Source organism: Aliivibrio sp. S10_S31 (genome assembly GCF_014694495.1).
GTDB lineage: Bacteria > Pseudomonadota > Gammaproteobacteria > Enterobacterales > Vibrionaceae > Aliivibrio > Aliivibrio fischeri.
The window spans coordinates 230687-288357 of sequence record NZ_JAAUWR010000003.1 but is presented as its reverse complement, the minus strand read 5'-3'; the positions used below and the strand labels follow the sequence as shown (position 1 = coordinate 288357).

General features: G+C 39.7%; 54 protein-coding genes and 1 other RNA gene (2 of these 55 running past the window's edge). 19 read left to right on the top strand and 36 right to left on the bottom strand.

Going from position 1 to position 57671, the window contains the following annotated elements; translation table 11 throughout:
* Window positions 1-551 carry the 3' portion of a pantoate--beta-alanine ligase gene (gene panC / locus HC728_RS04270; protein ID WP_065597638.1) on the top strand. The gene continues 325 nt to the left of window position 1, outside the view, so only the last 551 of its 876 coding nucleotides appear in the window; its start codon lies beyond the left edge, outside the window; the stop codon is at window positions 549-551.
* A gap of 98 nt (window positions 552-649) precedes the next feature.
* Here the strand turns inward: panC and HC728_RS04265 are convergent, their stop codons facing one another.
* The 3 genes from HC728_RS04265 to HC728_RS04255 form a co-directional block, all read right to left on the bottom strand.
* Window positions 650-1420, bottom strand: coding sequence for an ABC transporter permease (locus HC728_RS04265; RefSeq protein ID WP_005420864.1), 771 nt, complete (start codon window positions 1418-1420; stop codon window positions 650-652).
* Window positions 1420-2337 carry an ABC transporter ATP-binding protein gene (locus tag HC728_RS04260; RefSeq protein ID WP_012533705.1) on the bottom strand — a complete coding sequence of 306 codons (918 nt, stop codon included), beginning with the start codon at window positions 2335-2337 and terminating at the stop codon, window positions 1420-1422. Before HC728_RS04260 ends, HC728_RS04265 begins: the two co-directional genes overlap by 1 nt.
* Window positions 2338-2489: 152 nt before the next feature.
* A complete protein-coding gene (locus tag HC728_RS04255; RefSeq protein WP_017019486.1) occupies window positions 2490-4145 on the bottom strand; it encodes a SulP family inorganic anion transporter in 1656 nt (551 codons plus the stop codon).
* A 292-nt stretch (window positions 4146-4437) separates the two neighbouring features.
* On the opposite strand from HC728_RS04255, the gene can reads away from it, so the two are divergent.
* The gene (gene can, locus HC728_RS04250; RefSeq protein ID WP_005420870.1) at window positions 4438-5094 is read left to right on the top strand and encodes a carbonate dehydratase; all 657 of its coding nucleotides are present in this window, start codon (window positions 4438-4440) and stop codon (window positions 5092-5094) included.
* Between the two features lie 119 nt (window positions 5095-5213).
* Here can and HC728_RS04245 read toward each other — a convergent pair whose 3' ends face one another.
* Together HC728_RS04245 and hpt are read right to left on the bottom strand one after the other, a co-directional pair.
* On the bottom strand, window positions 5214-5465 hold the full coding sequence (locus HC728_RS04245) for a hypothetical protein (protein WP_005420873.1): 252 nt from the start codon (window positions 5463-5465) through the stop codon (window positions 5214-5216).
* A gap of 534 nt (window positions 5466-5999) precedes the next feature.
* Window positions 6000-6530, bottom strand: a complete 531-nt coding sequence (hpt, locus tag HC728_RS04240; protein WP_005420875.1) for a hypoxanthine phosphoribosyltransferase — start codon at window positions 6528-6530, stop codon at window positions 6000-6002.
* Window positions 6531-6904: 374 nt separating this feature from the next.
* Between hpt and HC728_RS04235 the strand changes: the two genes are divergently transcribed.
* Complete coding sequence (locus HC728_RS04235) at window positions 6905-7510, top strand: TetR/AcrR family transcriptional regulator (RefSeq protein ID WP_190395140.1); 606 nt, start codon at window positions 6905-6907, stop codon at window positions 7508-7510.
* A gap of 95 nt (window positions 7511-7605) precedes the next feature.
* Here HC728_RS04235 and lpdA read toward each other — a convergent pair whose 3' ends face one another.
* The 5 genes from lpdA to ampD form a co-directional block, all read right to left on the bottom strand.
* Window positions 7606-9033 (bottom strand): dihydrolipoyl dehydrogenase, encoded by a 1428-nt coding sequence (gene lpdA, locus HC728_RS04230; protein ID WP_005420880.1) that lies wholly within the window; start codon window positions 9031-9033, stop codon window positions 7606-7608.
* Between the two features lie 275 nt (window positions 9034-9308).
* Window positions 9309-11195, bottom strand: a complete 1887-nt coding sequence (gene aceF, locus HC728_RS04225; RefSeq protein WP_190395139.1) for a pyruvate dehydrogenase complex dihydrolipoyllysine-residue acetyltransferase — start codon at window positions 11193-11195, stop codon at window positions 9309-9311.
* Between the two features lie 27 nt (window positions 11196-11222).
* Window positions 11223-13886 (bottom strand): pyruvate dehydrogenase (acetyl-transferring), homodimeric type, encoded by a 2664-nt coding sequence (aceE, locus tag HC728_RS04220; protein ID WP_011262619.1) that lies wholly within the window; start codon window positions 13884-13886, stop codon window positions 11223-11225.
* A 55-nt stretch (window positions 13887-13941) separates the two neighbouring features.
* Entirely contained in the window at window positions 13942-14712 is a 771-nt protein-coding gene (gene pdhR / locus HC728_RS04215; RefSeq protein ID WP_005420885.1) for a pyruvate dehydrogenase complex transcriptional repressor PdhR, read from the bottom strand.
* A gap of 286 nt (window positions 14713-14998) precedes the next feature.
* Window positions 14999-15550 (bottom strand): 1,6-anhydro-N-acetylmuramyl-L-alanine amidase AmpD, encoded by a 552-nt coding sequence (gene ampD, locus HC728_RS04210; RefSeq protein WP_011262620.1) that lies wholly within the window; start codon window positions 15548-15550, stop codon window positions 14999-15001.
* A 113-nt stretch (window positions 15551-15663) separates the two neighbouring features.
* On the opposite strand from ampD, the gene nadC reads away from it, so the two are divergent.
* The 8 genes from nadC to yacG all read left to right on the top strand — a co-directional run bounded on the left by nadC (window position 15664) and on the right by yacG (window position 22880).
* Entirely contained in the window at window positions 15664-16551 is an 888-nt protein-coding gene (gene nadC / locus HC728_RS04205; protein WP_017019488.1) for a carboxylating nicotinate-nucleotide diphosphorylase, read from the top strand.
* A gap of 342 nt (window positions 16552-16893) precedes the next feature.
* Window positions 16894-17349: a pilin gene (locus tag HC728_RS04200; protein WP_065621848.1), complete on the top strand. Its 456-nt coding sequence runs from the start codon at window positions 16894-16896 to the stop codon at window positions 17347-17349.
* A gap of 3 nt (window positions 17350-17352) precedes the next feature.
* On the top strand, window positions 17353-19041 hold the full coding sequence (gene pilB, locus HC728_RS04195; protein WP_065621847.1) for a type IV-A pilus assembly ATPase PilB: 1689 nt from the start codon (window positions 17353-17355) through the stop codon (window positions 19039-19041).
* A 19-nt stretch (window positions 19042-19060) separates the two neighbouring features.
* A complete protein-coding gene (locus HC728_RS04190; RefSeq protein WP_065621846.1) occupies window positions 19061-20299 on the top strand; it encodes a type II secretion system F family protein in 1239 nt (412 codons plus the stop codon).
* Window positions 20300-20403: 104 nt separating this feature from the next.
* Window positions 20404-21291, top strand: a complete 888-nt coding sequence (locus HC728_RS04185; protein WP_190395138.1) for an A24 family peptidase — start codon at window positions 20404-20406, stop codon at window positions 21289-21291.
* Entirely contained in the window at window positions 21288-21911 is a 624-nt protein-coding gene (gene coaE / locus HC728_RS04180) for a dephospho-CoA kinase (protein ID WP_065597646.1), read from the top strand. Before HC728_RS04185 ends, coaE begins: the two co-directional genes overlap by 4 nt.
* 5 nt (window positions 21912-21916) lie before the next feature.
* Window positions 21917-22663: a cell division protein ZapD gene (zapD, locus tag HC728_RS04175; RefSeq protein ID WP_005420900.1), complete on the top strand. Its 747-nt coding sequence runs from the start codon at window positions 21917-21919 to the stop codon at window positions 22661-22663.
* Window positions 22664-22670: 7 nt separating this feature from the next.
* Window positions 22671-22880 (top strand): DNA gyrase inhibitor YacG, encoded by a 210-nt coding sequence (yacG, locus tag HC728_RS04170; RefSeq protein WP_012534335.1) that lies wholly within the window; start codon window positions 22671-22673, stop codon window positions 22878-22880.
* Window positions 22881-22950: 70 nt separating this feature from the next.
* Here the strand turns inward: yacG and mutT are convergent, their stop codons facing one another.
* Window positions 22951-23352, bottom strand: coding sequence for an 8-oxo-dGTP diphosphatase MutT (mutT, locus tag HC728_RS04165; RefSeq protein WP_012533258.1), 402 nt, complete (start codon window positions 23350-23352; stop codon window positions 22951-22953).
* Between the two features lie 91 nt (window positions 23353-23443).
* Entirely contained in the window at window positions 23444-26167 is a 2724-nt protein-coding gene (gene secA / locus HC728_RS04160) for a preprotein translocase subunit SecA (protein ID WP_012533557.1), read from the bottom strand.
* 335 nt (window positions 26168-26502) lie between these two features.
* Here secA and HC728_RS04155 point away from each other — a divergent pair, with 335 nt between their 5' ends.
* Entirely contained in the window at window positions 26503-26970 is a 468-nt protein-coding gene (locus HC728_RS04155; RefSeq protein WP_012533143.1) for a DUF721 domain-containing protein, read from the top strand.
* Window positions 26971-27033: 63 nt separating this feature from the next.
* On the opposite strand, the gene lpxC is transcribed toward HC728_RS04155, so the two are convergent.
* From lpxC to rsmI, 16 genes are all read right to left on the bottom strand, one after another.
* On the bottom strand, window positions 27034-27951 hold the full coding sequence (gene lpxC / locus HC728_RS04150) for a UDP-3-O-acyl-N-acetylglucosamine deacetylase (protein WP_011262630.1): 918 nt from the start codon (window positions 27949-27951) through the stop codon (window positions 27034-27036).
* A gap of 105 nt (window positions 27952-28056) precedes the next feature.
* Window positions 28057-29307 (bottom strand): cell division protein FtsZ, encoded by a 1251-nt coding sequence (gene ftsZ / locus HC728_RS04145; RefSeq protein WP_012532918.1) that lies wholly within the window; start codon window positions 29305-29307, stop codon window positions 28057-28059.
* Between the two features lie 32 nt (window positions 29308-29339).
* The gene (gene ftsA, locus HC728_RS04140; protein WP_005420913.1) at window positions 29340-30602 is read right to left on the bottom strand and encodes a cell division protein FtsA; all 1263 of its coding nucleotides are present in this window, start codon (window positions 30600-30602) and stop codon (window positions 29340-29342) included.
* A 1-nt stretch (window position 30603) separates the two neighbouring features.
* On the bottom strand, window positions 30604-31374 hold the full coding sequence (locus HC728_RS04135) for a cell division protein FtsQ/DivIB (RefSeq protein ID WP_005420915.1): 771 nt from the start codon (window positions 31372-31374) through the stop codon (window positions 30604-30606).
* Window positions 31375-31580: 206 nt separating this feature from the next.
* On the bottom strand, window positions 31581-33044 hold the full coding sequence (gene murC, locus HC728_RS04130; protein ID WP_017019495.1) for a UDP-N-acetylmuramate--L-alanine ligase: 1464 nt from the start codon (window positions 33042-33044) through the stop codon (window positions 31581-31583).
* Between the two features lie 15 nt (window positions 33045-33059).
* Window positions 33060-34124 (bottom strand): undecaprenyldiphospho-muramoylpentapeptide beta-N-acetylglucosaminyltransferase, encoded by a 1065-nt coding sequence (gene murG, locus HC728_RS04125; protein ID WP_069582030.1) that lies wholly within the window; start codon window positions 34122-34124, stop codon window positions 33060-33062.
* The gene (ftsW, locus tag HC728_RS04120; protein ID WP_005420920.1) at window positions 34108-35310 is read right to left on the bottom strand and encodes a cell division protein FtsW; all 1203 of its coding nucleotides are present in this window, start codon (window positions 35308-35310) and stop codon (window positions 34108-34110) included. The genes murG and ftsW overlap by 17 nt, the downstream gene beginning before the upstream one ends.
* 2 nt (window positions 35311-35312) lie before the next feature.
* On the bottom strand, window positions 35313-36635 hold the full coding sequence (gene murD, locus HC728_RS04115; RefSeq protein WP_012533363.1) for a UDP-N-acetylmuramoyl-L-alanine--D-glutamate ligase: 1323 nt from the start codon (window positions 36633-36635) through the stop codon (window positions 35313-35315).
* 1 nt (window position 36636) lies between these two features.
* A complete protein-coding gene (gene mraY / locus HC728_RS04110) occupies window positions 36637-37719 on the bottom strand; it encodes a phospho-N-acetylmuramoyl-pentapeptide-transferase (protein WP_012533666.1) in 1083 nt (360 codons plus the stop codon).
* Window positions 37719-39077 carry a UDP-N-acetylmuramoyl-tripeptide--D-alanyl-D-alanine ligase gene (murF, locus tag HC728_RS04105; protein WP_190395137.1) on the bottom strand — a complete coding sequence of 453 codons (1359 nt, stop codon included), beginning with the start codon at window positions 39075-39077 and terminating at the stop codon, window positions 37719-37721. The genes mraY and murF overlap by 1 nt, the downstream gene beginning before the upstream one ends.
* Window positions 39074-40555, bottom strand: a complete 1482-nt coding sequence (murE, locus tag HC728_RS04100) for a UDP-N-acetylmuramoyl-L-alanyl-D-glutamate--2,6-diaminopimelate ligase (RefSeq protein WP_190395136.1) — start codon at window positions 40553-40555, stop codon at window positions 39074-39076. Before murE ends, murF begins: the two co-directional genes overlap by 4 nt.
* 7 nt (window positions 40556-40562) lie before the next feature.
* Window positions 40563-42302 (bottom strand): peptidoglycan glycosyltransferase FtsI, encoded by a 1740-nt coding sequence (locus HC728_RS04095; RefSeq protein ID WP_012533967.1) that lies wholly within the window; start codon window positions 42300-42302, stop codon window positions 40563-40565.
* Window positions 42299-42625 (bottom strand): cell division protein FtsL, encoded by a 327-nt coding sequence (gene ftsL / locus HC728_RS04090; RefSeq protein ID WP_005420933.1) that lies wholly within the window; start codon window positions 42623-42625, stop codon window positions 42299-42301. Before ftsL ends, HC728_RS04095 begins: the two co-directional genes overlap by 4 nt.
* Window positions 42622-43572, bottom strand: a complete 951-nt coding sequence (gene rsmH, locus HC728_RS04085; protein ID WP_005420935.1) for a 16S rRNA (cytosine(1402)-N(4))-methyltransferase RsmH — start codon at window positions 43570-43572, stop codon at window positions 42622-42624. Before rsmH ends, ftsL begins: the two co-directional genes overlap by 4 nt.
* A 165-nt stretch (window positions 43573-43737) precedes the next feature.
* An RNA gene (rnpB, locus tag HC728_RS04080) (RNase P RNA component class A) lies at window positions 43738-44146 on the bottom strand.
* A gap of 56 nt (window positions 44147-44202) precedes the next feature.
* The gene (rsmI, locus tag HC728_RS04075) at window positions 44203-45066 is read right to left on the bottom strand and encodes a 16S rRNA (cytidine(1402)-2'-O)-methyltransferase (RefSeq protein ID WP_012534198.1); all 864 of its coding nucleotides are present in this window, start codon (window positions 45064-45066) and stop codon (window positions 44203-44205) included.
* 178 nt (window positions 45067-45244) lie between these two features.
* Between rsmI and HC728_RS04070 the strand changes: the two genes are divergently transcribed.
* From HC728_RS04070 to HC728_RS04055, 4 genes are read left to right on the top strand one after another with little or no spacing between them, the layout of a single operon-like run.
* On the top strand, window positions 45245-47056 hold the full coding sequence (locus HC728_RS04070) for a penicillin-binding protein activator (protein WP_190395135.1): 1812 nt from the start codon (window positions 45245-45247) through the stop codon (window positions 47054-47056).
* Window positions 47037-47408, top strand: a complete 372-nt coding sequence (locus HC728_RS04065) for a YraN family protein (RefSeq protein WP_005420941.1) — start codon at window positions 47037-47039, stop codon at window positions 47406-47408. The genes HC728_RS04070 and HC728_RS04065 overlap by 20 nt, the downstream gene beginning before the upstream one ends.
* Window positions 47409-47411: 3 nt before the next feature.
* Entirely contained in the window at window positions 47412-48002 is a 591-nt protein-coding gene (locus HC728_RS04060) for a phosphoheptose isomerase (protein ID WP_005420943.1), read from the top strand.
* Between the two features lie 4 nt (window positions 48003-48006).
* Window positions 48007-48594 carry a BON domain-containing protein gene (locus tag HC728_RS04055; protein WP_005420945.1) on the top strand — a complete coding sequence of 196 codons (588 nt, stop codon included), beginning with the start codon at window positions 48007-48009 and terminating at the stop codon, window positions 48592-48594.
* Between the two features lie 69 nt (window positions 48595-48663).
* Here the strand turns inward: HC728_RS04055 and sspB are convergent, their stop codons facing one another.
* The 8 genes from sspB to zapE all read right to left on the bottom strand — a co-directional run bounded on the left by sspB (window position 48664) and on the right by zapE (window position 55118).
* Window positions 48664-49128: a ClpXP protease specificity-enhancing factor gene (gene sspB, locus HC728_RS04050; RefSeq protein ID WP_005420947.1), complete on the bottom strand. Its 465-nt coding sequence runs from the start codon at window positions 49126-49128 to the stop codon at window positions 48664-48666.
* On the bottom strand, window positions 49128-49763 hold the full coding sequence (sspA, locus tag HC728_RS04045; RefSeq protein ID WP_005420949.1) for a stringent starvation protein SspA: 636 nt from the start codon (window positions 49761-49763) through the stop codon (window positions 49128-49130). The genes sspB and sspA overlap by 1 nt, the downstream gene beginning before the upstream one ends.
* A gap of 142 nt (window positions 49764-49905) precedes the next feature.
* The gene (locus HC728_RS04040; RefSeq protein ID WP_012533586.1) at window positions 49906-50643 is read right to left on the bottom strand and encodes a cytochrome c1; all 738 of its coding nucleotides are present in this window, start codon (window positions 50641-50643) and stop codon (window positions 49906-49908) included.
* Window positions 50640-51908 carry a cytochrome bc complex cytochrome b subunit gene (locus HC728_RS04035; RefSeq protein ID WP_005420953.1) on the bottom strand — a complete coding sequence of 423 codons (1269 nt, stop codon included), beginning with the start codon at window positions 51906-51908 and terminating at the stop codon, window positions 50640-50642. Before HC728_RS04035 ends, HC728_RS04040 begins: the two co-directional genes overlap by 4 nt.
* On the bottom strand, window positions 51908-52501 hold the full coding sequence (gene petA / locus HC728_RS04030; RefSeq protein WP_005420954.1) for a ubiquinol-cytochrome c reductase iron-sulfur subunit: 594 nt from the start codon (window positions 52499-52501) through the stop codon (window positions 51908-51910). Before petA ends, HC728_RS04035 begins: the two co-directional genes overlap by 1 nt.
* Before the next feature lie 394 nt (window positions 52502-52895).
* Window positions 52896-53288 carry a 30S ribosomal protein S9 gene (rpsI, locus tag HC728_RS04025; RefSeq protein WP_005420956.1) on the bottom strand — a complete coding sequence of 131 codons (393 nt, stop codon included), beginning with the start codon at window positions 53286-53288 and terminating at the stop codon, window positions 52896-52898.
* A gap of 15 nt (window positions 53289-53303) precedes the next feature.
* Complete coding sequence (gene rplM / locus HC728_RS04020) at window positions 53304-53732, bottom strand: 50S ribosomal protein L13 (RefSeq protein WP_005420958.1); 429 nt, start codon at window positions 53730-53732, stop codon at window positions 53304-53306.
* A 279-nt stretch (window positions 53733-54011) separates the two neighbouring features.
* Window positions 54012-55118 (bottom strand): cell division protein ZapE, encoded by a 1107-nt coding sequence (gene zapE, locus HC728_RS04015; RefSeq protein WP_190395146.1) that lies wholly within the window; start codon window positions 55116-55118, stop codon window positions 54012-54014.
* 124 nt (window positions 55119-55242) lie between these two features.
* Here zapE and zapG point away from each other — a divergent pair, with 124 nt between their 5' ends.
* From zapG to degS, 3 genes are all read left to right on the top strand, one after another.
* Complete coding sequence (gene zapG / locus HC728_RS04010) at window positions 55243-55698, top strand: Z-ring associated protein ZapG (protein ID WP_005420963.1); 456 nt, start codon at window positions 55243-55245, stop codon at window positions 55696-55698.
* A 79-nt stretch (window positions 55699-55777) separates the two neighbouring features.
* Window positions 55778-57145, top strand: a complete 1368-nt coding sequence (locus HC728_RS04005; RefSeq protein WP_190395134.1) for a Do family serine endopeptidase — start codon at window positions 55778-55780, stop codon at window positions 57143-57145.
* Between the two features lie 114 nt (window positions 57146-57259).
* Window positions 57260-57671 carry the 5' end (the start) of an outer membrane-stress sensor serine endopeptidase DegS gene (gene degS / locus HC728_RS04000; protein WP_012533742.1) on the top strand. 656 nt of this gene lie beyond the right edge of the window, so only the first 412 of its 1068 coding nucleotides appear in the window; its start codon is at window positions 57260-57262; the stop codon falls past the right edge of the window.

Below are 57671 nucleotides of genomic sequence, written 5' to 3'. Positions count from 1 at the left end.
TTGATGTTCCTGTTATCTCTACCATTTTAGAAGGTGCTTCTCGTCCAGGTCACTTTAAAGGTGTTTCGACGGTTGTTAATAAGCTATTCAATATTGTTCAACCTGATGTTGCTTGCTTTGGTGAAAAAGATTTCCAACAGCTTGCGCTTATTCGTCAAATGGTTATCGATATGGCGTTAGATGTTGAAATCGTTGGCGTACCAACCGTTCGTGAAATGGATGGATTGGCAATGAGCTCACGCAATAACCTATTAACACTTAATGAACGTCAGCGTGCACCAGTTTTAGCTCGCACTATGCGTTGGATCAGTAGCCAAATGCGTGGCGGCCGTAATGATTATCTATCTCTAATTGAAGATGCTAGTGATCAACTACGCGCAGCGGATCTGCAACCGGATGAGATCTTCATTCGCGATGCAAGAACGCTACAAGAACCAACAGAAGAGACAACTCAAGCCGTTATTCTAATGGCAGCCTTCCTTGGTCAAGTTCGTTTAATTGATAACTTAGTTGTTGAATTATCGGCGACATCGAGTGACGAAGAAGAGTAATCTTTTCTAAAAGAAAAATAAAAGGGCTGAAGATAATCACTATCTTCAGCCCTTTTTTCCTATGATTTTACATGTAACATATAATAGTAATGTAGCGATTAACTTCTTAAGCCAATCCCCTTAGAGACCAGGTGCCAAGCGATACTATATAAAGCAATAATAAATACAGACAACACAGCAAATGCCGTACCGATCCCAACATCAGAGACGCCTAAGAAACCGTAACGGAACGCATTTACCATATAAACTATCGGGTTTAACTTAGAAACCCCTTGCCAAAATTCAGGCAATAGACTTATCGAGTAAAAAACACCACCTAAATACGTTAATGGCGTTAATACAAACGTTGGAATAATACTAATGTCATCAAATGTTCTAGCAAAAACGGCATTAATCAATCCACCCAATGAAAAAACAATGGATGTCATTAATACCGTCAGCATGATCACGCCAAGATGAGCAATTTGAATATCAACGAAAAATAGAGACACACAAGTAACTAATGCACCAACCAACAAGCCTCGAACAACACCACCACCAACAAATCCTGCGATAATAATGTAGTTAGGTACAGGAGCCACAAGTAACTCTTCTATGTTCTTTTGAAACTTAGAACTAAAGAAAGAAGAAGCTACATTTGAATATGAGTTAGTTATAACTGACATCATAATCAAACCAGGAACAATATATTCCATATAACTAAAGCCACTCATTTCACCAATGCGTGACCCAATTAAATTACCAAAAATAATGAAATAGAGCGTCATGGTTATTGCTGGTGGAACTAATGTTTGAACCCAAATACGAACAAAACGGTTTATTTCTTTTGAGATAAGGCTTTTAAATGCTGTCCAATATAAATTCATCATTATTTTGCTTCTCCTGAACGAACAATACTAACAAACAATTCTTCTAATCGATTTGCTTTATTCCTCATAGAGAGCACATTAATACCTTGATGATTTAACTGCTCAAAAAGATAATTAAGCCCCTGAGATTTATCAATTTCAACTTCAATAGAGCCATCTTTACAACTGGTTATTTTTGCACCGTCTAAAACAGGAACAGGGCTATTTTCAGCAAGATCCAAAATAAAGGTTTCAACTTGAAGTTTATTCAATAATGACTTCATTGAGGTATTCTCTATTACCTCACCTTTATTAATAATTCCTATATTTCGACAAAGCATTTCAGCTTCTTCAAGATAGTGCGTAGTTAATATGATCGTCACTCCTTGCTCATTAATTTGCTTTAGAAATTCCCACATAGAACGACGAAGCTCAATATCAACACCAGCTGTTGGTTCATCAAGAATTAATAATTTAGGTTCATGCATTAAAGCACGAGCAATCATTAAGCGACGTTTCATACCTCCAGATAAGTTACGTGCACGATCATTTCTTTTTTCCCACAGATCCAACTGAGTTAAATATTTTTGAGCTCTCTCTTTTGCTAATGTACGAGATACACCATAATAACCCGCTTGTTGAATTACAATTTGCAACACGGTTTCAAATGGATTGAAATTAAACTCTTGTGGTACCAAGCCTATTTGCTGCTTTGCCTGTACTAGTTGGGTATCAATGTCATAACCAAATACTTGTACTTTGCCTGATGTTTTGTTTACCAAAGAGCTAATAACACCTATTGTCGTCGACTTTCCTGCCCCATTAGGACCAAGTAAGGCATAAAAATCTCCTTTTTCAACGGTTAAGCTCACTCCTTTTAGAGCTTCAAAACCACCTGAATAGGTTTTTCTTAATTGTTCAATTTCTAATGCGTACATTTATTTACCTATTATCTGGAAGTAAATATCTAATAATTGATCTAGATTATCGTTAAATTACGATGAATGCAAATTCACATCTTTAATCAATAATAAAAAAACCGCAGAGTGATTCACCCTACGGTTTGATTTATTCCAATTAAGCTAATACGTTACTCTTCATTCGGTGAAACATATTTTATTGCAGACTTAAGCGCTTCATAACGAAATTTATAGGTGTTCTCACTCGGAATTAAATCCGTAACATGAAACTTATCTAATTGCTCTTTCGTCTGCTCATTTGGGCACAGTAAATACACTTTACAGTTTGCATCTAGTGCATCATTAATCGCATTCTCTAACGCTAAACCAACGGTCACATCAATCATGGGAACATCGGTTAAATCAAGTATCATCACTTCATAATCAGAAATACTGCTGTGCTGCCTTGATATTGCTTTAGATACACTGAATATCATTGGACCTGATAAATAAAAGAAAAGCACCTTACCATTAGCTTTATCTAGTAGAGCTCGCTCACTGTCAGTTAAAGGAACATCATCTTCATCCGCATCACTGATCGCTTTTACTTGCCTTGCTTGCTCTCGGCTTAAACGCTCAATAATAATAATGTTAGAAATAAAAACACCAAGACCAACAGCGACAATTAAATCAACAAATACGGTTAATAACATAACACCGTACATAATGGCCATGCCAGCAAAGCTAACCTTATGAGCGCGTTGAATAAAACTCCAATCCAAGATATTAAAACCGACATATACAGCAATACCAGCTAATACCGCCATCGGAATAGGTTCTGTTAATCCACCAGCAACCAATACGACTAAAGCGAGCACTGCTGCTCTAAACACCCCAGATAACGGTGAGCGAGCGCCAACTTGAATATTGGTCACCGTTCCCATAGTGGCACCAGCTCCAGGTAAAGCACCAAATAATCCAGAGATCATATTTGCTAAACCTTGGCCTCGTAGCTCTTTATCTGAATCATGCTCCTTACGTGTTAATGAGTCACCAATCACGGCAGTCAATAACGTATCTATACAGCCCAATGTGCCAAGAACTAAAGCGTCAATAACCATGGTGGTGAACATTTCAAAATTAATGGTTGGAATAACCAGAGAAGGTAGACCGGCAGGTATCTCACCAATTCGACGAATAGATTCCATATCAAAAAAGAGAACAGAGAGCAGAGTTACCGCAACAAGAGCCACTAATTGAGCTGGTACGTATTTTCGATATTTATCAGGAAATAAAAATAAAACCCCAAGAGTTAATAACCCAAGAAATAACTCTTTAATGTCCAAGTTAGCTAATGTATCAGGTAATGCAGATAAGGTTCCGATTACTCCCCCCGCAGGTGCTGCATGCCCTAATAAAGGAGAAAGTTGAAGAATGATAAGAATGACACCAATACCAGACATGAAGCCAGAAATTACACTATAAGGCATTAATGTAATGTATTTACCAAGCTTTAATGTACCGAGTAAAATTTGGAACGCACCGGCCATCATTACAACAGTAAACGTCATAGCCATACCCGTTTCAGGATATTTCGCTACCATGCTAGTTAAAACAGCAGTCATGATAACGGTCATGGGACCTGTTGGCTCAGAGATTAACGTTGAAGAGCCCCCAAATAATGAAGCAAAAAGCCCCACCATTATCGCCCCCCAAAGACCGGCCTCAGCTCCAGCACCAGATGCCACACCAAACGCCAGTGCGAGAGGAAGCGATATTATGGCCGTGGTAACCCCACCAAAGAGGTCCCCTTTTAAATTAATATTGTCAAACCGTTGACCAAACACCGTTAGCTCCTTGTTTATAAACACGTTAACCTCATTAATTTAACAAATGTTATTCATCTCTCATAATAGTTAATTAGAACTAATCACTACTACTTATGTTCTAACTATAAATAAAGACTAAAAAGCCATTTTTAAAAGCATGAACTCGTCAGATGAGTACTTTTAAAAGCATTTTTTAGCAGATTGAAATTGTAACATTGTGTATAGTAAATAAACCTGTTGAGGTTTTTAACAGAAAGAAGTTTAGGTAATACTCTTCCTTCTTATGTATTTAAGGGATGAAAAATTTAAAATGCCAGAAATTAAAGAACTTTTTGAGAATAATTCTAAATGGGCTAAATCAATAAAAGCAGAACGCCCTGAATATTTTGCAAAATTAGAAGAAGGTCAACACCCAGGTTTTTTATGGATAGGTTGCTCAGATAGTCGAGTACCAGCAGAACGTTTAACTGGGTTATATTCCGGCGAACTATTTGTGCATCGAAATGTAGCAAACCAAGTTATTCATACCGATTTAAACTGCTTATCCGTTCTTCAATATGCTGTCGATGTTTTGAAAATCAGACATATTATTGTTTGTGGCCATTATGGCTGTGGTGGTGTAAATGCAGCTATCGATAATCCTCCTTTAGGCTTAATCAATAACTGGCTACTGCACATTAGAGACTTATTCCTAAAACACAGAACTGTATTTGGTAAGTTACCTCGTGAAAAATGGGGTGATAAACTGTGTGAAATTAATGTCGCAGAGCAAGTATATAACGTAGGTAACTCAACCGTTATGCAAAATGCGTGGGAACGTGGACAAGACGTTCAAATTCATGGTGTTGTGTATGGCATGGGGGATGGCGTATTAAATGACCTTGGTGTTAAAGGGCATAGTCGCGAATCATTAGAAATATCATATCAAGCAGCAATGTCTAATATTACTAATGTTGGTGATGAATGATAAAAGGGAAATAATATCGTTCCCTTTTATCATAATAAATATATACACTGCATTATAACAACACAGATAATATAAGTTGCCAGAGAAAGCATTCACCACTTACTTTCTCTGGCTATTTATTACGTCGCTATTCTCAAGCGTATGAGTCGACGAAGATGACGTACTTGGCGCTCGGCTTTAAATACAGGCTGTTCAAGATCGCTGATTGTTCGACCATCAAGATGCAAACCTATATCTTTTAGTAAATACTCATTTCCCCATGGAATTTCATATTGTACTTTACGTACAGCACGTTTCCACTCTCGCTCTTCACGAGCTAAATCCGCTTTAATAAGTAAAGTTGCTAAACGTAGGTATATTGAATGACGCATAATATTTCTCCAAATATTGATATGTGAGAGATATTGCGACTAATGCTAGAGGAATATACAAAGAAACCCTTCTAAAGATAGCCGCAATATTCGCAGCCTTAGAAGGTTACGAATTAATTAATCGTTTCGAACACTCGTAAATGCAAACGAGATATTGGTGGTGCAACATTGTTTGTACATATGAATAACCATCATGTTGACCTCCTAAAACGTAAAATTAATTCTTTAAATAGGTAAGATGTAAATTTTATTTACGGTTAAATTGTAACCGCCAGTGATTATTTTTCAACCACAAATTTGAAACATTTAAAAAACAAAATAAACACATTGAAATACTTTATTTGCTTAACATTCATTCTAATATTGGAATAAAAAAATGTTTCTAACCGAAGTTTTCGCTATATAAAATAGCTAATAGTTATATCAATAAAAAAGCCAAAGAACATGAAGGATCTTTGGCTTTATTCTTCTACTTAATAGCATTATTAAGCATCAAGATTAGAAAACGGTAATGCGTGAACACCCGCTCTCAAATTATTCTTGCGGTACCACTTTTCCGATATACGATAAGTTACGGTACTTCTGAGCGTAATCAATACCCACACCAACCACAAATTCATCAGGAATAGAGAAACCAATCCAATCAACATTTACTTCTACTTCACGACGAGAAGGTTTATCCAGTAATGTACAAATCGTAATTGAATTTGGTTCACGGATAGATAGGATCTCACAAACCTTACTTAATGTATTACCTGTATCAATAATATCTTCAACTAGAAGAACATCTTTACCTTTAATGTCGTCATCTAAATCTTTTAAGATTCGTACATCACGAGTACTTTCCATACTGTTGCCGTAGCTTGATGCCGTCATAAAGTCTACAGTCATTGGCACATCAATAGCTCGCGCTAAATCAGCCATGAATACGAATGAACCTCGTAATAAGCCAACCATTACTAATCCTTCAGAATCTTTATAGTGTTCTGAAATTTGTTGACCTAGTTCTTTTACACGTTGGTTGACCTCTTGCTCCGAGATCATTACCTCTACTGTATGTTTCATACTATCTCACTTATTCGTTGAACCTACTAAGAGTAGGATTAGACCTGCACAGTTTACAGCAAAATAGAAAATGAAACGTGAGTAATTATAAAAGTTTTTCTGAACTGAGATTAAGAAAGAGCTGTTAACGCATTTATAATGACATAAAAAGATAATCAACACTTGGCAATAACTACATTCAAAATGTAAACTTCACTTTCTATTTATTGCGTAAATATATGCAATATTGAAAAAAATTCTTTAAGTTCGTCATAAATTTCATTGATCAGCTGAATAACTGTTGAATATATAAGCAGCCTTATGTAAAGTTATTGAGAATAATAATAATAAAACCCTATATAAAATAATAATTTGTTGGCAAGGATATAAATATAATGGATACAATCCAAAAAAGGCCTAGAACAAGGCTATCTCCAGAAAAGCGCAAAGAACAATTACTTGATATCGCAATTGAAGTGTTTTCACAACGTGGCATTGGTCGCGATGGTCATGCTGATATTGCAGAAATCGCTCAGGTCTCTGTCGCTACCGTGTTTAATTACTTCCCAACAAGAGAAGATCTTGTTGATGATGTATTAAATAAAGTCGAAAACGAATTTCACCAATTCATCAATAACTCAATTTCTCTTGATCTTGATGTTCGTTCTAACCTTAATACTCTTCTTCTGAATATCATTGACAGCGTTCAAACTGGTAATAAGTGGATCAAAGTATGGTTTGAATGGAGTACCTCTACTCGTGATGAAGTATGGCCCCTTTTCTTAAGTACTCACTCAAATACAAATCAAGTTATCAAAACTATGTTTGAAGAAGGTATTGAACGTAACGAAGTATGTAACGACCATACCCCTGAAAACCTAACAAAAATGCTTCATGGTATTTGTTACTCTGTTTTCATTCAGGCTAACCGTAATAGTTCATCTGAAGAAATGGAAGAAACGGCAAATTGCTTCTTAAATATGTTGTGTATTTATAAATAGTTTCAGGATTCAGGATTCAGGATTCAGGAAATGATAATAATAAAAAACCGCTGATTTCTCAGCGGTTTTTTTATGTCTTAACAAATGCGTCAGAATTATTTTTTCTTTTTAACTGCTTTTTTGTTTGGAAGGTCAGTGATTGAACCTTCAAATACTTCAGCAGCTAGACCCACAGACTCATGTAGAGTTGGGTGAGCGTGGATAGTAAGAGCGATATCTTCTGCGTCACAACCCATTTCGATTGCAAGGCCGATTTCACCAAGAAGTTCACCACCGTTAGTACCAACGATAGCGCCACCAATTACACGGTGAGTTTCTTTATCAAAGATAAGCTTAGTCATACCATCAGCACAATCAGATGCGATTGCACGACCTGATGCAGCCCATGGGAAAGTAGCAACTTCAAAGTTTAGACCTTCTTCTTTTGCTTCTTTCTCTGTTTTACCAACCCAAGCAACTTCTGGCTCAGTGTAAGCAATTGAAGGAATTACTTTAGGATCGAAGTAGTGCTTCTTACCAGAAATAACTTCTGCAGCTACGTGACCTTCATGCACACCTTTGTGAGCAAGCATTGGTTGGCCAACAACATCACCGATTGCATGAATGTGAGCAACGTTAGTACGCATTTGCTTATCAACATTGATGAAACCACGCTCATCAACTTCGATACCTGCTTTTTCAGCATCGATAAGTTTACCGTTTGGTACACGACCGATAGCAACAAGAACCGCATCGTAACGCTCAGCTTCTGCTGGTGCTTTTTTGCCTTCCATTGAAACGTAGATACCGTCTTCTTTTGCTTCAACTGCTGTTACTTTTGTCTCAAGCATTAACTTGAATTTGTCTTTAATGCGTTTTGTGTACACTTTAACGATGTCTTTATCCGCAGCTGGGATAACTTGATCAAACATCTCAACCACTTCAACTTTAGAACCTAGAGAGTGGTAAACCGTACCCATTTCAAGACCGATGATGCCACCGCCCATGATCAATAATTTTTCTGGCACTTCTTTTAGTTCTAGCGCATCAGTTGAATCCCAAATACGTGGGTCTTCATGCGGGATGAACGGAAGTTTAATCGGACGAGAACCCGCTGCAATGATAGCGTTATCAAAAGTAACTGTTGTGTTTTCTTCGCCTTCAACTTCGATTGTGTTAGGGCCTGTAAATTTACCGTAGCCATTAACTACAGTAACATTACGCATCTTAGCCATACCACCAAGACCGCCAGTCAGTTGAGTTACAACTTTATCTTTCCAGATACGGATCTTGTTAATATCAGTTTGTGGTTCACCAAAAACAACACCGTGTTCAGCCATTGCTTTTGCTTCTTCGATTACTTTAGATACGTGAAGAAGAGCTTTCGATGGAATACAACCCACGTTTAGACATACACCACCAAGAGTGCTGTAACGCTCGATTAATACAGTTTCTAGACCTAAATCTGCGCAACGGAAAGCAGCAGAGTAACCAGCAGGACCTGAACCAAGTACAACTACTTGGGCTTTAACTTGTTTGCTCATTTTGACCTCGTTATAGTCATTTCCCTAACAGGCTGACAGATGTTCTATTATTGTTTTCAAACCGCATTCATTTTACATATATGTTAACAGTGTGAAAGCAAGTTGGGGTTAGCCTGTGAGCTAGACAACAATTCACATTCAGCATGCTCCTATTGGAACATTAAAAAAAACTGCAAATTGCTTTAAAAAATATAATGTAAGGAATAAATCCTTAAGCTTATTAAGCAATAAGGTGACCTATTAGCCACCTTATTGTTTGTTTCAATAACCGCTAATTACAGTACTAAACGACGAATGTCTGATAATGCACTGTTTAAGAAAGTAATGAAACGAGCACCTTCTGCGCCATCGATAACACGGTGGTCATAAGACAGAGACAGTGGAAGTTGTAGACGCGGAGCGAACTCTTTGCCATTCCATACAGGTTTAATCTCAGACTTAGAAACACCTAGGATACCAACTTCTGGTGCATTTACGATTGGTGTAAATGCAGTACCACCAATACCACCAAGGCTTGAGATTGTGAAACAACCGCCTTGCATATCAGAAGCTGTTAGTTTACCAGCACGTGCTTTCTTAGAAACAGCCATTAGCTCTTCAGATAGCTCGTAAATGCCTTTTTTGTTCACGTCTTTAAATACAGGAACAACTAGGCCATTTGGCGTATCAACTGCGATACCTACGTTTACGTACTTCTTAAGAATGATGCTTTCGCCATCTTCAGATAGAGAAGAGTTAAACGCTGGGAACGCTTCAAGTGCTTTAGCAACCGCTTTCATAATGAATACAAGTGGCGTGATCTTCATGCCTGTATCATTTTTAGCTTCGATTGCATTTTGCTCTTTACGGAATGCTTCTAGCTCAGTGATGTCAGCGTTATCCCACTGTGTAACGTGAGGGATCATTACCCAGTTACGGTGTAGGTTTGCACCAGAAATCTTCTTGATCTTAGAAAGTTTCTGAACTTCTGTTTCACCAAACTTGCTGAAATCAACTTTTGGCCAAGGAAGTAAACCAAGAGCTGAACCGTCACCACCTTTACCTGATGCAGCTGCACCAGATTCAAGACGTTTAAGTGCATCTTTCACGAAACCTTGAACGTCTTCTTTAAGGATACGGTTCTTACGGCCAGTACCTTTAACTTTCGCTAGGTTTACACCAAATTCACGAGCAAGACGACGTACGACTGGAGACGCATGGGCGTAATCGTTGTTCGCTTCAAATTCACCTGTTGATGCAGGAGCAGAAGCTGCTGCAACTGGTGCCGCTGCAGGAGCTGCTTGTGCAACTGGAGCTGCCGCCGCTTGAGGAGCCGCTGGTGCCGCACCTTCAACAACAAATGTCATGATTAAAGAGCCAGTCGATACTTTATCGCCTGCAGCAATCTTAATTTCTTTTACTGTACCAGCAAATGGTGCAGGAACTTCCATTGATGCTTTGTCGCCTTCAACAGTAATTAAAGATTGCTCTTCTTCTACTGTATCACCAACTGCAACCATGATTTCAGTTACTTCTACTTCATCACCGCCGATATCTGGAACGTTCACTTCTTTCTCTGCAGATGCCGCAGGAGCTGCTGCAACTGGCGCTGCCGCTTCAACTGCTGGTGCAGCTGGTGCTGAACCTGCAACTTCAAAGATCATCACTAGAGAACCAGTTGATACTGAATCACCAGAAGCAATTTTGATTTCTTTTACCGTGCCTGCAAATGGAGCTGGAACTTCCATAGATGCTTTGTCGCCTTCAACAGTTAAAAGAGATTGCTCTTCTTCTACTGTATCGCCAACTGCAACCATGATTTCAGTTACTTCAACTTCATCACCACCGATATCAGGAACGTGAACTTCTTTAAGCTCTGCAACTGATGCTGCAGCAAGAGCAGCAACTGGTGCCGCTTCAACTGCTGGAGCAGCAGGTGCTTCTGCAGCACCCTCTGCTTCAAAGATCATAATAAGAGAACCAGTTGTTACTGAATCACCTTCAGCAATTTTGATCTCTTTAACGATACCCGCTTGAGACGCAGGAACTTCCATAGAAGCTTTATCGCCTTCAACAGTGATCAGTGACTGCTCTTCTTCAACTCGGTCACCGACCTTAACTAGAATCTCAGTTACTTCAACCTCATCTGCACCGATGTCAGGTACATTAATTTCGATTGTCATTGTTTGTTTCCTTAATTAATGGAAGTCTTATGCGTATTGCGGGTTAGTTTTTTCTGTATCGATATTGAATTTAGCAATTGCTTCTGTAACAACAGATTTCTCAATATCACCACGTTTCACTAATTCAGTTAGAGCAGCAACAACTACGTAGCCTGCGTTAACTTCGAAGTGACGACGTAGGTTCTCACGGCTGTCTGAACGACCAAAACCATCAGTACCAAGTACTTTGTAAGATTCAGTTGGCATGTATGCACGTACTTGTTCAGCGTAGTTCTTCATGTAATCAGTCGCAGCGATTGCTGGTTCGTTACCAAGAACGGTTGTGATGTACGGTACTTTCGCTTCTGCTTCTGGGTGTAGCATATTGTAACGCTCTGCATCTTGACCATCACGAGTTAGCTCGTTGAAAGACGTTACAGAGAAGATATCAGATGCTACGCCGTACTCTTCACTTAGAATTTGTGCTGCTTTACGCACTTCATTCATGATAGTACCAGAGCTCATTAATTGAACTTTACCTTTAGCACCAGCGTGAGATTCAAGCTTGTAGATACCTTTACGGATGCCTTCTTCAGCACCTTCTGGCATTGCTGGCATTGCGTAGTTTTCATTCATTACTGTTAGGTAGTAGTAAATGTTCTCTTGGTTCTCACCATACATACGACGGATACCGTCTTGCATGATTACCGCTAGCTCGTAAGCAAACGTTGGGTCGTAAGAGATACAGTTAGGAACTGTGTTTGCCATGATGTGTGAATGACCGTCTTCGTGTTGTAGACCTTCACCATTTAGCGTTGTACGACCAGCCGTTGCACCTAATAGGAAACCACGAGCTTGTTGGTCACCTGCTAACCATGCCATGTCACCAATACGTTGGAAACCGAACATTGAGTAGTAGATGTAGAATGGGATCATTGGTAGATCGTTGGTGCTGTAAGAAGTCGCAGCAGCAACCCAAGATGCCATTGAACCTAATTCGTTGATACCTTCTTGAAGAACTTGGCCTGAAGTAGCTTCTTTGTAGTAAGAAACAATGCCTTTATCTTCAGGAGTATATTCTTGACCATGTGGGTTATAGATACCAATCTGACGGAACAGACCTTCCATACCGAATGTACGAGCTTCATCACAGATAATAGGAACAATGTTTTTACCGATGTTCTTATTTTTAAGTAGGATGTTTAACGTACGAACGTAAGCCATCGTTGTAGAGATGTCACGCTTTTGCTCACCTAGTAGAGGAGCAAATTCTTCAAGCTCAGGAACTTTGAATTCTTGAGTGAATTTAGGTAGACGCTGAGGCGTGTAACCTTGTAGCGCTTTACGACGAGCGTGTAGGTATTCGTATTCAGCAGAACCTTCTTCCAGTTTCAAGTAAGGTAGTTCAGCTACTTTCTCGTCAGAAAGAATGTCTTGTAAACCTAGACGATCACGTAGGTATTGTACGTGAGTCATGTCCATTTTCTTAACACCGTGTGCGATGTTTTTGCCTTCTGCAGCATCACCCATGCCGTAACCTTTAACTGTTTTAGCTAGGATTACTGTTGGTTTACCACCTGTTTCTTTTGCATTGTTAAATGCAGCAAACAGTTTAGAAGAATCGTGACCACCACGCTTCAATTCGAAGATTTGATCATCAGTCATATCTGCAACTAGTGCAGCTGTTTCAGGGTACTTACCAAAGAAGTGCTCACGTACGTATGCGCCATCTTTAGATTTAAATGTTTGGTAGTCGCCATCGATAGTTTCATTCATAAGCTGAAGAAGCTTACCTGTTGTATCTTTAGCTAATAGCGCATCCCAGTTGTTGCCCCAGATAACCTTAACAACGTTCCAACCAGCACCTTTGAATAGACCTTCAAGTTCTTGAATGATCTTACCGTTACCCATAACAGGGCCATCTAGACGCTGTAGGTTACAGTTGATTAGGAAACATAGGTTATCTAGTTTTTCACGTGCAGCGAAAGAAATCGCACCGCGTGATTCTGGCTCATCCATCTCACCGTCGCCTAGGAAAGCGTATACACGTTGAGCTGAAGTATCTTTAAGACCACGACCTTCAAGGTACTTAAGGAAACGTGCTTGGTAGATAGCAGAAATTGGACCAAGACCCATAGATACTGTAGGGAACTGCCAGAATTCAGGCATTAGTTTAGGGTGCGGGTATGAAGGAATACCTTTGCCATCAACTTCTTGACGGAAGTTATCTAGCTGCTCTTCAGTTAGACGGCCTTCAACGAATGCACGAGAGTAGATACCTGGAGAGATATGACCTTGGTAGTAAACTAAATCACCGCCATCTGTCTCATTAGGAGCACGGAAGAAATGGTTGAAACATACTTCGTAGAATGCAGCTGCAGATTGGTAAGAAGCCATGTGGCCACCTAGATCCAAATCTTTCTTCGAAGCACGTAGAACGATCATGATTGCGTTCCAACGAATAATTGAACGGATACGACGTTCAAGAGTAACATCACCTGGGTAAGCAGGCTCTTGTGCCGCAGGGATGGTATTGATGTAGTTGGTATTAATACCTGTTGGCATATCAACGCCATCTAAACGAGCTTTATCAAGAACTTGCTCTAATAGATACTGGGCGCGTTCAACACCTTCTTCACGTACAACAGACTCAAGAGCTTCTAACCAATCCTGAGTTTCTAGTGCATCAACGTCATGCTTCATGTCAGACATGCGAGCTATCCTTTTATTTGTTGGTTCAAATAGGGTATCAACGATATTCTTTTACTTAATTCATATCGTTATTTTGCTGAATTCGACGAAGTGAACATTCACGTCGTGATTCCTCTTTGGTCAATTCCAGCAACGTTTCTTCAATATAAGCGAGATGAGAGTGTGAGGCTAAACGTGCTTCTTCAGGCTTACCTGACACGATGGCTTCTACAATTTCAGCTCTGTGCTCTCTTACCTTCTCCACCACCGATTCTCGACGATTTAATAAGGTAAAATTTTGTAATACGTTTTGTTCAAGCAAAGGTTCCAGACTACGAACCATATGGAGCAGCACCACATTATGTGCTGATTCGGTTACTGTTATAAGATAGTGCATAACCGCAGAAGCTTCCGCTTCAAGATCACCATTTTTTTGTGCTTGTTGGATCAAACGATGTGACTCTTTGATCCGTTTAAAATCTTCTTCGTTACCACGTAAAGCGGCATAGTAGGCTGAAATACCTTCTAATGCGTGGCGTGACTCAAGTAAATCAAATTGCGTTTCAGGGTGAGTGGCTAATAAATCCAACAAAGGCTCAGAAAAACTTTGCCATAACCCTTTATTTACAAAGGTTCCGCCCCCTTGACGCCGAGTCAATAAATGCTTCGCTTCTAAACGTTGTATCGCCTCTCGAACTGACGGCCGAGAAACATCAAACTGTTTTGCTAACTCTCTTTCTGCCGGTAACTTCTGACCAGGAGAAAGGATTCCTTCTAATATCAGCCTTTCTAACTCTTGTTCGATTACATCGGACAATTTTGGCTGGCGTATCCTTTGATATGTCATCGTAGCTCAACCTAATTTAAGTTGATTACTTCCCACATTTCCGTGAGTCATTCGTCACTTTAATAATTGGTATTACCAATTTTATTCGATGCAAAAGTTATCATGAAAAAAGGGATACTGTCTAGATAAAAATTGATTTGAATCATAGAAAGGGATTAGCGCATACATTTAGTTAACATTCACTGTACGCGCTAATAATAATTGGTAAGACCAATTTGGAGATTTCAGCTAATAAAGCGTGTCATAAGTAAGAAAAACAAAATTCTCTACTTTAAAGTAAATCCTTTTATTTCCTTAACTTATGGTATTTTTTCCAGTCAAATGAAAGGCCGGGATCTGTCTTTCGCAATGGTGCAATATATTGATGCCCCGTAATTCGTTCATTAACTATTTGGGGGTAAGCGGCTTGTAGCACGTTTGTTACAACCGCTAAAGCTTCATATTGTTTTTGAGTATAGGCCGTAAAATCCGTCCCTTCTAACTCAATTCCAATACTATAATCGTTACATCGTTCACGTCCTGCGAACGAAGAAACACCTGCATGCCAAGCTCTTGCATTAAAAGGGACAAACTGAATAACACTTCCATCGCGGCGAATTAGGCAATGTGCTGATACTTTAAATTGATGAATGACTTTAAAGAAAGGATGTTCATTTGGATCAAGCTTACCGGTAAATAATTGCTCGATATAAGGCCCACCAAACTGCCCCGGTGGTAAGCTAATATTGTGTACAACGAGCAATGAAATATCATCTTCATCAGAGCGTTCGTCATAAAAAGGAGAGGCAACATGTTTTGCTTCGTTTAGCCAGTGATCTGCTGATAAAGTAAATTTCATGTTCATTCCTGCGTAAATTGAAGTAACTTTGAGTATCTTATGATGAAATTCTACTCTAGCGCGAGTATTATTATTGCCATAAACGTATTTCAAATAATTCAATGGACTTCATCATGATCAAAACTCACGACAGCGCATCTCGTCTTGAATATTTACAACAGCAACTTCCTACTGAAATTACTCGTGCCGTTGCAGATACCCTACGTGAAGATTTAGGCGGTACATTAGATGTAAGTACAGACATCACAGCTAGCCTAATTGCTGAAGATACTCAATCTGTTGCAACGATTATTACTCGTGAGCATGGTGTTTTCTGTGGCCAAATGTGGGCTGATGAAGTGTTTAAACAACTGGGCGGCACAGTAAGCATTGAATGGCATGTTAAAGATGGCGATAAAGTTGAACCAAACCAAACGCTTTGTACCTTAACGGGACCTGCTCGCACACTATTAACTGGTGAACGAAATGCAATGAACTTTATTCAAACGCTATCTGGTTGCTCAACAGTAACTGCAACCTACGCTGAAAAAATTGCACACACTAACTGTCGTCTACTTGATACTCGTAAAACCATTCCAGGTTTGCGCAGTGCATTAAAATATGCCGTAGCATGTGGCGGTGGTTTTAATCATCGTATTGGCGTGTTCGATGCTTACCTAATTAAAGAAAACCATATCATTGCGTGTGGCGGAATTGAAAAAGCCATCACAACAGCAAAAGAGCTTAACCCAGGTAAACCAGTAGAAGTTGAAACTGAAAGTCTAGAAGAGCTACAGCAAGCGATTGATGCTGGTGCTGACATTATTATGCTAGATAACTTCACCACAGACATGATGCGTGAAGCAGTAAAAATTAACGCTGGTCGTGCTGCACTAGAAAACTCAGGTAACGTGACTTTAGATACGATTGCTGAATATGCAGAAACAGGCGTTGATTACATCTCTGTTGGCGCATTAACCAAGCACCTTAAAGCCATGGATTTATCGATGCGTTTTAAATAAATCGTAAAATTATCGATAAACAAAAAGCCAGTAAATTTGCTGGCTTTTTATTTTTTACGGCACAAATACTCTCTTATATCTTTGATACTATTCACATAATCAACAGCTCACTTAACAAGTTAAACAGCCGTATCTAAATTAAGACTTGCGATCGACAACAAGGTTTAATTTATGACTTCTTGAAGTGAATCGTATTTGATTTTGCTGTTTACATTTATCACAGCATAAATTTATTACTCACTCGAAAGCCTCTCTTTTCTTCCTACCATATATCTCTATTCGTTTTATTATTTTACGCATCAAATAAAACATGAATCACCCCGATTCATCTTGGAGAGAAATATGAAAAAGCGTCAAGGACAGAAAGGTTTTACCCTAATTGAATTAATGATTGTAGTTGCCGTAATTGGTGTGTTGTCAGCAATTGCGATGCCACAATATCAAAAATATGTAGCGAAAGCTGAAGTTGCTTCTGCACTAGCTACCTTAACAGGTGTTAAAACTAATGTTGAAGCTTATGCTGTTGAAAATGGAACATTTCCCGATGGTTCATCTACTAATCAAACAGAAGTTGATTTAGGAGTCCCTAATTCTATACCTGGAGGATCAATTGAATTTGCTGCAGCCTCAACAGGTTCAGGAACTATAACTTTTACTTTTGATTCTTCAGGAGTAAGCACTTTAATCACCGGTAAAAAATTTCAACTAGCAAGAACTGGTACTGATGGTTCTTGGGCTTGTGATGGTTCAGCAACAACCCCTGTAACTGACGATCTATTACCAAAAAATTGTAAATAATAAATGCACACCAACCTCGCCTCTATCTTGCGTCAAGCTGAATTAATCAGTGCGACGCAAGAAAGCAGTATCATAGAATTAGTTCAAGCAGAAACGCACACCGTGCCTTCTGCTCTTTTAGCTCAGGGGATCTTTACTCATGATGAACTCGTAAGTCATCTTGCTCAAATCTTTGGACTTGAGGTGATCAACGTGACTCAATTTGATTATGCCGCCACTTGTCAAAAGCTGGGACTGCGCGATCTCATTACCCGTTATCAAGCCCTTCCAGTTAATCACGATAGTTGCACGATTCGTCTTGCTGTCGCTGATCCAAGTATTGCTCAAATAGAAGACGATTTTCGTTTTACTAGCGGAAAACAAATTGAATTACTGCTTGCGGATCAAGGACAAATCCAAGCAGCTATTCGACGCGTCTACGGAGCGGGATTGTCTGTAAATGACAATCAACATAAAGAGATAACCCAAGATGAATTAGCCTCACTGGTTGATGTTTCACTTGATGAGATAAGTGCCACAGAAGATCTCAGCCAAGACGATGCGCCCGTCACTCGCTTTATTAACCAAATTTTATTAGAAGCGGTGCGTAAAGGAGTATCGGATATTCATTTTGAACCCTATGAAGATAATTATCGTGTGCGTTTTCGCTGCGATGGGATCTTAGTGGAAAACAGCCGTCCATCCGCTCACTTAAGCCGTCGTTTATCTGCTCGCCTAAAAATCATGGCAAAATTAGACATTGCAGAACGTCGTCTACCACAAGATGGGCGTATTAAGCTCAAATTAAACAGTACCACTTCGATTGATATGCGTGTTTCTTCACTGCCAACCTTATGGGGTGAAAAAATTGTTCTGCGTTTACTAGACAGCAGCGCGGCTAATTTAAATATTGATAAACTAGGCTACAGCGATCAACAAAAAGCCCTATATTTAGAAGCCTTAAAACGCCCTCAGGGCATGATATTAATGACTGGTCCTACAGGCAGTGGGAAAACCGTCTCTCTTTATTCTGGTCTTAATATTCTCAACACTACAGAACAAAACATTTCAACAGCGGAAGATCCAGTTGAGATCAACTTGAATGGGATCAACCAAGTTCAAGTTAATCCAAAAATCGGCCTTACTTTCGCTCACGCTTTACGATCTTTTTTACGTCAAGATCCAGATATCGTAATGGTAGGTGAAATACGAGATCTCGAAACTGCAGAGATTGCGGTCAAGGCTGCTCAAACTGGGCACTTAGTTCTTTCGACTCTACATACAAATTCCGCAGCAGAAACCGTCGTTCGACTAGGCAACATGGGAATTGAAAACTTCAACTTAGCTTCCTCTCTTAGTTTGATCATTGCCCAACGGTTGGCTCGTCGTCTCTGTAATTTATGCAAACAAGAAGATCATTTAAGTGATGAGTTACGAGAAGAATATAACATTGCACCTTCAGCCATTATTTATCAAGCCAATACAGAAGGGTGTAATGAATGCACTCATGGTTACTCAGGGCGTATTGGTATTTATGAAGTGATGCCGTTCACCCGAGAACTGTCTGTTGCCATTTTAAAAGGTGCAACCGTTAGACAAATAGAACAAATCGCCATTCAACAAGGTATGGATAACCTAAAAACCTCAGGAATTAAACGATTAGAAGATGGCACCACCAGCTTACAAGAGCTAAATCGTGTGCTCTATTTTTAAAGATAAGTAGATAAGTCAAATGCCTAAAACAAAAAAGAAATCCAAAGCAGTCGTACTAAAAAGCTTTCAATGGCGTGGCATTAACAGTTCAGGAAAAAAGGTATCTGGAAAACAGCTCGCATTAAGTGATGTAGAAGTCAGAACAAAATTAACTGAGCAGAACATCCAAATTAAAAAAATTAAAAAGCGTAGTATTTCTAGCTTTGAAAAAATGAAGCACGCCGTTAAGCGCAAAGACATCACGCTTTTTACTCGACAACTTTCTACCATGCTTGCCTCTGGTGTTCCGGTTGTTCAATCACTGCAACTCATCGCAGAAAACAACACCAAAGCGGAAATGAAATCCATCTTGCATCAAGTGTGCTTATCCATCGAAGCTGGTACTCAATTATCTAAAGCGCTTTCTAGTAGCTGTTCCCATTTTGATTCTTTTTATATCGACCTTATAGCTACTGGTGAAGAGACTGGCAGCTTAGCTCAAGCTTTCGCTCGCTTGGCAGAATACAGAGAAAAAAGTGATGCTTTGCGTTCCAAAGTAATTAAAGCCATGATCTATCCAAGCATGGTTTTTTTAGTTGCGATAACCGTAACTATTTTAATGCTTACTTTTGTTATCCCAGAATTTGAGAATATTTTTAAAGGCTTTGGCGCTGAATTACCTTGGTTTACCCAACAAGTGATTAATATCTCTCATAACTTACAAAAGTATGGTCTACATATTCTTTTACTTATTATGCTCACTATCCTAATGCTCAGTGCATTAAAGAAGAAATCCTACTTTTTTAGAATGAAAGTGAGTCGCCATAGCTTGCAAGTACCCATCATTGGTACCGTACTGTCTAAAGCGGCCATTGCTAAATTTTCCCGCACCTTAGCAACCAGTTTTAGCTCTGGTTTACCGATTTTGCACAGCTTACAAACCACCAGTAAAACCGCCGGTAATCTTTACTATCAAGAAGCCATCTTATCTGTACAACAGCACACCGCTGCTGGTATGCCGCTTTATATTGCCATGCGACATACCGAAGCCTTTCCTGAAATGGTACTGCAAATGGTTATGATTGGAGAAGAATCAGGAAAGCTAGATGACATGCTAAATAAAATTGCTCATGTTTATGAGGAAGATGTTGATAATACCGTAGATAACTTAGGTAAAATTCTAGAGCCGTTTATTATCGTTTTTCTTGGTACCATGATTGGTGGTTTAGTGGTGTCTATGTATCTTCCAATCTTTAACCTTATGAGTGTTATTGGCTAAAACGTGTAATAAGTGCGTTAAGTTTATACTCTTAACTACTTCATTTTAATGAATTCTGATACCATCAGCTAAATACGTTAATTACTGATATTGGACGCTTTTACATGGCTGTTTTTGATTATTACCCTTGGCTTTTCCCTCTATTTGCCACCCTATTTGGTTTGCTTGTTGGTAGTTTTTTAAATGTCGTAATTTATCGTTTACCCATCATGATGGAAAAGGAATGGAAAAAAGACTGCATTGATTGCTTTCCAGATCTCGCCCCAGAAAAAACCAATGAAGAAAAAGAAGAAACCTTTAATTTAAGTGTTCCTCGTTCTCGCTGTCCAAAGTGTCAAACTCAAATTAAATTCTATGACAACATTCCTGTCATTAGTTGGCTTTTGTTAAAAGGAAAGTGTCGTCAATGCAGTAACCCTATCAGTTTTCGATATCCTGCAATTGAACTACTATCAGGCGCAATGTGTTTTGCCGTTTCGTACTTATTACCCTTCTCATATTTTGCTGTTGCTGCCGTTCTATTTACTCTAGTTTTGATCGCATTAACCTTTATTGATATTGATACCATGTTACTGCCAGATCAAATCACCCTACCTCTACTATGGAGTGGTCTATACTTAGCTCTAGTGGGCTGGAGTTCAGTAAGCTTAGTTGATTCTGTTGTTGGTGCAATGGCAGGCTATTTAATCTTATGGTCTATTTACTGGGGCTTTAAGTTGCTTACTGGCAAAGAAGGCATGGGTTATGGTGATTTCAAATTACTCGCAGCTCTTGGAGCATGGCTTGGTTGGCAGCAGCTACCATTGCTCATTCTATTGTCTTCTGTTGTCGGAGCAATCATTGGTGTCATCATGCTAACCGCTCAAAAGAAAGGGTTTGATAAAGCAATTCCTTTTGGTCCTTATTTAGCCATTGCTGGCTGGGTTTGCTTATTATGGGGACAAAACATTAGCCAATGGTATTTTAATCACATTCTAGGTTTGCCACTATGAGTTATGTCGTAGCAATTACTGGTGGGATTGGTAGTGGAAAGACCACCGTTGCCGATCGCTTTCAAGCGCTCTATAACATCAATATTGTTGATGCTGATATTATTGCTCGTGAAGTTGTTAATCCAGGTACCGAAGGATTGGCTCAAATAGAGCAACATTTTGGACCACAGATTTTATTGAACGATGGTCATTTAAATAGAGCGAAGTTGCGTGAGTGTATTTTTTCTGAACCTAGTGAAAAACAGTGGCTCAATGATTTATTACATCCATTGATCCGTTCAGAGATGCAACGTCAAATAGCTTTATCCACTTCAGAGTACACATTGCTTGTAGTGCCTCTTTTAGTTGAGAATAAGTTACAATATTTAGCAAATCGTGTGCTTGTTGTTGATGTTTTGGAGCAAACTCAAATTAATCGTACTGTAAATCGTGATAAAGTAAATCATCAACAAGTTAAAGCTATTCTTGCTTCACAAGCATCAAGAGAAGAACGTTTAGCGGCTGCGGATGATATAATTAATAACGATCAACAAAATAACGACTTAGATATGAAAATATCTCTGCTACATGAGAAATATCTGCTATTGTCTCTGGCATCTATAAATAAAGAGAATGAATAACGACTATGAATGGATTGGGTATGCAAAAATTTGAACACCCTTTAAATGAAAGGACTCGAATTTATTTACGAATAGAATCGCTATTTCGTAAATTAGGGCATTCCGCTGATTTAACACAACCATTTGAATACCAAGTTTTTTTCAGTTCTTTATTTAATATGCTTGATATCTTAGAACAGGTACAAGTAAAAGCAGAGCTAGGTAAAGATCTAGAAAAGCTTCGCTTACAATATCGAGCTTGGATGGACATTGAAGGCGTTGATCAATCAGCACTACTTTCTGTACTTGAACAGATCAGTCAGGTACATCAAAACCTAATGCAAACCACTCGCCCAGGTCACTCTTTAAAAGAGGATCGCTTCCTTTCTGCATTAAAACAACGTTTCTTTATTCCTGGTGGAGATTGCTGTTTTGACTTACCAGCTCTACATCATTGGCTACATTTACCATTAGAAGTGCGCTGCCGTAATACGCATAATTGGATGGCACAACTGCTTTCTCTTTCTGATGCCTTATCTTTATGGTTAAGACTTACTAGAGAAACAGCACGCTTTGAGCCTCAAATCGCTCGTAATGGATTCATGCAGAGTGAAATGGAAAATGCCAACTTGCTTCGTCTTGAAATACCAATTGATCAAGGTGTTTATCCAATGATCTCTGGGCATAAAAGTCGTTTTGCGTTACGCTTTATGTCTTTTGAAACAAATAAGAATTGCGAAAAAGATATCGAGTTCACGCTTGCTGTCTGCTGAGGAAACTATGACAAAACCAACTACAGAGCAACCAACTATCGTTAAATGTCCAACATGTCAGTCTGCTGTTGTTTGGAATGCTGAAAGCCCATTTCGTCCATTTTGCAGTAAAAAATGCCAAATGATTGATTTTGGTGAATGGGCCGATGAAGAAAAATCGATTCCGGGAGCTCCCGATATGTCAGACTCTGATGGTTGGTCTGAAGATCAATACTAATACCAATTCCAAATAAAAAAGCGATCATCATGATCGCTTTTTTTATGCCTATTATATGATAGTCACTGAATTACGAACTAAATTGCTCTACGACTTTATTTAATACAGGCACATTCGCTTCAGGAAACTCATACTCTTTAAGCGAGGAAATAGATACCCATAAACCTTCTTGGCCTTCTTTACCATAAGGTTGGTTTTCAAACTGAGTTACCGTAAAAAAATCAAAATAAAGCGATTTATCCGGATAGTCATGAGATAAAGATTCAAATATATCGAGCTCCGTTGAGTTAATGCCAACCTCTTCATTCAACTCTCTTATCAGAGCTTGTTTTGCACTTTCTCCTGCTTCAACTTTACCTCCAGGAAACTCCCAAAAGCCTCCTTTATGTGCCTTATCTGGACGTTTAGTAATAAAGACTTGGTTCTTTTCTGCATTTAAAATGATTGCAGCAACTATATGTAATCGTTTCATGTATAACCTTTTCTATATCCATATCACGCTTATAAAAAAGCCGCTAAATGATAGCGGCTTTTATTTTTCAATGAAGAACAATAAGTATCAACTAGATCTTACCGTGACATTGTTTGTATTTCTTACCTGAACCACATGGGCAAGGTTCATTACGACCCACTTTACGTTCTTCACGAACCATTGGAGAATGAGCCTCTTCTGCACCTTCGCCATCATCTAGCTGATTTTCAGCATTTTGATGTTGTAGCTGTTGACGTCGAGCGGCTTCTTCAGCTTGTAAACGACGTTGCTCTTCCATACGCTCTACATCTTCTTGCTGTTGAACTCGAACTTTACTTAAGATCGAAACAACATCAAATTTTAACGTATCAAGTAAACCTTCAAACAATTCAAACGACTCACGCTTGTACTCTTGTTTCGGGTTTTTCTGAGCATAACCACGTAAGTGAATACCTTGACGTAGGTGATCCATTGCAGCTAAGTGCTCTTTCCATAGACCATCAAGCGTTTGCAACATAACCGCTTTTTCAAAGTTACGTAGAACTGATTCGCCAACAGACTCTTCTTTTTCTTTGTAAACTTGAACAGCCGCTTCGATGATTTTTTCACGTAGATTATCTTCATGAAGTTTATCATCGTTATCTAGCCACTCTTGAAGCGGAAGATCCAAATCGAAATCAGCACGTAGACGAGTCGTTAGTCCTTCGACATCCCACATTTCTTCTAAAGATTGAGGTGGAATGTATTGACCAAATAGACCTTCAAGAACTTCTTGACGGTTATAACCGATCATTTCACTGATATCATCAACGTTCATTAACTCATCACGCAGTTCATAAACTACTTTACGCTGATCATTTGCTACATCATCGTATTCAAGCAGTTGCTTACGGATATCAAAGTTACGACCTTCAACTTTACGTTGTGCATTTTCAATCGCTTTAGTTACCCATGGGTGTTCGATTGCTTCACCTTCTTCCATACCTAACTTCTTCATCATGCCTGATACACGATCCGAAGCAAAGATACGCATTAGTGCATCTTCCATTGATAAGTAGAAACGAGAAGAACCAGCATCACCTTGACGACCAGCACGACCACGTAATTGGTTATCAATACGGCGAGATTCATGGCGCTCAGTACCGATAATATGCAAACCACCAGAAGCAAGAACAGCATCATGTGCTTCTTTCCATTTCGCTTTTACCGCTTGGATTTGCTCTTCTGTTGGATCTGATAGTTTAGCTACATCTGCCTGCCAACTACCACCTAACACGATATCTGTACCACGACCAGCCATGTTAGTTGCGATAGTTACAGCGCTTGCTGTACCTGCATTTGCAACGATATCGGCCTCTTGTTCGTGGAATTTCGCATTAAGTACATTATGTTTAATTTTTGCTTTTTTCAGTGCATTTGAAAGCAATTCTGATTTTTCAATCGAAACCGTACCAACAAGAACCGGTTGGCCACGCTCAGAACAGCCCTTAATGTCTTCAATGATAGCCGCAAATTTTTCTGCTTCTGTCATATAAACTAAATCACCCATGTCATTACGAGCCATTGGGCGGTTAGTTGGAATAACAACCGTATCTAAACCATAGATTGATTGGAATTCAAATGCTTCTGTATCCGCTGTACCTGTCATACCTGACAGTTTTTCATATAAACGGAAGAAGTTTTGGAATGTAATAGAAGCCAATGTTTGGTTTTCATTCTGAATCTTAACACCTTCTTTTGCTTCAACAGCTTGGTGTAAACCTTCAGACCAACGACGACCAGGCATTGTACGACCTGTATGCTCATCAACAATGATCACTTCATCATCTTTTACAATGTAATCGACGTCTTTTTCAAATAACACATGCGCACGTAAAGCAGCATTAATATGATGAAGCAGGCTAATATTTGCAGGAGAATACAACGTATCATCTTCTTCCATTAAGCCAGCATCTTTAAGCAGTTGCTCAACAAACTCTTGACCATTTTCGGTTAAGTGCGTTTGTTTGCCTTTTTCATCTAGTGTGTAGTGACCTTCACCACGGTATTCTTCACTGTCTTCTTCGTCTTGCTTAACAAGTTGAGGGATAAGAGTGTTGATACGGATATACAGTTCAGAACTATCTTCAGCAGGACCAGAAATAATTAGAGGAGTACGAGCTTCATCGATTAAGATTGAATCCACTTCATCGACTACCGCAAAATAACGCTCACGTTGAACACGATCTTCCGCACGAAAAGCCATATTGTCACGTAGGTAATCAAAACCAAATTCGTTGTTTGTGCCGTATAGAATGTCACATAAGTAAGCTTGTTTCTTCTCTTGAGGTGGCATGTTTGGAACGTTTACACCAACAGTCATGCCTAAGAATTCAAATAACTCACGGTTTGTTTCAGCATCACGCTTAGCTAAGTAGTCATTCACGGTAACAACGTGAACGCCTTTACCAGTTAATGCATTCAAATAACATGGCAATGTTGCTGTTAGTGTTTTACCTTCACCTGTACGCATCTCTGCGATTTGGCTATCGTTTAGTACCATACCGCCAATCATTTGAACATCAAAGTGACGCATACCATATAAACGCTTAGATGCTTCACGTACTGTAGCAAATGCTTCTGGAAGTAAATTGTCTAAATCTTCACCTTGCTCTAAACGTGCACGGAACTCGATTGTTTTCGCTTTTAATTCTTCATCTTGTAGTGATTCGAATTGTGGTTCAAGTTTATTAATTTGGTCTACGATTTTACGTAGCTTACGTAATGTACGATCATTACGGCTACCAATAACTTTAGTTAGAATTTTAGAAAACATGATTCCGTTGCTTCTCTTTATCTCTTGATCATTAATGATCTGGTTTAATCTGAAATGTGAATCAATCGCCTAGAGTTTACTCTAAGAAAAATACTTCTTTTATATACTTACCTTATGGGGATGAGGCTTTGATTTTTCAAGGCCACATTAGATAGTTGTGTTGCTTGTCATCATAAGTAATAATTAAGAAAGTATAAGCGATAACGTGAAGCAATCCTAAGGTAAATCTGTAGAGTTTGATTTCAATTCTGAAAAATTCAGATCTAATTGGCATTTATTACTTTTTCTTTAGTACTCACCACCAAATAACGCACGATTTATAAGAGTTTTTAGTGATGCGAGACCATAGACCACAACCGGCAAACGATTTTTTCAATAATACTCGTTTTAAAGATCTGCAAGAAAAAGCGATCATTTTGTCAAAGCTATCTCATGTACTTGAAGATGCATTGCCTACAGGCTGTGAAAATCATTGCCGTGTGGCAAATTATCGCCAAGGATCATTGGTGATCGAGGTATCAAGTAGTGTTTGGGCAACAAGAATTAATTACGAAAGACTAACTTTGTTGTCTGTTTTTCGTAAGCACGGCTTACCTGGTCTTTCTAACTTAGAAGTAAAGATCAACCCTGATCTTGCTCGATCCTTTGTCGGTGAAAAACCTGCCGTTTATAAATCAGAGAAACAGGCAAAACGTGAGCTATCGGCAGCGGCCGCTAGTGCATTAGAAATGGTAGCTGAAACAGCATCTCCTAAATTAAAAAAGCGTTTAGAAAGTCTCGCTGCATTAGCAAATAAAAAATAAAAATATATCAGATACAAAAAAGCCAAGCATTCGCTTGGCTTTTTTAATTTGATGATGTGTTACTTACGCAAGTACCATTCCTGGTTGCATAAATGCAACTGGAGACTCTTGCTCATCCTCAATGGTCGTCCACTCCCATGCTTCTTGATCTGCAAGAACTGCACGAAGTAGCTGATTATTCAAAGCGTGACCTGATTTGTATGCACGAAGTTCACCTAGAATACTATGACCTGACATATATAGGTCACCCACAGCATCTAGAACTTTATGCGTTACAAATTCATTATCAAAGCGTAGACCGTCTTCATTTAGGATTCGGTAATCATCAAGTACGATTGCACAATCAAAGCTACCACCTAAACATAGATTTTGCGATTGTAAGTACTCGATATCACGCATAAACCCAAAAGTACGAGCTCGTGAAATATCTTTGATAAACGATTGGCTTGAAAAATCAAACACTAGCTTTTGGTCATCTGATTCAATCGCAGGGTGATTAAAGTCAATAGTGAAATCTAAACGGAAACCGTTGTAAGGACGAATTTCAGCCCACTTATCACCATCTTCTATGCGAACAGGTTTCTTAATACGAATGAATTTCTTCGCTGTATTAAGTTCTTCAATACCTGCAGATTGTAAAAGATATACAAAAGGACTTGCACTGCCATCCATAATTGGAATTTCAGGAGCATCAACTTCGATAACAACGTTATCAATGCCCATGCCAGCTAAAGCAGCATTCAAGTGCTCAACCGTTGAGATACGTACGCCTTCATCATTAACTAACGCTGTACATAGCATCGTGTCACGAACTGACTCTGGATCCGCAGGGAAATCAACTGGCGGATTAAGGTCTGTACGACGATAAATCACACCTGTGTTCGCAGCTGCTGGACGAAGAGTAAGCGTAACTTTACGGCCTGAGTGTAAACCCACGCCTGTCATTTGTACGATACTTTTCAGTGTACGTTGTCTGATCATATGCTCATCTCAACTATAAATATGCTTAATTTCAAACCAATTCTAAGAACTGGTCTAATATTCTAGCACACAATTTTTCATTAAACCAAATCGTTTGATGATTAATTAGTCAGCTTGGCGTCGTAAAAACGCTGGGATATCTAAGTAATCTTCTTTCTGATCTGGCTTAGCTTGTGCCGCACCCGCATTCTGAACACCAGCCGCTGGTGATGTAGATGGCGCAGATGGTTGTGCTGCTGGTTTAGTTACTTGCACGTTTTGTGCCGCTTTTTCAACCACAGGTTCAACTGGTGCTTCAACTTTTGGTTTTACTTGTGCTTGAGCCGCAGGTTGAGCTGCTGGAGCCGATTGAGCAGGAGCCGCTGCTTTATTCGTCACTAACGTGATTTCAGGCTTTTTTTCAGTACCGATACCTGTAGCAACAACCGTTACGCGAATTTCGTCACTCATATCAGGATCAAGAGAAGTACCAATAACAACCGTTGCGTTATCTGATGCAAATGCTTTTACTGTATTACCTACAGTTTCAAATTCATCAAGACGCATATCTAAACCTGCAGTGATGTTTACAAGAACACCACGAGCGCCAGCAAGATCGATATCTTCAAGTAACGGACTTGAAATCGCTTCTTCTGCTGCTTGTTCTGCACGATCTTCGCCTACTGCGATACCGCTACCCATCATTGCATGTCCCATTTCAGACATAACGGTACGAACATCGGCGAAATCGACGTTGATCATACCAGGACGAGTAATAAGCTCTGCGATACCTTGAACAGCATTACGAAGAACATCATTCGCTTTTGCAAATGCTTCTAATAACGTAATACCACGGCCAAGAACTTTTAATAATTTTTCGTTTGGAATCGTAATTAATGAGTCAACATGTTTTGATAACTCTTCGATACCTTGCTCAGCAAAAGCAAGACGCTTACGACCTTCAAAGCTAAATGGTTTGGTAACCACAGCAACTGTTAGAATATTTAATTCTTTAGCAACTTCAGCAATAATAGGAGCTGCACCAGTACCTGTACCACCACCCATACCAGCTGCGATAAATACCATATCAGCGCCCGCTAACACTTCTTTCAGTGCTTCACGGTCTTCTAGAGCTGCATCACGACCTACTTGCGGGTTTGCACCAGCACCTAATCCTTTAGTGATGTCGCCACCAATTTGAATAACGGTATTTACACTCGTTTTACGAAGCGCTTGTGCATCAGTATTTACACTGATGAACTCAACACCTTCAATTGATTCTCGTACCATGTGCTCGATAGCATTACCGCCACCGCCACCTACACCAACAACTTTAATTACTGCGTCGTCGGACATTTCCATCATCGGCTCAAACATTTGTTCTCTCCGTTTCTTCCTGTTCGCTCAGGTTAAAACTCTTTTAGTATCCAATTTTTAAATTTCTTTATTACGGTAGTAAAAGATTGGCTCTTACTTGGCACATAATCTTCATCGTCATGTAACTGACTTTCTTTACCGTAATGTAAAAGCCCTACAGCTGTCGCTTGATAAGGTTCTTTTACGTAATCTGTTAGGCCTGTCACCTCTAAAGGTTGACCAATTCTAACTTGAGTTTGGAACACACGCTCAGCGCAGTCAACCAAACCTTCAATCTGTGACCCACCACCAGTCAATACAATACCAGCAGCAAGATGATGTTTTGTACCTTCAGCGCGTAATTGGTCTTGAATTGAGACAATTCGCTGATTTACAAGACCAAGCAGTTCAGAATACCTTGGTTCGATAACTTCTGCTAGCATTCTTCGCTGTAAACTTCGAGATGGACGTCCGCCAACACTTGGAACATTGACCGTTTCATCTCGATTAATATGTTCACTTATCGCACAACCATATTTTACTTTTAATTTTTCAGCATCGTTGAATGGTGTACCAAAAGCATAAGCTATATCACTTGTTACTGCATTTCCGGCATAAGGTAATACTTCAGCATGGCGTAATGAACCGTCAGTCCAAATTGCGATATCCATTGTGCCAGCACCGATATCAACAACACAAACACCTAAATCACGCTCATCTTCTGTAATAACTGCATTACTTGAAGCTAAGCCAGAAAAAATAATATGTTCAACTTTTAAACCACAACGTTCTACCGCTTTCACTATATTACGTGCCATATCATTATGGCAGGTAATAAGATGAACGCTAACTTCCATTCTCATTCCTGATAACCCAATAGGGTTTCTGATCCCTTTTTGAACATCAATAGAGAATTCTTGTGGAATTACATGCAATGTACGCTGTTCATCACCTATCTTAACAGATTTTGCAGTATGAATAACGCTATCCATGTCATCTTGAGTCACTTCTTCTTCAGAAATTGACCCCATACCTTTCTCGATTTGGCTAGCAATATGTTTGCCAGAAAGAGAGATAAACACTGATGTAATGGTACATTCAGCCATCAATTCAGCTTGATCAATCGCTCTTTGAACCGATTTTACAACCGATTCTAGGTCGTTTACACCACCTTTATCCATACCACGAGATGGACATGAACCAGAGCCGATAACACTCACTTGGCCATCAGGTAAAACTTCGCCAACTAACGCTGAAACTTTGTTTGTACCAATGTCTAAACCAACAATAATACTGCCTTCTGGCGTTTTACTCATGTCAATTCTCTTCTTTATTTTCTACATCATCGGATTTCCATCCAACGGCAGCACCAGTGTCATAACGAAGATCTATATAATCTATCGAATCTTTTTTACTTTCTAATTGTTTATATAAAGCAATAAAACGTTCAACTCGTTCTTCTCTTGAATCACGCCCTAATTCTAAACGGATACCGTTATCAAGAACGACCTGCCAAGATAATCGTTCAGTCAATGCCACGCTATGAACGGTTACATGTATTGGTTCAAATTGCTTTTGTAATTGGTGCCAAAAATCAAGTACATCTTTACTACTGGTTTCAGGGCCAAATAACGCAGGTTTAGGTTCGCGTAAATCACTCATAGGAGCATTAAAAACAACACCTTCTGGATTAACGATAACTCGATTATTCCATGTTGCCTCAGGCTGATGCTCAACAACAAAAACCTTAATAGTTTCAGGCCACTGTTTACGTACTGATACTTGGGCTATCCAAGGCAAAGATAATAAAGCATCTTGCAGTTTATTCACATCTTGCGTCATAAAAGTGCCGATGGAATCCATAGAATCTATTGCTTCACGAATGTCATCAGCCGTAATGTGCTTCAACTGCCCTTGAATAATCATATGTGATAATGGCAATCGGTCTTCATCTGTCATCCAACTTATCGTCGAAATAACCAACCAAAGCGAAGTAATCACGACTAAAGAAAGAAAAATAGCACCTGGTAGATGTTTTCTTACTTTTTCTTTATCAAATGAAGTATTCATTTTGACAGCTTTAATCATATTAACGTCACAACAATGCCAAAAATAATGTCATATCAATCAATTTAACCAATAAAAATAGAGATATAACATTTCAATTAATTTATATAATAATTATAGGGTGCAAAAACCCTCTATCCAAACTCTGATAGCATATTATTAATACAATGAGGATTCTATCCCATTATTCGTTTTTTTATTAGAAGTTCTAACTAATTAAACAATAATTATCCTAACTTTTTCATTGTTTCAATATTTAATTTCATTGAAGCCAATTGCTTAGCTAATTTACCAACATCTCCAGCGCCTTGCGTCAGGATTAAGTCACCTTCTTGAATTATATTCGCTAAAACAGGTGGTAATGCCTCTATTGTTGGTACAAATACCGGATCTATTTTTCCACGACCACGGATAGTACGACATAACGCTCGCCCATCAGCACCTGCAATTGGCGTTTCACCCGCAGAGTAAACATCAAGCATGATTAATACATCAACATTATCCAATACATTGGCGAAGTCGTCATATAAATCGCGAGTTCGACTATAACGGTGTGGTTGGAAAATCATAACCAGGCGCTTTTCAGCCCAGCCTGCACGTGCTGCTTTAATGGTTACGTCAACTTCTGTTGGGTGATGACCGTAATCATCTACTAACATTGCTGAGCCATTGCCAGTTTCAAATTCGCCAAGTTGATCGAAACGACGACCCGCACCTTCAAAGTTTAATAGCGCAGTAAGAATAGCTTCATCTTCAACATCTTCTTCTGTTGCTACTGCAATTGCAGCGGTAGCATTCAACGCATTATGTTTGCCAGGGATATTCAAAACAATATCTAAATCAGTACGATCTTTTCTTTGAACCGTAAAGAAACTTTGCTGGCCAACTTGACGATAGTTAATTAAACGTACATCTGCATCATCAGAGAAACCATAAGTAATCACCTGACGGCTCACTTGTGGTAGTAATTCTCGAACAACCGGGTCATCAACACACATTACCGCTTGACCATAAAATGGAAGGTTATGTAAAAAATCGATAAACGTTTGTTTTAACGTTTCAAAATCACCACCATACGTGTCCATATGATCTGCTTCGATATTCGTAACAATACTGACCATAGGTTGTAGGTGTAAGAACGAAGCATCACTCTCATCCGCTTCAGCAATTAAGAATCGACTTGAACCTAAACGTGCATTTGTACCTGCGTTTTTAACTAATCCACCATTTACAAATGTTGGATCTAACCCTGCTTCTGAATAAATTTGAGTTGTTAACGCTGTTGTTGTGGTTTTACCGTGAGTGCCAGCAACAGCAATACCATGACGGTAACGCATTAACTCAGCTAACATTTCTGCACGACGAATCACTGGAATACGATTTTCTTTCGCCGCTACAATTTCAGGGTTACTTGGATCAATGGCAGTCGATACAACTACAACACTCGCTTTTTCAACATTACTTGCTTGATGCCCAAAGAAAATCTCAGCACCTTTTTGCGCTAAACGAACAGTGACTGTGTTCTCAGCCATATCGGAACCACTGATGTGATAACCTTCATTTAAAAGTACTTCCGCAATACCACTCATTCCTGCGCCACCAATACCAACGAAGTGAATGCACTCAACACGACGCATTTCAGGGATCATGGTTCTTATTTCAGCTAATTGCAGTTTCTGTTCTTTTGTCATTCTTAATCTCAATTCTTATTTAGCGAGGCTTTTTATTGCATTAGCAACACGCACATCAGCATCGATAATTGCTGCGTCTCGAGCATTACATGCCATGTCGAGTAATTGTTTTCGCTCTAAACCGTTCAGTGTATCAACCAATCCCTGAACTGTTAAATCTTGTTGTTCAATCATTTGCGCTGCGCCACATTGTACTAGGTGATCAGCATTCAATGCTTGTTGGCGATCTTTATGCATAAATGGAATAAATATAGAACCAACACCAGCTGCAGATACTTCCGAAACCGTTAATGCACCAGAACGACAAACCAATAAGTCAGCCCACGCATAAGCTTCTGCTACATTATCGATAAACTCTGTCACTTTAGCATCAGCAATACCGTTATCACGATACGCTTGTTCTACTGTTTCTTGTGAGCCTTTACCTACTTGATGCCAAATTTCAATCTCATGGCTTAATTGAGGTAATGCTTCTGGTAATGTTGTATTTAAAATACGAGCACCTTGACTGCCTCCCATCACCAACAAACGGATAGGGCCAGTTCTCTGTGCAAATCTTTCTTTTGGATGAGGTAATTGACACACATCCTCACGAACAGGGTTCCCTACAACTTCAGCATTAGGAAAAGCACCAGGAAATGCTTGGAACACACGTTTTGCAATTTTAGATAACCATTGATTAGTTAAACCAGCAACCGCATTTTGTTCATGCAATACAACAGGAATACCTGATAACCAAGCAGCGATACCACCAGGACCACTTACATAGCCCCCCATTCCTAGTACCACATCTGGTTGCCATGCTTTAATGTGTTTTTTCGCTTGAGAGATTGCCCCTAAGATTTGAAATGGTGCTGCAATTAACTTTTTAAGTCCTTGCCCACGAAGGCCTTTAACTTTAATAAAATCAATTTCAATACCATGTTTAGGAACTAAATCCGCCTCCATTCGGTCAGCGGTTCCCAACCAACGGATCTCCCATCCTTCACTTTGTAATTGCTTTGCAACAGCAAGACCTGGGAAAACATGACCACCAGTACCACCAGCCATCACTAATAAACGTTTATTTTTGTTCTTCATTTTCACTCCGAGGAGGCTCATTTTCTAAATAGAGACGACATTCATGATCAATGCGGATGAGTAACGATACGGCAACTGACATGATAATCAAACTGGAACCACCATAACTGATAAGTGGTAGTGTTAAGCCTTTTGTCGGAACAATACCAGCAGCAGCACCAACATTAACTAAGGTTTGAAATGCAAACCAAATCCCAATACCAAATGCTAAAAACCCACCAAAACGTTGATCATGTTGAAGACATTTTCGCCCAATAAGTAATGCTTTTAATACTAAAGCGAAAATTAAAACCAAGATCAGAGTGACGCCAACAAAACCTAACTCTTCAGCAACCACAGCAAATACAAAGTCAGTATGTGCCTCAGGTAGGTACTCTAACTTTTGAATCGAATTACCTAAACCTTCACCAAACCAACTACCACGACCAAATGCCATAAGAGATTGAGTTAGTTGGTAACCACTACCAAATGGGTCTTGCCATGGGTCTAAGAAAGAGGTTACACGACGCATACGATAAGGTTCTGCAATGATCAGAACAATCACTAATGAAATGCCACTCATCACTAAAGCAATAAATTGCCAAAGCTTTGCACCCGCGATAAATAGCATACCGATAGTAGTGACAAACATTACAATCGTGGTACCTAAGTCGGGTTGCAATAATAAGAAAAATGCTAGAGTGATAAGTACGATTAATGGTTTAACAAAACCTTTAAAACTTTCTCTCACTTCACCATGACGGCGAACTAAGTATCCCGAAATAAAAATAAATAGAGAAAGTTTTGCAACTTCGGCTGGCTGCAAGTTGAAGATACCAAGAGGTAACCAACGAGCAGCACCATTTACCGATTTACCAACCAGCAATACTGCAATTAATAATAGGATGGATACAAATAAGAATTTTCCACTGTATTTTAGCCAGGTATCTAATTGGATTCGCAATACAACAGATGAGGCACCAAGAGCCAAACACACAAATAGCATGTGACGAAGCATAAAGTGAAAAGGCTGATCAGTTAAGCGTGTACTAATAGGAAACGACGCAGAACCTACCATGATCAATCCAGTAAGCATTAAACCTAAAGAAATCCATATCAGCTGACGATCGAACATGACTTTAGGTGACGGTGTTAAACACCAATCTTGAATGGAAAAGATCCCTTGTTTAATTCGCTCAAATGCCAAAATTAACTCTCAATTGAATACTGTTTTGCTAACTGGGTGAATGCATCCCCTCTAGCCATAAAATTTGCGTATTGGTCGAAGCTTGCACATGCTGGAGATAGCATCACCATATCGCCTTTATTTAAAGTTGGGTATAGAGTAGCAACGGCTTCATCCATGGTTTCACATAAGAGTGAACGAGGATCAAGTGATACAAATTGATCACCATCTTCACCAAAGCAGTACATCATTAAATTTAAATCATGCAGCGCTGGTGATAATTCTGAAAAATCAGCACCTTTACCTACACCACCAACAAGTAGGTGTAATTTACCTTCAAGCTGTAAACCAGATAAGGCTGCCAATGTACTTGCTACATTTGTCGCTTTTGAATCATTGACCCAGCGAATACCATTATTATCTGCGACAACTTGGCATCTATGTGTCAATCCATTGTAAGTTCTTAATGTATCTAATGTTGCATCTAAATTGATACCAACGGCATCAAGTAATGCAATTGCAACTAGGCTGTTTGCAATATTGTGCTTTCCGACTAATCCTAATTCATTTGCAGCAAGCAATGACATTGCATCTTTAGCTAAATACTCAATGCCATCTTTTTCAATACAGCCATAATCACCTTGATCAAACCCAAAGCTTTTTAATGTTTTCTCAACATCAGGGTAAGTTTGTTTATCGTCACGATTAACAATGCATACTTCTGCATGATCAAAGATACGTAGCTTAGCTTGACGATAATCCGCCATGCCTTGATAACGATCCATATGATCTTCAGACAAATTAAGAAAAGCAGCGGCTTTCAGCTTTAATGTGGATGTTGTTTCAAGTTGGAAACTCGAAAGCTCAAGAACATAAAGTTCTGCATCTTGCTCTAATAAATCAAGAGCTGCAAAACCAATATTTCCACCAACGGCTGTTTTTACTCCAGCCGCTTTTGCCATTTCCCCAGTTAGATCGGTCACCGTACTTTTGCCATTCGAGCCAGTGATCGCAATAACAGGCGCATTCACCGCCCAAGCAAATAACTCGATGTCACCAACAATTTGAATTCCTTTATCAATCGCAGGCTTAAGTTGAGGTGACGCTAAGGCGATTCCAGGATTCGTTACAATCAAATCGGCATTAATCAACCAATCTTGCTGCCATCCTCCAGAATGCAGTTCTACATTTTCAGGCAATTGGTCATGGCCTGGCGGTGTATCACGAGTATCAATCACTTTAATTGTTAACGCTTCTGGTTGTCTTAGTAAATGCTTAACAACAGATAAACCTGTCATACCTAAGCCAACTACTACAACATTTTTTACACCACCAAAACCACTCATATTAACGTACCTTCAATGTCGCTAATGCAATAAGAACCAATAACATAGAAATAATCCAGAAACGCACAATAACGCGAGGCTCTGGCCAGCCTTTTAATTCGTAATGGTGATGAATTGGTGCCATACGGAAAATACGTTGACCACGTAGTTTGTATGAACCCACTTGTAAGATCACCGATAACGTTTCAACAACGAATACACCACCCATGATAACCAATAGGAACTCTTGACGAACTAGCACTGCAATCGTACCTAATGCACCACCAAGCGCTAATGAACCTACATCGCCCATAAATACTTGTGCTGGGTATGTGTTGAACCATAAGAAACCAAAACCAGCACCAACAATCGCAGCACACACCACCACTAGCTCACTCGCTAATGGAATATGCGGAATATGTAAGTAGTTTGCGAATTGCACGTTACCTGTTGCCCAAGCGATAAAGGCAAAACCTGCAGCAACAAATACCGTAGGCATGATTGCAAGACCATCAAGACCATCGGTTAAGTTCACCGCATTACTAGTTCCTACGATAACAAAGTAGGTAAGAAGAATATAAGCAAGACCAAGTTGAGGCATGACTTCTTTAAAGAAAGGAACGACTAACTGCGTTGCTGCTGTATCTTTTCCGTAAGCATAAAGAGCAAAAGCGACAACTAACGCAATAGAAGATTGCCAAAAATACTTCCAACGAGCGATTAGACCATCTGTATTTTTACGAACCACTTTACGGTAGTCATCAACAAAACCAACAGCACCATAGCCTAGCAACACAAACATAACAGCCCAAACATAAGGGTTAGTTAAGTCTGCCCACAAGAACACAGTCACACTGATCGCAGTTAAAATCATGATGCCGCCCATGGTTGGGGTACCACGTTTGCTAAAGTGGGATTCAGGACCGTCATCACGTACCACTTGACCGATTTGAAGGTTTTGCAACCAAGCAATCAGTTTTGGTCCCATCCATAAAGAGATCGTTAATGCCGTGATAATGCTTAAGATGGCTCTAAAACTTAAATATTCAAATAAGCGAAAAAATGGAAAATATTGCTCTAGAAAATTGGATAACCAAATAATCATTACTGACACTCCTTAAGAGCTGAAACCACTTCGCTCATTCGTGAACTGTTGGCACCTTTAACTAACACGGTAACCTCATTATGTTTAATTAATTGTAATTCTTTAAGTAAGTAAGCGTTCAAATCAGAACGTGTTTCAAAATGACGGCCATTACATAGCTCGCTGATCACTTTTGTATCATCGCCAAATGTCACTACTTGCTCAAATTGATATGGGGCAGCATATTCCCCAACTTCACGATGAAGTGCAAGGCTTTCTTCACCTAGCTCAGCCATATTCCCTAAAACAAGCCAACGCTGACCTTTAAATCCACCAAGTAACTCCACTGCGGCCTTCATAGCAGGAACACTGGCATTATAAGTGTCATCGATAACCTTCAATCCAGATGCTAACGTTTCGACTGCAACACGCCCTTTCACGCTACCCAGCTCTTGTAGCCCTTGTTGAATATCATTTAATGATGAATTCGCTTGAATAGCTAAAGCAGCAGCAGCAACGGCATTCGCTACGTTATGCTTACCAATAATTCCTAAAGAAACTTGAATGCTTCCTTTAGGCGTATTTAATTGAAAACTAGGTTCACCAATCGCATTTACTTCAATATTTGATGCATAAAAGTCAGCACAAGAGTCATTCATAGCAAAGCTAACCACTTGTTTACCTTCAAATAGTGATGACCATTTTGGTAAACCATTACTATCTAGATTATAAATAGCAATACCGTTTTCTTTTAGCCCTTCAAAAATCTCGCCTTTCGCTTTTGCTACCCCCTCAATAGAACCAAAACCTTCTAAATGTGCCGCTGCAATATTATTGACCAATGCGACATTAGGTTGCGCTAACTGAGTAGTGTATGAGATTTCATTTTGGTGATTTGCACCCAATTCGATAACGGCAAAATCATTACTTGGTTGAGAACGTAATAACGTTAACGGAACGCCGATCTCATTATTAAAGTTACCTGCGGTTGCTAACACTTCGCCAGAACGAGCTAAAATAGAAGCGAGCATCTCTTTTACTGTGGTTTTGCCACAACTACCCGTTAAGGCAAACGTAAAGGTCTGACAAACTTGATGTACATGTTTCGCTATTAAGCCTAACGCCTTTTGTGTATCAGAAACAATTACTTGAGGAAGTGTCGTATCGACTTCTTTTGATACAAGAAGTGCAGTTGCTCCTTGCTCTTGTACTGCTGGTATAAAATCATGAGCATCAAAGCGTTCACCGATAAGAGCAACAAAAAGCCCTTGTTCATCAATGTGTCGACTGTCTGTTGATACTGACGATATTTGACAATCAGCCCCAACCAAACGCCCATCACACGCTTTTGCTATTTCGCTAAGTAACATATTTATCATGATTGTAGCCCTAATAATGTTTGTGCGGTTTCACGATCAGAGTAATGAACGGTCTTATCCGCTAACACTTGATAATCTTCATGCCCTTTACCGGCAAGTAAAATGATATCGTTCTCATTTGCTTGAGATAATGCAAACTGACAAGCTTCAAAACGATCATGAATAACATGTGCAGATTCAGAATTTTTTAATCCAGCCAGCATATCATTAGTAATTAAGCTTGGTTCTTCTGAACGAGGGTTATCATCACTTAAGATAATCACATCTGCTTGTTGCTCAGCAATGCTTGCCATCATTGGTCGTTTCCCTGTATCTCTATCGCCACCACAGCCGAAAATACACCACAACTTACCTTCACAATGAACTCGTAATGCTTGCAACGCTTTATCTAAAGCATCAGGCGTATGCGCATAATCGACAACCACTTTGGCTTTATTATCTGCAGTAAACAACTCCATTCTGCCAATAACTGCATTTAACTGAGACGCCGTTTGAGCTAAAGCTTGGATGTCATAACCTAAAGAAAGAAGTGTTGCGAAAGCAACGAGAATATTGCTCGCGTTAAATGCTCCAATTAAAGGCACTGAAAAAGCAACATTTCCCCAATCTGAAGAAACGGAAAGTTGAATGCCTTCGGTTGAATAAACAACCGATGTCGCAAATACCTTCTTACCGGAATGAAAAGAGATGTTTTCTTCATTTAAAGAAACAGCGACGGCATGAGGCATCTCTTTTAACCATTGGCAGCCCACTTGATCATCCGCATTGATGATTGAGTGTTTTGGCCTATGAGAAGTAAAAAGTAACTTTTTAGCTTCAGCATAGTTTTCCATATCACCATGATAATCAAGATGGTCACGGCTTAAGTTAGTAAATACTGCTGCATCAAAAGATAACGCATTAACACGCCCTTGAACTAAACCATGAGACGACACTTCTAACGCCGTCAGTTTGGCTCCGATATTCTCAAGCTCTGTCAGTGTTTGTTGGATTTCAATTGGACTACCAGTGGTGTTCAAGGCTGGCTTAAGATCCGACAGTAAGCCATTACCCGTTGTTCCCATTACGGCAGCAGGTTGATCTAATAATGTCGTCCATTGAGCAATGATCTGAGAAATCGTCGTTTTACCATTAGTACCAGTAATACCGACAAGTTGCATGCATCTCTTATCCGCTTGATAGAAAGCTCCTGCAATCGCACTTAACTGCGTATAAAGAGAATCAATGTAAACAACAATAACGTTATTGATAACCTTTACCGTTCCTGCAATATTATCTTCATCAGCGTCAGCAATAACTGCAACAGCACCTTGTTCAATTGCTGATGAAATAAATTGGCGACCATCTACTGCATGGCCTTTAATTGCTACAAATAAACAGCCAGGAGATACTTGGCGACTGTCCAATGTCATAGATGAAATTGCCACAGATTGATTTAACTCGCACCAAGGCAACAGTAATTCAGATAACTGCATCATCACTTTCCTAATTCAATACATCGATATGTTTTACGGTACTTTCATCTGGCGCTACATTTAAAATTTGTAGTGCATCTTTCATTACCTGACCAAAAATCGGTGCCGCAACTTGACCTGCGTAATACTCATCACCTTGTGGTTGGTTCACGATAGTAACTAACGCAATTCGAGGGTTACTAACTGGCGCAACACCAGCTGTCACCGTCATGTATTCATCACTGTAACCACCACGAACCGCTTTTCGTGACGTACCGGTTTTAGCCGCAACTCGGTAGCCAGGTACAGCAGCTCTTGTTGCTGTACCGCCTGGTTGAGTTACGGTTTCCATCATTTCTAATACCGCTTTTGCATGCTGTCGATTAACCACTTGCTTACCCGGTGTTGGTCCAGTAGTTTTCAAAATTGAAAGTGGCCTATATTCACCATAAGCCCCTAATGTGGCATAAGCGTGCGCCAACTGAATAGGCGTAACCGACAGACCATATCCAAAGGCTAATGTGGCGATTTCAAAATCAGACCAACGACGACGATCAGGGAAAATACCTGTCGCTTCACCTATTAGATTTAAGCCTGATGGATCAGCAAGACCAACCGCTGCATACTCAGCTAACAACTCTTGTAAAGGCATTCCCAACGCTAAGTGTGCAACACCGATGTTACTTGATTTCTTCAAGATAGTAGTTAAATCGGCTTTACCCACTTTCGAACTATCACGCACACGACTACCGCCAATACGCATGATGCCATTACCGGTATCAATAATCGTATCTAAGTTCGCAGTTCCACCATCTAGAGCAGCTAATACAACAAAAGGTTTTACTGTAGAGCCCGGTTCTAACGTATCAGTAATGACACGGTTACGCATTCTAAAGCTCTGTAACTGCTCACGATTATTCGGGTTATAAGAAGGAGCATTTACCATTGCAAGTACTTCACCCGTCTTAATATCGATCATCACAACCGAGCCAGACATCGCTCTAAAGTCAGATACTGCTTGTTTAATTGCACGGTAAGCAATCGCCTGTAAACGCTGATCGATACTTAGGGTTAATGGTTTACCTTCTTGTTTCTCTTTTAAAGAAATATTTTCAACCACTCGGCCATAACGGTCTTTACGTACAGTTCTACGTCCCGGCTCACCAGTTAACCAACCATCATAACTACGCTCAACCCCTTCAAGGCCATGACTATCAATACCTGTTACACCAATAACATGGGCACTGATTTCACCAGTTGGGTAATAACGACGTGATTCAGCTTTTAAACCAATGCCCGCTAATTTCAGTTTTTTAATATAGGCAGCAACCGCTGGAGATATTTGGCGCTGAAGATAAATAAAACGACGTTTCTTGTTTTTTTCAATTTTAGAAATTAACTCTTTACGCTTAAGTCCTAATACATCCGCAAGCGCATACCAACGTTCAATCTCAACCAAACCACCTTCTTTATAGATCGTCACAGGATCAGCCCAAACCGCATCAACAGGCACACTTACAGCAAGCTGTTCATCATTACGATCAGAGATAATACCTCTGGCAGAAGGGAGAGATTTAACACGGATAGAACGCATATCACCTTGCTTAACAAGGTTATCTGGTTCAATAACTTGGATATAAGCGGCTCGCGCAATAAGAATAGCTAAGGCAAGAAAGACAAAGAAAACAATAACGCCAAAGCGCCACTGGATAAAAGTTGGCGGCGCTTTAGTTATACGCTTATTGTTTTTTTTTCTATTTGGTAATTTCATCGTAGTTTTATAATTACTTCTTTATCTGGCGCTGGACGTTCCATATCTAATTCACGAACTGAACGAGATTGAACTCGGCTATGCTCAGCAAGCGCACTTTCTTCTAAAATTAAATTACGCCATTCACCATCTAAGATATCTTTTTCAAGCAATAAGTTTTCACGTTGAACCGTCATTTGACGAGTATTGTGAGTAGCTAATACCACACCGATTGCACTTAAAAAAATACAAATTAATAGAATTGCATGAAGGCGGCCTACACCAAAAATGTCTAGGCCGATAAGTTTTGTAAGACTTGGTTGTGAAGCGGTATTTTTACTCATAAACGCTCAGCAATACGTAAAACAGAACTGCGTGAACGCACATTAACATCCACTTCATTCTTCGTTGGTTTAATCGCTTTACCAACAGGTTTCATTTTTGCACTGCCTAATGCTTTAATTTGTTCTTCTGTTAACGGCAGACCATGAGGTACTTGTGGTCCCTTACTTTCTTTACGAATAAAGTGCTTAACCATACGATCTTCCAATGAGTGGAAGCTGATCACTGATAAACGTCCTTCTGGAGCTAATACATCTAACGCTCCTTTTAAAGCCGTATCAATTTCGTCTAACTCACTGTTGATGTAGATTCGAAATGCTTGGAATGCACGCGTTGCAGGGTGTTTTTTCTCTTTAAAACTCTTAGGTGCAACCTCAGAAATCAATTTAGCTAACTGGCTAGTACGAGTTAGAGGTTCATTTTCTTCATTTTCACGGTAAGCAACGATGCCTTTAGCAATACGCCACGCATGTTTATCTTCACCAAACTCACGTATAACCCAAGTAATATCTTCAACATCCGCTTCTTGTAACCATTGAGATACAGGAATGCCTGATGTTGGATCCATACGCATATCCAATGGGCCATCTTTCATAAAGCTAAAACCACGTTCAGCATCATCTAGTTGTGGAGATGACACACCTAAATCCAGTAATACTCCATCAATTTTTCCTACAAGATCAAGCTCTTCAACATATTGTTTAAGGCCTGAAAATGGACCATGAATGATGGTAAATTTAGGATCAGTAATCGTTTTTGCTTCAGCAATTGCTTGAGGATCACGGTCAATACTGTACAAGCGACCATTCTCACCTAATTGAGATAAGATCTGACGGCTGTGGCCACCACGACCAAACGTACCATCGATGTAGATACCATCAGGTTTGATAGCTAAACCATCAATAGATTCATGAAGAAGAACGGATACGTGTTGGAATTGTTCAGACATAGTGAGTATTTACTACCGTAATTATATGAATAAGCAGTTAAAATTAAGCCAAAGCTTAACCTAAAAATGCAGGAATGTGTGTCAAATTAGTGATAATTCTAAACCAATGTAGCAGAAAGCACAAAGCCCACCATAACACTACCGAAATAGTACTATGGTGGGCTAAGTTAGAGCCGACATATAAGCCGGGTTCTGTCCCGCTTGCGCGGTGGTAACCATTCGTCTAGGCCTGCAATCGCTCACAGGCTCAAGCAATCTACCCGCCCCCAAACACGAGCAATGCTATGCGAGGGCCTATTTGATCTTGCTCCGGGTGGAGTTTACCTTGCAACGACCTATTACTAGACGTCCGGTGCGCTCTTACCGCACCCTTTCACCCTTACCTGTGCTTACTTCCCTACTCCGAAGAATAAAAGAAGATTAAGCCATCGGCGGTTTCCTCTCTGCTGCACTTGTCGTAGGCTTGCGCCCCCCAGGCGTTACCTGGCACCCTGCTCTATGGAGCCCGGACTTTCCTCCCCTCCATCAGTCTCCCTAAGGACATCAATGAAGCAGCGATTACCGAGTCAGCTCATGGGGTGAATGATATAAGAGTCAGTTATAACTTACCACCCCTTTTTCTCAATTCTCTTAATCTAAATGCTCTAAACCCCATTTATATAGCGCATTTTTCTTCACACCATGTATTTCAGCAGCCATTGCCGCTGCTTTTTTAAGCGGAAGTTCTTTTACAAGAATAGAAAGTGAACGCGTTGCTTCGAATGGGAGTTCATCTTTTGCTTCGCTTCTAAAGCCATGGATAAGTAAAACCATCTCTCCACGCTTACGGTTATCGTCTTCTTTTATCCATTCAATTAACTCACCTAATGGTGCGCCATAAATCGTTTCATAGGTTTTTGTCAGTTCACGAGCTAATACAACTTGTCGTTCAGGACCAAGAACCGTCAACATATCATCTAATGAATCCATAATACGGTGTGGAGACTCATAGAAAATACAAGTGCGCTCAGCTTGTGCAATCTCTTCAAACTTATCACGACGACCTTTACTTTTGGGAGGGAGGAATCCTTCAAAGCTAAAGCGGTCAGAAGGAAGTCCAGCGGCTGAAAGTGCGGTAATAACGGCACAAGCACCAGGTAATGGCACAACATTTACATTCGCTTGACGACAACGATTGACTAAATGATAACCTGGATCACTGATTAATGGTGTTCCCGCATCTGAGACAAGAGCTATAGATAAGCCCTGCTGCAATTTACTGATCAATAAGTCTGCTTTATGCTGTTCGTTATGATCATGCAGCGCAAATGTTTGACTCGCTATACCAAAATGAGACAATAACTTACCAGTATGTCGTGTATCTTCCGCGGCAATAAGGTCAACGGACTTTAAAACCTCGATGGCTCGCTGCGTGATATCCCCTAAATTACCGATTGGTGTAGGAACAATGTACAAAGTTGCAGTATTCACCACAGATAAATTGTGTTCTGTCATTTGTTTACTATCTCTTCTGCGATTAATATAGGGAATAATACCAATCTTACTGAAAAATTGTTTCATAGATTAGGTATTAGACTAAGCAATCACTATAATCAAAAATATATTTTAGCTGTTTGGGTGATGAGCATCCATAGTAACAACAGCCCTTTTTAGTAGGACCAGTATATTACCCATGGCAAATATGACCCCGAGAAAGAACAGTGTAACACGCTTGATTGCTCCTGTAGCCCTAGCTCTAACATTGGCTGCTTGTTCAAGCTCACCAAAAGCACCTGAACGTCTGGATATTACTCAATCTCCAACTGAAACGAGTAACGCATATATTTTAAAAGCAGACCAGCAACAAGGGGCGCTTGAAGCTGATTTCTTAATCATGGCATTAAAAGCAGCAGTGCAAGAGCAGAACTTTGATCTTGCAGATAAGCTATTAACACGCCTAGCGACAATGCAACTGTCTCCAGCACAAACCGCAGAAATGCAACTTTCCCATGCCAAAATGCTGAAATCACAAAGCCAGTACGAAGAGGCACTACAAACGCTAAATTTTGAGGCATGGTGGAAGTTAGAAGACAGCCAATGGGTCGAATATCACAAGTTACGTCATGAGTTATATTTACTAAGTGGTGATAATCTAAACTCAGCCCGTGAACTAATTAAATTAGAACCATTCACAGCTGAAGACAAAAAAGCACAACTTTGGACTCAAGTTTGGACAAGTGTTTATTCACTAAACAGCACAGCTCTTGAAGAAGTAAAACTTGATGAAAGTGAAACCAACCTACATGGTTGGGTGCAGCTTGCAACTTACCTAGATACATTGAAGCATTCACCGATGCGATTACAAGAAGCCTTAAATGAGTGGTTACTTGCAAACCCAACTCATCCAGCAGCGACATACACACCTCAAGTTATCTTAGATATTCTTGCTCTTGAGATTGTTCGCCCTGAAAACGTTGCGCTATTACTACCTTTAAGTGGTCGTTTTGGTCCTCAAGGTATTCGTGTACGTGATGGTTTCATTAACGCCATGATGGAAGACAAAGAGCGAGATGAGTTTACCAAACTTAAAATCATCGACACTCAAGCGACATCAATGACAGAAATAATGGCAACCTTAGAAAAAGAAGAAATTCAATTTGTTGTTGGCCCATTAGTTCGTAGTGAGATTGAAGAATTCCAATCTTTAAATACAACGGACATTGCTCAATTAGCACTGAATATTCCAAGTGAAATAAATACTGATATAAACAGTTGTTATTTCACTTTATCGCCAGAACAAGAAGCTGAGCAAGCGGCTGTACACTTATTTAAACAAGGCTTTAAACACCCACTATACCTTGCACCACAAGGCACTATGGGTGAGCGATTAAGCCAAGCGTTCAGTGATAAATGGTTCCAACTAACAGCAAAACGTCCATCAATCAGCTACTTTGGCTCAAAAGCGCAACTACAGCAGAAAGTAAACAGCGTTTTTGGTATTGAAAGTAGCCAAGCACGTATCTACCAAATGAACGCATTAGCAAACATGGAATTAGAAGCTCAGCCACGTAGTCGTCGTGACATCGATGCAGTTTACATGGTTGCTAAAAGCAGTGAATTGGTTCTATTAAAACCTTTCATTGAAGTTGCAATTAACCCTGGAATCAAACCACCAAAACTGTATGCAAGCTCTCGTAGTAACAGTGGCCGTCAAACTAAACTAGTTGAAATTAAAGGCATTGAGTTTAGTGACATTCCATTATTAACAAATGAAAACCACAGTTTTAAAGCGCAATACGATGAGCTGTGGCCAAAAAGTAGCAACGGTGAGACTCGACTTCATGCTCTAGGTATGGACGCTTATCAGTTGGTTGCTGAACTACCTCAAATGAAAGCCGTTGATAATTATCGTATGGAAGGTAAAACAGGCGAACTAAGCCTGAACCAAGAGTGCGTAATCCAACGTAAAATGAGCTGGGCTACTCATGGAGAAGAAACAGAATAAGCGAGCAAAGGGCGAATTTTATGAGTTGATGGCACAACGCTATTTAGAACAACATCAACTCACATTCATTGCCCGAAATTTCCAGTCAAAAACCGGAGAGCTTGATCTCATCATGCGAGATCAAGACTCTTTTGTGTTTGTGGAAGTAAAATACCGTAACACTTCAAATTTCGGTTCTGCGCAAGAAATGGTAACATGGCAAAAACAGCGCAAATTACAACGAACCGCTCTCTTCTGGCTTATGAAGAATAAGCTCTCTGTTGAACATACATCTTTTAGATTTGATGTCGTTGCTATCCATGCTCAAGGTAAGGAAATCAACTGGATCAAAAATGCTATTGTTGAAGGGTAAACAATGCTAGAAAATATCAAAGAAAGCTTTACTGAAAGCATTCAAATCCAAATTGCCGCAGCGGAAGCTCTACCAGATCATATTATGCATGCTTCTCAAGCGATGGTAGCAACTTTGCTAAACGGTAACAAAATTCTATGTTGTGGTAACGGTGGGTCAGCATCAAACGCCCAACAATTTGCCTCTTGCCTATTAAATCGATTTGAAACTGAACGTCCTAGCCTTCCAGCGATGGCTCTTACTGCTGATACCTCAACATTGACGGCAATTGCTAATGATTACAATTACTCTGAAATTTTTTCAAAGCAAGTTCGAGCACTAGGTCAACCTGGCGATATTTTATTAGCCATATCAACAAGCGGAAACAGCCAAGATATCCTAAAAGCAATGGAAGCAGCGGTAAGCCGTGACATGACGATTATTGCCTTAACAGGCATGGATGGTGGCGTTATGGCAGGTTTGCTTGGTGAATCGGATGTTGAGATTCGCATTCCTTCCCACCGTGTCGCGCGCATTCAAGAAGTACACCTATTAACATTGCATTGTATTTGTGATCTTGTTGATCAGGTCCTTTTCCCACAACACACCGAGTAATAATATGAAATTAGTGAAATTAAGTGCTTTACTGCTTTCTGCGGTATTACTGCAAGGTTGTGCTGGCTTGTTCATTGCTGGCGCTGCAACAACTGCGTCTGTTGTAACAGATAACCGCACAGTTAAAGAGCAACTATCAGACAAAAACCTCTCTTTAGAAGCAACAGGGCTTGCGAATAAAGCGCCTTACCAATACAACATGCGAGTAAACGCGGTTACTTATGATGGTAAAGTGCTGTTAATGGGACAAGCAAAAGATGCTCAAATGAATCAAGAGTTTGAGAAAAAAATAAAAGACATGAAAGGGGTTAACACAGTTTATAACCAAATTAGAGTTCGCCCACTACTCACTTTTACTCAAATCAATAACGACAGCTGGATCACGACAAAAGTGAAATCGTCACTGCTCGCTAAAAGTGAATTAAACGGGATCAAAATCAGTGTATTTACTGAAGCTCAAGAAGTGTTCTTAGTTGGCTTTGTAACAGAAGAACAAGGCAATATTGCAGCAGACGTTGCTCGTAATATCAAGGGCGTAAAAGGCGTAATTAAAGCGTTTGAATACGGCCAAGGTGGCAGTGTCGAGCAATAGTTAAAACCAAAGCACAATAAAAAAGCCTACATTTCTGTAGGCTTTTTAGTAGGATTCAATTGTTGCACTTTACTTAACGACTCTTAAGCTCGGACGACCACTTGGACGCGGAGGTTCAGGCTCATCATCTGATGACGTATTATCTTCAGAAACAGCATTTAAATTTGTTTCTTCTTCGAAAATACCTTCATCATCTGTCATTTCATACGCTTCTTCTGGTTCAAACATGGTTCCTGCACCGTTTTCACGAGCATAAATAGCTTGAATTGCGTATAAAGGTAAAATGATTGAATGTGGGCGACCACTGAAACGTGCATTAAATGTCACGGCTTCATTACCCATCTCCAAGTTACCAACAGAGTGTGGTGCTACGTTTAAAACGATTTGACCATCTTGAACAAACTCTTCTGGCACTCGAACACCATTCATTGTTGCATCAACAACAAGATGAGGCGTCAACTCGTTATCTACGATCCATTCATAAAATGCTCGTAACAAATAAGGACGACGCGGCATCATTGAACGAATATCCATTAGTTTGTTAAACGTAGTTCACGTTCTGCTTCTGTTAGAGAAGCTAGGAATGAATCACGCTCAAATACTCGGTTCATGTATACTTTTAATTCTTTAGCGCCAGGGCCTGATAATTCAATACCCATAGATGGCAAACGCCATAATAACGGAGCTAAGTAACAATCCACTAAGCTAAACTCATCACTCATGAAGTATGTATATTCAGCAAAGATTGGACCTAACATTAGTAGGTCATTGCGTAGCTTGTTACGTGCAGCTTCAGATTCTTCGAATGAACCTTTAACTACTTTCTCAGCTAGTGAGTACCAGTTTGTCTCAACACGGTGCATCATTAGACGGCTGTTACCACGAGCTACAGGGTAAACAGGCATCAATGGTGGATGAGGAAAACGCTCATCTAAGTATTCCATGATGATGTTAGAGTTGTATAGAGCAAGCTCACGATCAACTAGTGTAGGTACAGTTTTGTAAGGGTTTAATTCTACAAGTTCTGCAGGTAAGTTGGATGGATCAACCAATTCAACTTCAACACTTACTCCTTTCTCAGCAAGTACGATACGTACTTGATGACTGTACATGTCAGAAGCGTCTGAAAAAAGCGTCATTACTGAGCGTTTGTTGGCAGCAACAGCCATTGAGCCCTCCGGTATTTATCTAGGAGCAAAAGCACCACACTTAGGGTGCCGTCATCTATTATTGTTATTAAAATAATAGTGACACAAAAACAATGGAGGCTAAGCCTCCATTGCGTACAATTAACGATCTAGAATATCACGATTAGTGGACATCACGCCAATATTCTTTCTTAAGTAAATAAGAAACAAAGGCAAATATCACTAAAAAGCCCATAACCCACCAACCCAAACGATGACGTTCAAGTTTTACAGGATCACCTGAATATTCTAAAAAGTTGACCAAATCGCGAACTGCCATATCGTATTCGCCAGAGCTAAGCTCTCCAGTGCCATCTGACTCAACACCAACAACAGCTTTATGCTCAACACCATCAACAATAGTTGTCTCATAAACTGGTGTAGTTACCCCTTGCAGCTCTTGAAGAACATGAGGCATACCAACACTTGGGAATACCATGTTATTCACACCAAATGGACGAGTTGGATCGGCATAAAAAGTACGTAAATAGGTATATAACCAATCAGTACCTCGAACGCGAGCAACAAGCGTTAAATCTGGTGGTGGAGCACCAAACCAGCCTGCGGCTTGCTTTTCAGGGATTGCACTCTTCATTAGGTCACCGATCTTCGCATCAGGATTAAATACTAGGTTTTCCATCATCAAATCTGGTGGAATGCCTAGATCTTCTGCAACACGGTTATAGCGCTGGTATTGTGTTGAGTGACAACCCGCACAATAGTTCATAAAGATCTTGGCACCATTTTGTAGAGATGCTTGATCGCTAATATCATTATTCGCTTTATCTAATGGTACATTTGCACCTGCTGCCATCGCCATTGACGGCAACAAAGCAAAAAGTACTAAAATCAGCTTTTTCATTTGAATGTCACCCTCTCTGGTAATGGTTTTGTGGCTTCATTTTTGCTGTAAATAAACAGAATAACGAAGAACATAAAGTACATCAGACTAAAGATTTGAGCTAACAGCGTATAAGTTGGTGTTGCAGGTAATGCACCTAATACACCTAATGCAATAAAGCTGATAGTAAATTGGATAATATTCAATAAATGTAACTTACTACGGTAACGATAAGAGCGAACCTTACAACGGTCTAACCATGGAAGTAAGAACAACACGACAATCGATGCCCCCATTGCTACTACCCCTAATAATTTATCAGGAACCGCACGCAAGATTGCATAGAATGGTGTGAAATACCAAACAGGCGCAATGTGCTCAGGTGTTTTTAATGGGTTTGCTGCTTCAAAGTTAGGCGGCTCAAGGAAGTAACCTCCCATTTCAGGGTTAAAGAACAACACGTAACAGAAGAAAAATAAGAAACCAGCCACACCAATCATATCTTTAACCGTTCCATAAGGATGGAAAGGCACTGAATCAATGATGTTATATTTACTTGTGTAATATTCGTGGAACTTAAACTGTGTTTTATGCTCACCTTTATCGTCTTTTGCTTTTGGTAGCTTAGTTTCAATACCATCAGGGTTATTAGAACCAACCTCATGCAGAGCTAAAATATGAAGAACAACTAAAAGTAACAAAACAATTGGTAGTGCAATAACATGAAGGGCAAAGAAACGGTTTAGCGTCGCACCCGAAATAACATAGTCACCACGGATCCAAAGTGTAAGATCATCACCAATAACAGGAATTGCGCCAAACAAAGAAATGATTACTTGAGCTCCCCAATAAGACATCTGCCCCCACGGTAATAAGTACCCCATGAATGCTTCAGCCATTAAAACTAAGAAGATCAACATACCAAATAACCACAACAGTTCACGTGGCTTTTGGTAAGAACCATAAATCAGACCACGGAACATATGCAGATAAACAACAACAAAAAAGGCAGACGCCCCAGTTGAGTGCATATAACGAAGTAACCATCCATAATCAACATCACGCATGATGTATTCAACAGAGGCAAATGCTCCTTCTCCAGAAGGAACGTAATTCATTGTTAACCAAATACCAGTTACGATCTGATTAACTAAAACCAACATGGCCAAAGAGCCAAAGAAATACCAAAAGTTAAAGTTTTTTGGCATTGGGTACTCAGATAAATGCTTTTTATATGCATTCATCGCAGGCAGACGCTTTTCTACCCAATCAAGTAACGGTTGCATTAGGCTTCCCCTCCTTCATCAACCCCAACTAGGATACGAGTATCACTAAGGTACATGTGCTTAGGAACAACAAGATTCAAAGGTGCAGGTACACCTTGGAATACTCGACCAGCCATATCAAATTTAGAACCATGACATGGGCAGAAGAAACCAGAATTAACCCCTTCAACTTGTTCACTAAAACTGTCAGGTAAATAGGTAGGTGAACAGCCAAGGTGAGTACAGATGCCAACGGCTAAAAAGATTTCTGGCTTAATTGAGCGATATGCATTTTGGGCATATTCAGGTTGTTGTTCTTCTCCAGAAGACGGGTCTCGAAGTTGACCCTCAATCTCAGTTAATGATTGTAAAAGTGCTTCTGAACGACGAACAACCCATACAGGCTTTCCTCGCCACTCAACACGAACCATTTGCCCATCCTCGAGCTTACTGATATCGACTTCAACCGGAGCACCAGCAGCTTTCGCTTTTGCACTCGGGTTCCAAGATTTAATAAAAGGTACGGCCACCGCAGCAGCTCCTAGCCCACCAACAACAGCTGTTGTGGCGGTTAAGAAACGACGTCGACCATTACTCACTGGCGCATTGCTCATCCAACTTTCTCCCATTTGCTCTATGCGGTTTTTATTATGTCCATACATTTACGAGCTACGGCTAACTTTCAATGGTGTGATACAACAGAACTTTACTATTCCAAACGCTCTAAAGAGGCTCAAAATTAATTCATATATTATTAGGCTGCTGTTTTAACCCATAAATGATAAAGAAAACCTTACTTTTTGACAAGATAAAGCTACTTTTTTGCAACATTTGTGAGATATGTAGAGTTTTTGTAGTGAGATTGGAGAAAGGATAAAAAAAGAGAAAGGAATTCAAGACTTAAAAATGTTTTAAGCTCACAAAAACAACAAAAGCCCAGCATAAATGCTGGGCTTTTGACCACAATACCAAAGGAGCTTTGAAACAAAACTCCTTGGAAGCGTAAAATTAACGCTTAGAGAATTGTGGTTTACGACGTGCTTTACGTAGACCAACTTTCTTACGTTCAACGCAACGTGCGTCACGAGTAACGTAGCCAGCTGCGCGTAGTGCAGGACGTAGTGATTCATCGTATTGCATTAGAGCACGTGTGATACCGTGACGGATCGCACCAGCTTGACCAGAAATACCACCACCAGAAACAGTGATGTATAGGTCTAGTTTATCAGTCATTTCAACTAGCTCTAGAGGTTGGTTAACAACCATACGTGCTGTTGGACGACCGAAGTAAACTTCAAGGCTGCGCTTGTTGATTACGATGTTGCCAGTACCCGGTTTGATGAAAACACGAGCTGCTGAGCTTTTACGGCGACCAGTGCCGTAGTATTGATTCTCTGCCATTGCCATAATCCTCGATTAAATGTCTAGTACTTGTGGTTGTTGAGCAGTGTGGTTATGCTCAGCGCCAGCGTAAACTTTAAGTTTACGGTACATAGCACGACCAAGAGGACCACGTGGAAGCATACCTTTAACAGCTAATTCAATAACCATTTCAGGTTTACGATCGATCAGTTTCTCGAAAGAAATAGATTTTAGACCGCCTGGGAATTCAGAGTGACGGTAGTAGATCTTGTCAGATGCTTTCTTACCAGTTACTCGTACTTTCTCAGCGTTGATAACGATGATGTAATCACCAGTATCTACGTGAGGAGTGTATTCTGCTTTATGCTTACCGCGTAGGCGAGATGCGATTTCAGTTGCGATACGACCAAGAGTTTTACCTTCAGCGTCTACAACATACCAGTCACGCTTTACAGCGGCTGGTTTAGCAACGAAAGTTTTCATGCTAATGATACCCGTTATTAAATAATTTCACTGATTAGGAGCTTTCGCTCCCACTGTATATTTTTGAGCCCAGTCATCACCCCTTCGAGTGGTTGGCACTCTTGGCAATTAAGCCAGTACAGTAACGGTGGGTCGGAGGATTATAGAGAAGCATGAAGAAAAAATCACCTTTTTTTTGAAGATATTTCACATATCGGTCAAAAAGTTTAAAAAAAACGAGTTTTGAGCTTCATCACAGTAAATGAAGCTCTTAAATCATCAAAAAATGACTCTCTTTTATTAAGATAAATGTTCTTTTGCTAGATACTCATGACTTTGCATTTCAATCAACCTTGACTGACAACGTTTAAATTCAAACGTTAGACGACCTTTTTGATATATAGAGGCTAAATCTGTCTCTGCTGAGATGATTAATTTTACATTTCGCTCATAAAACTCATCAACCATAGCGATAAACCGGCGAGCCGCATCATCATTTAACTCCCCCATGATTTTCACATTAGATAGCAAGACCGTATGATATAAGCGAGAGAGCTCAATATAATCATGCTGACTACGAGCGCTTTCACATAGAGATGCAAAATCAAAATGAACCACCCCATCCCCTTCGGCTTTTACCTCTAAGAGACGATGATTAATTTCTATTTGAGTCGATTCGTAATCGCAACCAGAAACTAACTGTAAGAAGTAACCTTTCATATTCGTTTCAGCATCGCTATCTAATGGGTAGTGATATATTTCTGCCTGCTCTAGCGTTCTAAGGCGATAATCAACACCACTATCCACATTGATAATGTCACAATGTTGCTCAATTAGAGAAATAGCAGGTAAAAAACGAGCTCGCTGTAGCCCATTACGATATAAGTCTTGAGGTAATATATTCGAAGTAGCGACTAACGTTATCCCTCTATCAAATAAAGCCTCCAATAAAGTTGCTAAGATCATCGCATCAGTAATATCTGAAACAAAAAACTCATCAAAGCAGATAATGTCGGTTTCTTGTTTAAATTTATCAGCAACAATAAGCAAAGGATCAGACTGCTGTTTTAATTCTCCTAGTTCATCATGAACTCGCTGCATAAAACGATGAAAATGAACTCGCATTTTTCTTTGGGTGGGTAATGCATCATAAAAGGTATCAACTAAATAGGTTTTACCTCGACCGACTCCCCCCCAAAAATACAACCCTTTTTCGGGAATTAACTTTGATGGTTCTGCTTTTATAAAAAAGTGTTTCCAGGATCTTTTTACTGGTTGTTGAGGAACTTTTAATTCTAAAAAACGTCGATATAAATCATCAAGATGTTCTACAGCATTTTGTTGAGCGCTATCATGCATAAACCCCTCTTGATTGAGGTCTTGCTGATATTTTTCTAATGGTGTCATCACTTTTAATCTTTTCTTTTGTTGATTGACTCCCTTCATAGTAGCATGTTCTCAACACACCCTATGAGTGGGCTAACTCACAGTTATGCCGACCCATATTAATAAAAACGGTAAGGAGTATTTCATGGCGTGGACATACGCTTTAATTGGCTTAGCTGTTGGTATTACCATTGGCTTTATGATTTCTCGTTTTACAGTACCCGGTATTAAACACCAAAAATCATTAAAACAAGATTTAGAAAAATCCAAATATGAATTGGAGCAATACCGTCAAGAGTTGGTTGATCACTTCGCAACAAGTGCGACAATGCTAGAAGCGTTAGCAAAAGACTTCAATAAGATGTATGACCACATGGCTTCAACATCAAAAGAGTTGATGCCTAATCTTCCAGAGCAAGACAACCCGTTTTCAGCGCGTTTAGGAGAAATGACCCTTTCACCAGAGCTAAACAAAAAAGTGGCTCATGTAAAAGATGAAATTAGTAAGCAACCTAAAGATTACGCCAATGGAGCGACAGGCCTTTTAAAGGATGAGCACCTAGTTGATATCAACGCAAAAAAAGAAGATAAAATCGCTTAAAATACGATGTTATCGATGAACTTTCTCAAAGGTTTTTGAGTCGAATAAGTACACTTTGTTTAATTAAGAGTACATTTCGATGAAAAAGCCTTTGCTCGTTTTAGGTGCTTTATCTTTAAGCATCAGTGCGATAATTACACCGATTCAATCCCAAGCAGCCTTACTACTTGCAGTGAATTCACAACAATTACCAAGCCTTGCACCTATGTTGGAGAAAATCACTCCAGCGGTCGTGAGTATTGCCGTAGAAGGTACCCAAGTATCTAAGCGTCATATACCCGAACAGTTTCGTTTCTTTTTTGGTCCAGACTTTCCTTCAGAACAAGTTCAAGAGCAACCTTTTAGAGGACTAGGTTCCGGCGTTATTGTCGATGCTAAAAAAGGGTATATTGTTACCAATCATCACGTCATTAATAACGCAGAAAAAATACTGGTACAGTTACACGACGGACGTGAATACACTGCCGAATTAATTGGCAGTGACGAATTATCTGACATCGCTTTACTTAAACTTGAAGAAGCAAAAAACCTAACCGAAATAAAGTTAGCTGATTCTGACAATTTACGTGTCGGCGATTTTAGTGTTGCTATTGGTAATCCTTTTGGTCTTGGTCAAACCGTAACATCAGGCATTATTTCAGCCTTAGGTCGCAGTGGGTTAAACCTAGATAACTTTGAAAACTTTATTCAAACTGATGCCGCAATAAACAGCGGTAATTCAGGTGGCGCGCTGGTAAACCTAAATGGTGATTTAATTGGTATTAACACCGCAATACTAGGCCCAAATGGCGGTAATGTGGGCATCGGCTTTGCTATCCCATCAAATATGGTTCGTAATTTATCAGAACAAATTTTAGAGTTTGGCCATGTTAAGCGCGGTATTCTGGGCGTTCAAGGAGGGGAATTAACACCAGAACTTGCAGAAGCATTTGGCTATGAAACCAATCATGGTGCTTTTGTTAGCCAAGTGGTACCAGATAGCGCCGCTGATAAAGCAGGAATTCAAGCGGGTGATATACTGTTCTCTATCAATGGTAAAAAGATTCAAACCTTTGGTGAGTTACGTGCAAAAGTCGCCACTTTAGGTGCAGGAAAAAAAGTGACCTTAGGCCTAATTCGTGATGGAAAAGAAAAAACCGTAACAGCAACACTAAAAGAAGCAGAGCAAATTAAAGCACAAGCTGAAAATCTTCATGACGGCCTAAAGGGGGCTGAACTACAAAACACCTCTCAATCAGATCCAGTTAAAGGTGTGAAAATCAGTAATGTAGAAAAAGCATCCATGGCACAACGCTACGGTTTACAAAAAGACGACATTATTATCGGTGTTAACCGTAAACCTGTGAAAAATTTACAGCAATTTAGAAAGCTACTAGAAAGTAAACCACCTGTACTCGCATTAAACATCCAACGTGGTGAACACTCACTTTATCTAGTCATTAAGTAACCTAGAAGCAAGCACTCATTCTTTAAGTGCTTGCTCTTTCATCCTCTACTTTTTAACTAGATTCAATGTTATCCTAATCAATTATTCTTTTTATTCATCAAGGTTAGGAAGCCAATGCTCTCATTCTTATTGCGTTCAGCTATGATAGGTGTCGCAACAGCTGCGATACTGCTGTTTGCATTCCCTAACCTACGCTCAAGCATCACCCCTGAGCAAAATACGATAGAGCAAACCTCTCAGAACAGTAAGCAAATTTCATTTAATTATGCCGTTCGTCGAGCAGCTCCTGCTGTTGTAAATATCTATAGCCGCAAATACAACGATAATGACCGTCTACGTTTAGATACAGAAGGCTTAGGCTCGGGCGTTATCGTTAGCGATAAAGGCTACATTATTACTAACTATCACGTTGTTGCCGATGCAGACCAAGTTATTGTTGCCCTTCAAGATGGACGTCTATTTAACTCTCAATTAATTGGTAAAGATAAGCGTACTGATTTAGCTGTATTACAAATTAAAGATACCA

Excerpts from the sequence above, each read along its gene's own strand:
- pdhR (WP_005420885.1), bottom strand. The coding sequence starts at position 14,712 with ATGACATATCAAAGGATACGCCAGCCAAAATTGTCCGATGTAATCGAA.
- HC728_RS04265 (WP_005420864.1), bottom strand. The coding sequence starts at position 1,420 with ATGATGAATTTATATTGGACAGCATTTAAAAGCCTTATCTCAAAAGAA.
- murF (WP_190395137.1), bottom strand. The coding sequence starts at position 39,077 with ATGATAAATATGTTACTTAGCGAAATAGCAAAAGCGTGTGATGGGCGT.
- HC728_RS04200 (WP_065621848.1), top strand. The coding sequence starts at position 16,894 with ATGAAAAAGCGTCAAGGACAGAAAGGTTTTACCCTAATTGAATTAATG.
- HC728_RS04135 (WP_005420915.1), bottom strand. The coding sequence starts at position 31,374 with ATGATTAAAGCTGTCAAAATGAATACTTCATTTGATAAAGAAAAAGTA.
- secA (WP_012533557.1), bottom strand. The coding sequence starts at position 26,167 with ATGTTTTCTAAAATTCTAACTAAAGTTATTGGTAGCCGTAATGATCGT.
- HC728_RS04185 (WP_190395138.1), top strand. The coding sequence starts at position 20,404 with ATGGCTGTTTTTGATTATTACCCTTGGCTTTTCCCTCTATTTGCCACC.
- murD (WP_012533363.1), bottom strand. The coding sequence starts at position 36,635 with ATGAGTGGTTTTGGTGGTGTAAAAAATGTTGTAGTAGTTGGCTTAGGT.
- zapG (WP_005420963.1), top strand. The coding sequence starts at position 55,243 with ATGGCGTGGACATACGCTTTAATTGGCTTAGCTGTTGGTATTACCATT.
- HC728_RS04070 (WP_190395135.1), top strand. The coding sequence starts at position 45,245 with ATGGCAAATATGACCCCGAGAAAGAACAGTGTAACACGCTTGATTGCT.
- HC728_RS04190 (WP_065621846.1), top strand. The coding sequence starts at position 19,061 with ATGCCTAAAACAAAAAAGAAATCCAAAGCAGTCGTACTAAAAAGCTTT.
- mraY (WP_012533666.1), bottom strand. The coding sequence starts at position 37,719 with ATGATTATTTGGTTATCCAATTTTCTAGAGCAATATTTTCCATTTTTT.
- HC728_RS04040 (WP_012533586.1), bottom strand. The coding sequence starts at position 50,643 with ATGAAAAAGCTGATTTTAGTACTTTTTGCTTTGTTGCCGTCAATGGCG.
- HC728_RS04095 (WP_012533967.1), bottom strand. The coding sequence starts at position 42,302 with ATGAAATTACCAAATAGAAAAAAAAACAATAAGCGTATAACTAAAGCG.
- rsmH (WP_005420935.1), bottom strand. The coding sequence starts at position 43,572 with ATGTCTGAACAATTCCAACACGTATCCGTTCTTCTTCATGAATCTATT.
- pilB (WP_065621847.1), top strand. The coding sequence starts at position 17,353 with ATGCACACCAACCTCGCCTCTATCTTGCGTCAAGCTGAATTAATCAGT.
- can (WP_005420870.1), top strand. The coding sequence starts at position 4,438 with ATGCCAGAAATTAAAGAACTTTTTGAGAATAATTCTAAATGGGCTAAA.
- nadC (WP_017019488.1), top strand. The coding sequence starts at position 15,664 with ATGATCAAAACTCACGACAGCGCATCTCGTCTTGAATATTTACAACAG.
- HC728_RS04235 (WP_190395140.1), top strand. The coding sequence starts at position 6,905 with ATGGATACAATCCAAAAAAGGCCTAGAACAAGGCTATCTCCAGAAAAG.
- mutT (WP_012533258.1), bottom strand. The coding sequence starts at position 23,352 with ATGAAACGATTACATATAGTTGCTGCAATCATTTTAAATGCAGAAAAG.
- HC728_RS04060 (WP_005420943.1), top strand. The coding sequence starts at position 47,412 with ATGCTAGAAAATATCAAAGAAAGCTTTACTGAAAGCATTCAAATCCAA.
- lpdA (WP_005420880.1), bottom strand. The coding sequence starts at position 9,033 with ATGAGCAAACAAGTTAAAGCCCAAGTAGTTGTACTTGGTTCAGGTCCT.
- rsmI (WP_012534198.1), bottom strand. The coding sequence starts at position 45,066 with ATGACAGAACACAATTTATCTGTGGTGAATACTGCAACTTTGTACATT.
- HC728_RS04065 (WP_005420941.1), top strand. The coding sequence starts at position 47,037 with ATGGAGAAGAAACAGAATAAGCGAGCAAAGGGCGAATTTTATGAGTTG.
- aceF (WP_190395139.1), bottom strand. The coding sequence starts at position 11,195 with ATGACAATCGAAATTAATGTACCTGACATCGGTGCAGATGAGGTTGAA.
- petA (WP_005420954.1), bottom strand. The coding sequence starts at position 52,501 with ATGAGCAATGCGCCAGTGAGTAATGGTCGACGTCGTTTCTTAACCGCC.
- murG (WP_069582030.1), bottom strand. The coding sequence starts at position 34,124 with ATGAAGAACAAAAATAAACGTTTATTAGTGATGGCTGGTGGTACTGGT.
- HC728_RS04035 (WP_005420953.1), bottom strand. The coding sequence starts at position 51,908 with ATGCAACCGTTACTTGATTGGGTAGAAAAGCGTCTGCCTGCGATGAAT.
- HC728_RS04005 (WP_190395134.1), top strand. The coding sequence starts at position 55,778 with ATGAAAAAGCCTTTGCTCGTTTTAGGTGCTTTATCTTTAAGCATCAGT.
- aceE (WP_011262619.1), bottom strand. The coding sequence starts at position 13,886 with ATGTCTGACATGAAGCATGACGTTGATGCACTAGAAACTCAGGATTGG.
- HC728_RS04055 (WP_005420945.1), top strand. The coding sequence starts at position 48,007 with ATGAAATTAGTGAAATTAAGTGCTTTACTGCTTTCTGCGGTATTACTG.
- zapD (WP_005420900.1), top strand. The coding sequence starts at position 21,917 with ATGAATGGATTGGGTATGCAAAAATTTGAACACCCTTTAAATGAAAGG.
- rplM (WP_005420958.1), bottom strand. The coding sequence starts at position 53,732 with ATGAAAACTTTCGTTGCTAAACCAGCCGCTGTAAAGCGTGACTGGTAT.
- HC728_RS04245 (WP_005420873.1), bottom strand. The coding sequence starts at position 5,465 with ATGCGTCATTCAATATACCTACGTTTAGCAACTTTACTTATTAAAGCG.
- rpsI (WP_005420956.1), bottom strand. The coding sequence starts at position 53,288 with ATGGCAGAGAATCAATACTACGGCACTGGTCGCCGTAAAAGCTCAGCA.
- ftsL (WP_005420933.1), bottom strand. The coding sequence starts at position 42,625 with ATGAGTAAAAATACCGCTTCACAACCAAGTCTTACAAAACTTATCGGC.
- HC728_RS04260 (WP_012533705.1), bottom strand. The coding sequence starts at position 2,337 with ATGTACGCATTAGAAATTGAACAATTAAGAAAAACCTATTCAGGTGGT.
- yacG (WP_012534335.1), top strand. The coding sequence starts at position 22,671 with ATGACAAAACCAACTACAGAGCAACCAACTATCGTTAAATGTCCAACA.
- ampD (WP_011262620.1), bottom strand. The coding sequence starts at position 15,550 with ATGAAATTTACTTTATCAGCAGATCACTGGCTAAACGAAGCAAAACAT.
- HC728_RS04155 (WP_012533143.1), top strand. The coding sequence starts at position 26,503 with ATGCGAGACCATAGACCACAACCGGCAAACGATTTTTTCAATAATACT.
- murC (WP_017019495.1), bottom strand. The coding sequence starts at position 33,044 with ATGACAAAAGAACAGAAACTGCAATTAGCTGAAATAAGAACCATGATC.
- sspA (WP_005420949.1), bottom strand. The coding sequence starts at position 49,763 with ATGGCTGTTGCTGCCAACAAACGCTCAGTAATGACGCTTTTTTCAGAC.
- coaE (WP_065597646.1), top strand. The coding sequence starts at position 21,288 with ATGAGTTATGTCGTAGCAATTACTGGTGGGATTGGTAGTGGAAAGACC.
- zapE (WP_190395146.1), bottom strand. The coding sequence starts at position 55,118 with ATGACACCATTAGAAAAATATCAGCAAGACCTCAATCAAGAGGGGTTT.
- ftsZ (WP_012532918.1), bottom strand. The coding sequence starts at position 29,307 with ATGTTTGAGCCGATGATGGAAATGTCCGACGACGCAGTAATTAAAGTT.
- murE (WP_190395136.1), bottom strand. The coding sequence starts at position 40,555 with ATGATGCAGTTATCTGAATTACTGTTGCCTTGGTGCGAGTTAAATCAA.
- lpxC (WP_011262630.1), bottom strand. The coding sequence starts at position 27,951 with ATGATCAGACAACGTACACTGAAAAGTATCGTACAAATGACAGGCGTG.
- ftsA (WP_005420913.1), bottom strand. The coding sequence starts at position 30,602 with ATGAGTAAAACGCCAGAAGGCAGTATTATTGTTGGTTTAGACATTGGT.
- sspB (WP_005420947.1), bottom strand. The coding sequence starts at position 49,128 with ATGGATATTCGTTCAATGATGCCGCGTCGTCCTTATTTGTTACGAGCA.
- hpt (WP_005420875.1), bottom strand. The coding sequence starts at position 6,530 with ATGAAACATACAGTAGAGGTAATGATCTCGGAGCAAGAGGTCAACCAA.